Here is a 57,671-nt window from a genome sequence, read left to right as displayed (position 1 = left end):
AATTGAACTCAAATTTTTGATCCAAATTAAAGTTTTGTACGTGATGAGCCATGATTATTGCTTCTGGATTTCTTGTTTAACATAATGAACGATCTTCCATCGATTCTCAGGAGTGATTTGAGAACCATGTGCACCCATTCTTCCTTTACCTTTGGTAATGACATGGAAAATATGTCCTTCAGGTAGATTAATATAGGCTCCACCTTTAAGGTTGGCTACTCCTCCGATAATCAAACCTGCTTTCCCGTCACCTTCGCCACCAGCACCATGGCAGGAAGAGCAATATTGAAGATAAAGCGTCTCTCCCTCATCCAACACCTGATCAGATAATTCGATGGGGTTTTCAATCAAAGCAGCCTCCTCCAATTCGAATGCTTTTAATCGATAGGGCAAATAGCCATTTTTGTTTCTCGGAACAGTATTTTCCACCGGCTCCCGCATGTTCATATTATGGGGATTGTAGATATTGCTGTTGTAGAATTCACCTTTCTCATCTTCCCGATTGGAAAGCCAGTCTCCCTGACTTTCATCTGTAATCTGAGTCAAAGGCTCATAGGCAACAGAATGGTACATTTGCGGAGCATATTCCAAGCCTTGATTGTCTCCCCCGGCTCTACACGCACCCAATACTATTCCAGCGGTAACTATACCCAGAATATTAAGTGTTTTTACAAGCTTCATATCGCTGATATTACTATTCAAAACTTTTATTATTTACCTCTGTTGCACCAGAAGACTTCAATATCTCTTTGATCTTTTCCACGTCCAAAGCATTGTTGTTTGCAATGTCAATCGCCATTACATGCTTATCGTCCGTGATTCTTACATCGAAGATTCTTGGCTGTGCCCATGGCTTGAGATTAGAACTGATCATAAAAACACCGACCATCCCAAAAGCAGCCAATAAAACGGTCATTTCAAATGTTACTGGAATAAAATCAGGAACAGCCGCGAAATCTTTACCCCCGATAATCATCGGCCAGTCAAACTTCATCATGTAAAACTGCATGGTCAAGGCCAAAGACGTTCCCAACAGGCCAAACAAAAAGGCTGCAATCGGAAGTCGGCTTCTTTTGTATCCCAACACATGCTCAAGACCGTGTACCGGATAGGGAGAAAAAACTTCGTGAATTTTCACCCCTGAGGAACGAACCTGCTCCACTGCATGAAGCAATACATCCTCGTCCTCATATACACCTAATATAAAATGCGTATCTCTTTCCATGATTATTTAGCCACTTTTTCAGATGAAGACTTCAATACAGATTTCACCTCAGCCATGTTGATCACAGGGAAAAACTTCGCAAACAAGAAGAATAAGGTGAAGAACAAACCGAACGTAAAGAGGTAAACTCCTACATCAGCCCAAGTTGGATAAAACATCGCCCAAGAAGATGGAAGATAATCTCGATGAAGCGAAGTAACAATAATTACAAATCGCTCAAACCACATCCCAATATTCACCACTAAGGACAACAGGAAAGTAGCAACTATGGAAGTTCGAATTTTCTTAAACCAGAACAACTGGGGAGAAATCACATTACAGGTCATCATGGACCAATAAGCCCACCAATAAGGACCCGTTGCTCGGTTGATAAAGGCATATTGTTCTGCCTCCACTCCTGAATACCAAGCGATAAAGAACTCGGTAATGTAGGCAATACCCACAATTGAACCCGTAATGATGATCACAATATTCATCAACTCAATGTGTCCGATCGTGATGTAATCCTCCAGTTTAAATACCTTTCGCGTAATGATCATGAGAGTCAATACCATCGCGAAACCTGAGAAAATTGCACCTGCAACGAAATAAGGAGGGAAAATGGTTGTATGCCATCCCGGAATCACCGATGTGGCAAAGTCAAAGGATACAATCGTATGAACTGATAGTACCAAAGGCGTTGCAAGACCCGCTAAAATTAAAGAAACCGATTCATAACGCATCCATGTTTTGGCAGCCCCATCCCAACCAAAGGAAAGTGCACCATAGATTACTTTTCTTAAGCCAGTCGCTCTGTCCCGAATCGTGGCAAAATCTGGAATTAATCCGATGTACCAGAATACCAAAGAAACTGAGAAGTAAGTCGAGATCGCGAAAACGTCCCAAAGCAAGGGAGAGTTGAAATTAACCCAAAGCGAGCCAAAGGTATTGGGTAGTGGAAGAGCCCAATAAGCTCCCAACCAAGGTCTTCCCATGTGAATCACCGGAAACATCGCCGCACAAATAACAGCGAAAATGGTCATTGCTTCTGCAGCTCGGTTGATGGATGTTCTCCACTTTTGTCTGAAAAGCAATAAAACTGCTGAGATTAGAGTACCGGCGTGACCGATACCAACCCACCAAACAAAGTTGGTGATATCCCAAGCCCAACCGATTGTTTTATTTAACCCCCACATACCAATGCCTTCCCATAGTGTCGCGATAAGTGCAATGGAGCCTAACGCTAAGACGCCTGCTGCTGTCAGAAAGGCCAAAAGCCAACCCACTGAGGGCTTACCTTCTACCTGTCGGGCCACGTCATGGGTCACATCATGGTAAGTTTTACCACCGGTGACTAAAGGTTGACGTACGGATGAAGTAACCTGCATAGTTTATAAAATTATGATTACGCTTCGTTTTTATCTTTATTTCTGATTTTGGTAAAGTACCAAACGTTTGGACTCACGTTGATCTCCTCCAATACATGGTACGCTCGTTCCTCATTCACTTCCTTTTGTGCAGAAGTAGAATTTTCCTCAATTTTCAAGAGTTGAGAAACTTTGCTGCTTGGATCATTCATATCCCCAAAAACCAAAGCATCAGTAGGACAAGCCACCGCACAAGCCACGTTGATTTCTCCATCTTGTACTTTACGCTTTTCACGCTTGGCAGCCAATTTTCCTGCCTGGATTCGTTGCACACACATTGAGCATTTTTCCATTACACCACGTACACGGACCGTTACGTCAGGATTCAAAACCATTTTACCCAAGTCGTCGTTTTGAGCAACATTGACTCCAGCAAAATCCTTGTTATCATGGTATTTAAACCAGTTGAATCGACGCACCTTATACGGACAGTTATTTGCACAATAGCGAGTACCGATACATCTGTTATAGGTCATTTGATTCAACCCCTCTGAAGAGTGCGTGGTCGCTGCCACCGGACATACCGTCTCGCATGGCGCATTATTACACTGCTGACACATCATCGGCTGGAATGTCACTTCCGGATTCTGGGAAGCTACCTCCATTCCATCCAAATCATCTGCAGGAGCATCAGAAGAATAGTACCGGTCAATTCTGATCCATGCCATTTCTCTTCGGTTCAGAACTTCCTGCTTTCCGACCACAGCGACGTTGTTTTCCACTTGACAAGCAACTGAACAAGCCGAACATCCAATACAGGAGTTCATGTCTATGGCCAAACCCCAGTGATGCTGAGAATATTGATGCCCTTTCCAAAGCGAGATTTTGGAAGGCTTTACAAATTCACCGTCTTTGTAGATTTCTGGCTTATATCTTCCGGCAGAAGCATCTTGCTTGTATTCAGCTAAGGTAGCTTCTTGAATCACGTTCTCCCGACCCATAAAAGTCTGGTGAGTCTGAGTTCGTGCGATTTTGTAAGAATCACCAGATACCTGAACATCCACCCCTGAAATCACCTCAAAATTCACAAAACCTTTGCTGCTATCCAGCAAATCATAAGCATTGACTCCTACTCCATTAGCCACTCGACCGCCTTTGGTACGACCATAACCCAAAGCCAGACCAAAGGTACCTTCTGCTTGACCAGGTTGGATCAAAACTGGAAGGGTAAGAGATTTACCATTGACAGAAATGGTTGCTTTCTGTGTATTTTCTTCGACCATGGAAATTCCATTATCCGAAGCCCATTTCTGAGATACGGTCAAATAGTTGTCCCAGGTAGCCTTGGTGATCGGATCAGGCATTTCCTGAAGCCATGGATTGTTGGCAAACGTACCGTTACCTATCCCTACTTTGGAATAGATTACCAACTCAGCACCTGAATTATCAGCAGAATAAGCAGCTGCTACAGCAGAGGCCGCTGGAGAAACATCCCCTATAGCTACAATCGGAGTAGCTTCGGTTTCTGCTTGTGCCGCATGGACTACACCATTATATAAAGAGCGATCCCAAAATTCTTGGAAAGGAGTTTCTCCTCCCAATTGCGCATAAAGCGTTTCTCTCCAGGTCTGCTGCAAAAAGTCATAGTAATTACTTGTACTACCAGCCCATGTCAAGAAGGAATCTTGCGCTTGACGTGTATCAAATAATGGGGAAATAGTTGGCTGCGCTAGGGAGAAATGTCCGGCTTTTGGCTGGAAATCATTCCAAGACTCCAAGAAATGATGATCTGGCGCTTGAATTTGAACCAAGGAAGCAGTTTCATCAGGAGTTCCATTGGTAGAAATACTTACCCGAGCTTTAGCAATACCTTCGGCGATTTCAGCTCCACGAGCATGATCGTACACAGGATTACAGTTATGGAAAATTACAGCACCGATTTGACCACCTGTTAACTGATCCACAAATTGGTTCATTCGCGCATCATCACCTCTTCTGAAGAACACCGGTGTAGAAAAATCCACGGTGGTTCCGTTATTCCCTAGAAGCTCGTTAATCGCATGGATCACAACCTGAACATTCGGATCATTGGATCCGGAAACCACCAAAGAAGCTCCTCTGGAGGCCCAAAGATCATTGGCTGCTTTTTCGAGATTTGCAACTTCGACTGCTGGGGCAGAAACACGAGATGCTCCTGCTTTTGCTGCAATCAAATTATACAATCCCAAAACTGCCAATCCACTTTGAGAAGCTTTGATTGGCGTGCGGTAATCAGCATTTGCACCAGTCAAAGAAAGATTGGACTCAAACTGGTAATGTCTGGACATCTCCGGATTCTCTTTGCTGATTTTACGGGTTTTTCCGTACTGACCTGCAAATTCAATTGGAGAAATCCAAGTTCCTAAGAAATCAGCTCCAAAGGAAACGATGGTTTTGGCCTGATCAAAATTATAAGAAGGAACTACACTTTGACCATAATAGGTTTCGGAAGCTTTCTTTATGCCGTAATTGGAAAGGGGATCGTACATGATTACTTCCACATCTCCGAAAGTAGCGGTAAACTGTTCGATTACTTTTTCAGTGGAAGGGGACAAAATCGTGTTGGACACAATTTTAATTGATCCAGCTCCAGCAAGACTTGATTTCACCTGTGCGTCTACTGTAGCCCAATCGGATTTTTCACCGTTTAGTGTAGGACCGGTCAGACGATGCTTGTCGTAAAGTGATAGCACAGAGGCTTCCACAATGGCATTTACTTTTCCTTTATTTACAGGAGAAAGCTCATTACCATCTATTTTGATCGGTCGCCCTTCACGTGTTTTTACCACTACAGCAGCATAATCACCGCCAGAAGCAAACGTAGAAGCGTAATAATTAGGAATAGAAGGGTTGATATCTACCGGCTTATTCACGTATGGAATAGCCTTTCTAACCGGAGCTTCACAAGCAGCCAAAGAAGCTGCTGCTAAGCTGAATCCCATCAGTTTCAGAAAATCTCTTCTGGAAGCACTACCATCCTCGCCCAATGCGGAAGGAAGCTCAGGAAATTCCCGGTCGGCATGCTTTACAAACTCTGGATCATTGTTGAGCTGCTCTAGCCCTTTCCAGTATGTTTTTTTAGTTTCCTTCATTTTATGATCTAGGAATGAATTTTCGAATTGATAAATTAATAGTGGCACTTAGCACATTCGAGACCGCCGATGTCCTTAACTTTTAAGGCATCCTTGGAGTCGGAGTGTAACTGGACCAACTTATCGTAATATTCATTGCCATCTGCGGCAATTTCAGTCTGTCTGTGACAATCGATACACCAACCCATTGTCAAGGAAGAGTGCTGATAAACCACTTCCATCTCTTCGATGGGACCATGACAGGTCTGACATTCAATCTCACCTACTTTTACGTGTTGAGAGTGGTTGAAATAAGCCAAATCTGGGAGGTTGTGAACCCGTACCCATTCAATCGGCTTATTATTATCTACGGCATCGTAGATTTTTTGAATTTCTGGAGAAATTCCTTCTTTCCCTTGCACGTTCTGCACATGCGTATGGCAATTCATACAAATGTTGGCAGAAGGTATGTTTGCCGATTTTCCAATTTCCACACCGGTATGGCAATATTGACACTCGATTTCTAGAGTACCGGCATGGAGTGCGTGAGAATAGGCAATCGGTTGAGTAGGTGCATATCCTTGCTGAATCCCTACTCCATATAATCCGTCAATTGCCGTTTTAGCTACCAAGGCCACCACGATCGCAGTCACAATAATGATGAATCCATCACTTTTGAGGATTTTCCCAACATCAAATTTCTGAGAAACAAATTCTTTGTCATCCTCTGGCAAATCCTGCTTGTTGATGTATTTGGTTAGGACAGAAATGATTAAGCCCAATACGATCAAAATCAGCAACAAGACAATCACCAAAACCACTACGATAATGGTTAGGTATTCGGTAGGAATTCCTCCTCCACCGCCGGATACTTCGCCACCCTGGCCTGCAGCAGAGGCAGCTTCAGCAGCAGGATCCACTTTGTCTCCATATTCGATGTAAGAGAGCAAATTGTCTAAATCAGCATCAGTCAAGAAAAGATGATTGGGCATTTGCAGGTTCCCATATTCCTCATACAACTTATTGGCGTAATCGTCCCCTGAGGCAATTACTTCCTGCGAATTGACAATAAATCGCTTGGCCCATTCAATGGACTGCCGATCAGTGATACCTCTCAGGGCTGGACCAACTACCTTCTGATCCAATTTGTGACAAGTTTTACAGTTTGCATTGAAAACTGTCTTTCCTGCTGAAATGGCCTCTTCACTTTCTGACACCGCCGGATCTGCAGCAAAAACCTGCGTCCCGACCAGAAAGAAAAACAGCACTGCCAGTGTGTGGAAATTCCATCGAACCCCTACTAACGAGCGTTTGGATAACATATTATAGCTAATTAAATAGTTTAATCGGTTTTAAATAACCCTTGCAAAGGTAGTACCCGGGCTTTATTTTTCAAACATGAATTGAAAGCTCAGTGTAGCCTTTAATCTGTAACATTTGAGTGATTAATCTATTGATCTTCAATTTATTAACCTCCTTTTAGAAAAGTATTTATAATTTAGAATCTTTATAAATAATAAGCAAAAAAGCCTATTTTCAAAGAGTCCAAAAAAACAACAAATACTGTGTTTTTTTTTCAAGTAAAACCTTCCTCTCATTTCTCTAATCCTTGACTTTTCAAAATTTTTCCTCTACACTCTTTTGTACCGATAAGTTTAATGTCTACATTTGCATTCCGAATTAAAAAGGTCGCGTGGCCGAGTGGCTAGGCAGAGGTCTGCAAAACCTTGTACAGCGGTTCGAATCCGCTCGCGACCTCCACCCAAAAGCATCCTGAAAGGGATGCTTTTTTTTATTGGAAATTGGGTAAAAACCCAAACCTACTATTTTTTCTTTGGCAAATATCCCCATAAACTATTCAGCCTTCCCTCTTCCCCTGGATAGCACAGTTTTAGTATTTGGATTAAAGTTTTTTTATCTTAAACACCACGCTTTCCAAAACGAAAATGAAAACTATTAACTTTCAACTCAATGGTCAATCTAAATCGGTAACGGTCGATCCTGAGGAGCCACTTTTGTATGTTCTTAGAGAGGAATTTGAATTGAATGGTGTCAAATTCGGATGTGGCCTTCATCAGTGTGGAGCTTGTATGGTTCTGGTCGATGGACAAGCACGCTATACTTGCCGGACCGGAAGTGGGGAATTTGAAGGCAAGAAACTTGAAACTCTAGAGGGACTTGAACGCCAGGACAAACTCCACCCGGTTCAAGAAGCCTTTATAGAAGTACAAGCTGCTCAATGCGGCTATTGCCTCAATGGAATGCTCATCGCAGCTGTGGCACTTTTGAGAGAAAACCCAAATCCAAATGACGCTGAAATCCGAGACGCCCTTCAACCTGTCATCTGCCGATGTGGAACGCATTCTCGCTTTTTGAAAGCAGTCAAATTAGCCGCCCAAAAAACTTAATAAGCCATGTTACAGCCGCTCAAAAGAAGGGCTTTTCTCAGAACCTCCGGACAATTACTCCTAGGATTTAACCTTTTCCCTTTCCTTCAATGTACTCCCCAAGAATCCATTGAAACACAAAACCCCTACTATGGAATTCCCGAACGACCCCATGCAGGAAGAGATATCATTGACTCTTGGATTAGGCTTGATGCAGCAGGATACCTCACCGTACTAACCGGCAAACAGGAATTAGGACAGGGAATCCGCACTGCTTTGCTTCAAATTGCAGCCGAGGAATTGGAAGTTCCAGTTGAAATCTGTCATATCATTAATGGAGATACCGGACAAACCGCAAATGAAGGCTACACCGCCGGGAGCAACTCTGTGGAAGGAAGTGGTAGGGCCATTCGTCAGGCAGCTGCTGCGGCAAAACAAGTTTTGATTCGAGAAGCAGCCAAAAAGTGGAAGATATCCGCAGGTCAAATCCAGGTGAAATCAGGCGTCATTTTGGGTCCGGAAAACCAAAAAATCAGCTATTGGGAATTATTGGAAGGGAAGTTTATAGAAGAAAAGGTGAATGATCAAGCCCCCATAAAAGACCCAAAAAACCATGAAGTAGTCGGCAAATCAATTCCCAGAGCAGACATCGAATTACTGGTCCGGGGCAAATCCCATTTCGTGCACGACCACAGACTACCCGGAATGCTTCATGCTCGGGTCTTGCATCCGCCCGTTTATGGGTCTAAACTCAACAAGCTGGATAACGGTCAAATTCTCATGATCGAAGGGGTGGAACAGGTGATCGTCGATGGGAGCTTTGTGGCCTTGGTTGCCCGACGAGAATACCAAGCAGTTAAAGCCTGGCAGAAAGCCAAAGAAATTGCCGAATGGGAACAAGAGCAGATTTCGGTTGATCCAACTGGGCTCTTTGAGCACATGGAGCAGACCTCGGAAAATTCAAAAGAGGTAGAATCCAGGGGAAATAGTCCAGCCAAATTAAACAACTCTTCCAAAAAAATCTCAGCCACGTATCAAAAACCCTATCACCTGCATGGGTCCATGGGTACGGGCTGTGCAATAGCAAAGTGGGAAGGCGGGAACTTGACAGTTTGGTCACCAACTCAGGGAGTTTATCCGTTACAAAACACCCTGTCCGATTTGTTGAGCCTGGAAAAAGAATCGATTCGCTGTATCGGCATGCCAGGTTCGGGATGCTATGGACACAACAGTGCCGATGATGTTTCCGCAGAGGCTGCACTGATTGCCAGCAAGATACCTGATACGCCCATCCGGCTCCAATGGATGCGTGAAGATGAACATCAGTGGGAACCCTTTGGTACGGCCATGCAGGTAAAACTCGAGGCGGCTGTAGATGAGAATGGAAAAATCACAGCTTGGAAAAGTCACATCTGGTCGGATGCACACAGTACCCGACCCAATGGACAAGCCGGTCACTACATTTCGGCAAGACACTTGGAAAACCCATTTGAATTTCAAAAGGGTGGATTTTCGGGAGGTTCTTATCGCAATGCCCTTCCACTTTATGGCATTCCGGATGTCCAAATCTTGCTTTCCAACTATGATGGCCCCTTACGAACTTCAGCCTTGAGAAGCCTTGGAGCTTATGGGAATATCTTTGCCCTAGAATGTTTTATGGATGAACTTGCCCAATTAGCCAATCAAGATCCTTTTGATTTTCGAATCAAAAATCTGGAAGATCAACGGGGAATTGCCGTTTTGGAAAAGTTAAAATCCGAAACCAACTGGAATGGAAAATCTCCGAATGAAAAATCTACTTGTGGAATCGCCTTTGCCAAATACAAAAACTCAGCTTCCTATTTTGCAGTTTTGGCTGAAATCGAACCGGGTTCGGACGATAAAAAATACAAGCTCAAAAAACTAATCGGTGTCATCGAATCCGGCCAATGCATCAACCCCGATGGACTCAAAAACCAAACCGAAGGTGGAATGATTCAATCAGCCAGTTGGACCATTTTGGAGCAAGTGGAATTTGACTCGGAAGGGATTCAAAGCAAGGACTGGAGTTCTTATCCGATTTTGAGAGCTAAATCTATTCCCGAAATCGAGGTACACATCATCAACCGGCCGGAGGAACCTCCTCTTGGCGCCGGCGAAGCCGCACAAGGTCCAGTCGCTGCTGCAATGGTCAATGCGCTTTCCTCTGCCTTAGGAGAGCGGATCCGAAAATTGCCTTTGAGGGAATATGTTACAGCATAAAAAAAGTGGCTGCCTTTCGACAGCCACTCTTTATCTATTTAAGCGGTTTAAGCTATTACTTCTTGCCGCCTTCCATTTTCTCTTTCAACTCTGCCAACGCATCCAAATCACCTAGGGTAGATTTTTCTGCAGGAGAGTTATCAGCAGAATCTTCTTTCTTCTTCGCTGGCTTCTTAGCTGCAGGAGCCGGCTTCACATCTTCGCGGAAGGTAGCCGTATGAGAAAGTACAATTCGCTTATCGTCCTTGGAGAATTCCATCACTTTGAAGTCAAGCGATTCGCCTACTTCTACTTGTGAACCATCCGCTTTTTCCAAGTTTTTGGAAGTAGCAAATCCTTCCAATCCGTAAGGTAGCTCAAGTACAGCACCTTTATCGTTTTTGGAAACAACGGTACACTTGTGATCTGAGCCGATTGGGAATACGGTTTCAAAAGTATCCCATGGATTCTCTTCCAACTGTTTGTGACCCAAAGCCAATCTTCTGTTGTCTACGTCAAGCTCAAGAACAGCTACTTCTAGCTCATCTCCTACCTTGACAAACTCAGATGGATGTTTGATCTTTTTAGTCCAAGACAGATCAGATACGTGAACCAATCCGTCGATTCCTTCTTCCAATTCCAAGAATAGACCAAAGTTGGTCAAGTTTCTTACCACACCTTTGTGCTTAGTACCCACGGAATACTTAGTAGACATATCGCCTTTTGTCCATGGATCTTCGGTCAATTGCTTGATGCCTAATGACATTTTGCGATCGTCTTTGTCCAATGTCAATACTACAGCTTCAATTTCGTCACCTACTTTAACAAAGTCGGCTGGATTTCTCAAGTGCTGAGACCAGCTCATCTCGGAAACGTGAATCAAACCTTCTACGCCGGGAGCCAATTCCAAGAATGCTCCGTAGTCAGCTACGTTTACAATCTTACCTTGTACTTTGGATCCAACTTCAAGGTTAGAAGCCAAAGAATCCCAAGGATGAGAAGTCAACTGCTTCATACCCAACGAAATTCGCTTCTTGTCTTCGTCGAAGTCCAATACCACGATCTGAACCTTCTGATCCAGTTCCAATACTTCTTCCGGATGATTGATTCGTCCCCAAGAAATATCGGTGATGTGAAGCAATCCATCTACACCACCCAAATCGATGAATACACCGAAGTTGGTCATGTTCTTGATTACCCCTTCCAAAACTTGACCTTTTTCGAGGTTGTTGAGGATTTCTGCTTTTTGCTTTTCAAGATCCTTCTCGATCAAGACTTTGTGAGAAACGACTACGTTATCGTTAGCGTGGTTGATTTTCACCACTTTCACTTCCATTTTCTTACCTACATAGATGTCAAAATCTCTGATAGGCTTTACGTCAATCTGAGAACCTGGCAAGAAGGCTTCTACCCCGTAGATATCCACGATCAAACCACCTTTAGTTCTTCGCTTCACCAAACCTTCGATTACGCTATCATTTTCGAATGCGCTCTCGATATCCTGCCAAGCTTTAACGATTTTTGCTTTTTTACGGGAAAGGATTAATTGACCGAGTGCATTTTCCTGCTCCTCGATAAATACCTCCACTTCGTCCCCAGGCTTAATGGATTCCAAATCACGGAATTCACTGATAGGCACCAAACCATCGGATTTGAATCCGATATTGATGATCACGTCCTTGTCGTTCACACCAACCACAGTTCCTTTGATCACCTCTTTCTCGGTGATCTCATTCAACGTACCTTCGTACATTGCGGCCATCTGCTCACGCTGGTCTTTAGAATAGCCTTCTCCGAATCCTTTGGTTTCGAAGTCTTCCCAGTTAAAATCTTCTTTGTTAGACATAATAAATAATGACCCTGAAAATTCCGTCTGTCCACGGGTCAGAAAACAGCGGTTTTTGAGTTGTAAATCAATGCTTTAGCCGAAGCTAAAACACTCCGCTCACTCGAACGGACTGCAAAGGTACTGATTTTCTGTAATTTCAAGAAAAGAGGACTAAAAAAATCAAGGTTTGGGATCAGTCGCAACTCACTATTGAAGTCTGAATTTATAATTTTACCAGCCCAAAGAAAAAGCCCTCTCCGATTTTGAATCAAAAAGGGCCTTGCAAGCAAAGAGTGAAAGGATTATTACGAGCTCAAAATTAAGTAATTTTCGGAATGATTAAACTATTTCAATGGATTTATACCATTTATTCTGGACTTCTATTCATTACTTTAATGTTGATTTTCGGGATCTTCATTGTGTTACCCATTTTGATTTCCGATCGAGGAGACCGGATATCTTTTGTCTTTATTCGAGCTTGGGCAGGAGTTTGGTCATTTCTATCCGGAATCCGATATCAAATAGAAGGTCGGGAATTGATAGATCAGCAGAAGACCTATATCTATATTTTTAATCACCGCTCCTTGATCGATGCACCCGTAATTCCCATGGCCATTCCACAAGCACTTCGAGCCTTGGGAAAAAAAGAATTGTCCAAGATCCCGATTTTTGGTTGGGTGGTTGGAAGGCTTGCCATCTGGGTAGATCGCACTTCTACTGAATCCCGAAAAGAGAGTATTCAAAAACTAATTCAAATTCTATCCCAAGGAAAATCCGTGGTTGTCGCACCCGAAGGCACCCGAAATGACAGCGACGAAACGCTTCTCCCTTTCCATAAGGGGGCATTTCGCTTGTCGATTGAAACCCAAATTCCAGTGCTTCCCATGGCCGTCATCGGCGCGGATCGAATTATGAAGCGGGGATCGATCTTACTTCGGCCGGGCAAAGTTCGGATCTATTTTTCAGAACCAATCAATCCTCCTGCTCCTTCGGAAAATGCCGTAAATTTATTTGCTGATAAATGCCGAAATCGATTGGAAGCTATGATTCTGACTCATGAATAAAGTCAGGTAAATTATCTTCCTCTTCCAGTAATTCCCCACTCAACTCCTCAAACGCAGCATAAATAATCATATAACTCGTTGGAATCGTCACCAACAAACCCACTAGTAAAAACAAGGCTCCCACCAGGTTGATCAATAGGATCAACAAAAGAAAGAGGAAAAAACGCCACCAAATTTTGGTGATCAATTTCCTGCTCAGCTCCATAGCTGTCCAAAACTCATACCCTCCAAAAATCACCATAGGCAAGGCAAACGTGTAGGCTACCCCTAAATAAATCCCGGGAAGAATCAATAATATCGCCCCAAGAATCGTAAGCATACCGGTAACCAAACTTACCACTACTACCGGGAACCAAAATCTGAATCCTTCGAAGGAATCCATAAACTCAACCGAATCGTTTCTCGAAATCCGGTTTCCCAACAAATAGAAACCAGCGGTCAATGCCGGCCCGACAAACAAGCTGAAAATGGATGAAAAATCCCCCATAAATAAGGTAGCAGCTACAGAAAAGCCGATGACCAAGACCGTATAACCAATTAAAATACCAGGCTGAGCTTTGAAGAGTTCCCAGCCTCCCTTTAATGCCTTATCTATGTCAAAATGAATCGGTTTACTGAGGACTTCCTCAATCTTTCGGGGATCTTTCAAAATTCGATTAATTGGTAAAGGCTTCTAAAATATCGTGTTTGGTAATGATATGAATTTTACCAATATTATCTCGTACCAATACCGCTTTTTCTTTTTCAATCATTGACGATAACACGTCCAAAGTACTATTTCCAGCTACGAATGTCATGGATGACTCCATGACATCGGCAACCGATGCGTCCTTTAAACTGGGGTTTTCGATGATTTTGCTGAGCAACTTGGTATCGGTCACTGAACCTACCACTTCTTCGCCATCCATGACCGGGATTTGAGATACGCTGGTTTTATTCATCAACCCAATCGCATCTTTGATGGAATCTGATTTTTTCACCGAAACCAAAGCATAGGAAGCTGGTCTTTTAGCGATAATATCACGGGCGGTAGCATAGGTTTTATCCTCCAAAAACCCGTGGTTTCGCATCCAGTCATCGTTATAGACCTTCCCTAAATAACGGGTACCGTGATCAGGTAAAATAATGACGAGTTGATCCCCTTCTTTCAGGTTATCCTTTGCCCATTCAAGTGCTCCGTGCACCGCAGATCCACATGACCAGCCGACAAACAATCCCTCTTCCCGTGCCAATCTACGGGTCATTACAGCGGCATCCTTGTCGGTGACCTTGATGAAGTGATCGATTACCTCAAAGTTTACATTCTTAGGCAAAATATCTTCTCCAATCCCTTCAGTCAAATAAGGATAGACCTCCTTTTCGTCAAAAACTCCCGTTTCTTTGTATTTTTTGAACACAGATCCATAGGTATCTATTCCTACAGTGACAATATCCGGATTTTTTTCTTTCAAATAAGTCGCCGTCCCACACATTGATCCACCCGTACCCACTCCTGCTGCATAATGAGTGATCTTTCCTTCGGTATCCTTCCAAATCTCCGGCCCAGTGGTTTCGTAATGCGCTGCGGTATTGGAAAGGTTGTCGTATTGATTGGGATAAAAGGAATTGGGAATATCAGCATTGAGTTTTCGGGCGACCGAATAATAAGACCGTGGATCATCAGGAGAAACATTCGTGGGGCAAACGATCACTTCGGCACCCACTGCCTTGAGAATGTCAATTTTCTCTTTAGACTGCTTGTCTGCCATCGTAAAAATACACTTGTACCCCTTTGCCACAGCTGCTAGAGCAAGACCCATCCCCGTATTTCCGGAAGTGCCTTCGATGATGGTTCCACCCGGCTTAAGAATACCGGCTTTCTCAGCATCCTCCACCATTTTGATCGCCATCCGATCTTTCATAGAATTGCCGGGGTTAAAGTATTCCACTTTGACCAGCACTTCACCTTTGATGTGCTTGGCTATTTTATTCAATCGGATCATCGGGGTATTGCCGATGGTATCAATAATGGAATTATAAATCATAGTCTGTTCTATTTGGTCTGTCAAAATTACAGGAATTTTCTTGCCTACTCGAATGAACCCGTAGAAAACAGAAGAAAATTTGGTGTACTTAATCCATTTTACGACTTAGGTCAAACCTCCTTAAATTCCAGCTTTTTCAGCACATCAAGTACCACATGAACCAAAATTGCGGAAAGGATTCCCATCCCAAGTACCATGACCAGGAGCATCCAAACAAATTGCTTCAAAAACACAAAGATAATCACGGCAAAAATCAAGGTCGGAATAATCCCAAAAAGGAATATCCCTCCAATCATCAGTGGCTTGATCAATTTTTTGTCCCAGCTTTCTTCCAATGCTATCTGAGGAATCAAATTAATGGACAATCCGACAAGGTAGAAAATCAAAATCCCTAGAATAAATAATGGGATGACCAGCAAATGCAGTCCAGCTATAACAACAGCAGGAATAATCAGCACGATTGCAAACAGTAAAATCTGAATCAAATCCAACTTGATCATATTCCAAAATTTAGCCGTCCAGGTTGCTGGAATTAGGAAGAAATATGGTTTTTTCAGATCTCCCACAGAAGCTCTACCGATTCCGGCCAGAAAATAAAACCCCATTAAAATCAACAAATACACATTGAGTACTTTGTGCGAAAACCAATCAAAATGGGAAAGTCCCGCAAAAACAATTCCCAAGCCAGCCATGACCAAACTATAGATCCCAAATAAGGGATGAAAATCCTGCCGGCTGGAGTGGACATAATTTCGCCAATAAAAGGCCTTTGCCCCTGCCCCAAAATCAGGCAACGCCAATTGCTTTTTGGCATTGAGACTGAATGCGCCTTCGGAGGTTTCACTTTTCCCTTTTACTTTTTCCCGTTGCTCTTCATTGGTTTTAGTCGCTTCGAGCACATCCTCGTAATAATATCCTGAAAATTGAATCACCAATCTGACAATCGCATAATATGCCAACAGATAAAGCGCAAAAAAGGTGAATGCTAAAATAAAATTCTGATGAACAAGGTAACCCACCATCCCTCTACTCCAGCCGACAAATGGGAAGAGGTCAAACCAAGGGGAAGCGATCCATGAAAACATCCCCTGCCAAAATTTTTCGGCAAGTAATCCCGGAATCAAAATCATCAATCCCAAAATAACTGAAAGCAAAACGACCCCAGTTTTGATCGTTTCCATCAAATTATACTTTGTATGAAGGGTGTAAATCAAAAAACGGATAGGCGAAAGCAGAAAGAAAAAAAGCGCAAAACCCATCAAAAGAAAGAAAAGATTGTCAGGGCTAAAATCAAACCTGTCGGCCATCTGACTTGCTCCGTATACCAAAAATAAAATACTCCCTCCTAGGGAAGGCAAAATCGACCGGCCCATGTAGTAAATCAAAATATTTTGAGGTTTTGCAGGACTGGTGAACAAATAATTAACATCGGCCATGGAAAAGAAACTCACATTTCGTTTGGTAGCCCGAAATAATTGGTAAACCAAAAACACCAAAACCAAGATAGTCAGTCCTCCACTCAGATTTTGAGCCGCAAAATCCACTTCAGGCAATCCATCTGTTCCCAACTCGGGAATAGACTCATCTTCGGAGCGATTCCGGAGTCGCATGGTGTAGATAAAGAAAAAATACGCCAACATCCCTCCATACGGAAGCAATCGAAGCGGATTTCTAAGAATCAGTAAAAGATTGTTTTTCAGAATAAATAAATCCTTCCTGAAAAGGAGCTTAATCTCTTGCATCTTTGGTCAATTCTAGAAATATGTCCTCCAAACTTTCATTTTCAGAAGTCACAAACTGTTCTTTCAGATTGGCGATGGTGTCATTTCCCAGGATTTTCCCATCTTTCATGATCATAATCCGGTCTGCAATGGACTCCACCGAGTCGATCAAGTGAGTACTAACTAAAATGGTCTTTCCCGCATTTTTGAGATTGGCAAAAATCCGCTTGGTGTTTTTGATCGCTTTTGGGTCCAGTCCAATCATGGGTTCGTCAAAAAACAATACTTGGGGATCAGGCAACAAGGCGCAACAAATCGAAACTTTTTGACGCATGCCCTTGGATAAATCCCGACCCAGTTTAGTTGCCTTATCCGTTAAATCATAGGTTTCCATCAGCTCTTCGGCCTTCTCTTTCCAATTGGAAACGTGGTAAGCTTGAGCAATAAACTGCATATGCTCCCTGACTGTGAGTAGATCATAGACATAGGGGGTTTCAGGAATATAACTAAAAAATCGCTTGGCCTGAACCGAGAGATGATCATGCCCTCCAATGTAAATCTCACCGGAGGTTTTTCGCAGTAATCCCACGATACATTTCATCGTCGTACTTTTCCCGGCACCATTTGGTCCCAAAAGACCTACTACCTCTCCTCCTTCTAACTGAAAAGTAATATTATCTACCGCAAGGTGCTTTCCGTATTTTTTGATCAAATTTTTTACTTGAAGCATGAAAAGTGTATTTTTTGCTAAAACTAAAAGACTTATGAGTAAGTTTATACGAAATGGAATCTTTTTTGAGCAAAGAATTTCAAAAAATAACCAAACATACCCCATGAAAAAATTCGCATTTATCTTCGCGTTCCTATTTACCAGCATGCTATCCTATGGTCAGCAGGCTGGCAAGTTCCGGTTTGGGATGGATCTGGGTCCAGCTATTCCTCAAGGAGGAGGAATCGGCGTTCTTTTTAATCTTGAACCAAAAGTCAATCTGGCGAATAATCTAAATCTTGGCCTGAGGATGGGAATCGCAGGAATCGCTAAAGATGTGACTTACTATGATATCTCCGAGGACTACCAAGGTGAAGTTTCCGCGAATGCCTCTGTCGGAGGAACCTTAGATTATTATTTTAATAATGGGGGAAGTAATTTTGCCCCGTTTATTGGGGCAGGGTTTGGGTATTATGCCTTAAGTGCAGTAGAGATCGATGCCTCCACAATAGACAATAGCGATGTAGGGGATTTGGAAGCGACTTTTGAGTGGGCCCCGATGGTCCGGGCTGGCGTGGAACTTGGCAAATTCAGAATGGGAGCCGAATACAATTTTGTACCGACTAGTAACCTTCAGGACACCTCTGGGCAAGTCATTGGGGAAGCCATCAACCAATATTTTGGATTTACACTGGGGTTCTATGTAGGAGGAGGTAGATGGAGAGGAATTTAAACTCATGCCTAACCAAGCTAACTTCGTAAGAAGCGAAAGCGGCTGTCTCTAAAATTTAAGGCAGCCGCTTTTTTCTTGCTCGTGATTTTAATTTCTGACTCCTGCCAACAGGTAGAGTACAGCCATTCGCACAGCGACCCCATTCTGCACTTGCTCTAAAATGATGGAGTGCTCTGAATCTGCCACATCTGAAGATAGCTCTACCCCTCGATTAATTGGACCGGGGTGCATGATGACGATTTCTTTATTGAGTTGATCCAGCAGCTTTTTATTAATGCCGTAATAGAGGGAATATTCACGAAGACTCGGGAAGTATTTAATTTGTTGACGCTCAAGCTGAATCCGCAGTACATTTGCCACATCACACCATTCCAAAGCTTTTTTGACGTCAAGCTCTACCTTGACTCCAAGACTTTCAATATGCTTTGGCAATAAGGTAATCGGGCCACAGACCATCACTTCAGCTCCCATTTTTTGAAGACAGAAAATATTGGAGAGTGCCACTCGGGAGTGAAGGATATCCCCTATGATCGCTACTTTTTTGCCTTCCAAGGTACCCAGTTTTTCCCGTATAGAATAGGCATCCAAGAGCGCTTGAGTGGGATGCTCGTGCGTGCCATCCCCGGCATTGACGATATTGGCTTTCACATTTCTTGCCAGAAAATGTGGCGCTCCAGGGCTGCTGTGCCGCATGACCACCATATCCACTTTCATAGAAAGGATATTATTAACGGTATCGACGAGCGTTTCTCCTTTTTTGACAGAACTGTTGCTTGAGGAGAAATTGATCACATCTGCAGAAAGCCGCTTTTCTGCCAGCTCGAATGAAAGTCGGGTTCGGGTGGAATTTTCAAAAAAAACGTTGGCAATGGTAATATCCCGAAGTGAAGGTACTTTTTTGATCGGTCGGTTAATCACCTCTTTGAAGTTTTCAGCCGTATCCAAAATTAGTTGGATATCAGTTGGGGAGAGGTCTTTAATTCCTAGGAGGTGTCGGCTGCTGAGTTGAGACATGGTTAATTTTTGACTTTCTCGGTAATCCAAACTGCATCTTTTTCTTGACCCTGAGACTCCCATTCGACCACTACGTATTGGGACTCGAGGGTATTGACCCGGATTCCAAAGTAATCCGGCATGATTGGGTAATCTCGTGTAAGCTTCCGGTCCACAAGGACCATCAATTCTACTTTTTGAGGTCTTCCGAAGGCAATCATTGCATCCATGGCTGCCCGTACGCTTCTGCCTTTGTAAAGTACATCATCTACCAAAATCACGCTTTTCCCTTCTACCAAAAAATCAATTTTAGTCTCATTGGCCTTCAACGGAAAATCTCTCCTTCGAAAATCGTCTCGATGAAAAGTAGCATCCAAGTAGCCAAAAGGCACTTTTTTGCCAGAAATCCGCTCCAGTACAGGAGCCAAATGATCCAATAGAATTACTCCTCTAGGCTGAAGCCCTAGAAGAACTGTGTTTTCAAAATTGTGATGGTTTTCGATCAATTGATGGCAAAACCGTTGAATGATTATCCCGATTTGCTCCTGATCTAAGACTAGCCTTTTTTGCATGGGTTGGATTTGCCGGTAAATATATAAAGAATTTCTACTCGAGTTTCTCTTCCGGCTCGTACAAATCCCCCGCGAATAAAACTTTGCTCACAAAATACACATCCCGAGTTGCCGAACCACCCTCCTCTTTTTGGTATCTGATCTTCTGGGTCCCCGCCAGTAAAAAATATCGATCATACCAATGGATTAGCCTCAGCGTATGGTAATCAGTTTGCGAGATTCGCTCATTTTCCTCAATCAATTCTATCTCAAAATCCAAATCTTCAAACACTTTTTCGCCTGATTTAAGATAAGAAAGAACGATTTTATCATCTCTCACATAGGCGTGATAAAACTCATCCTCCACTAACGCTATTTGCCCGAAACTTTCCGGATAATTTGTTCTAAGGTTATTGTAGGTGGTAGCATTATCCCATACTACCTGACCTTCATTCCCCAGCCGAACAAAATGAGCAGAGACATAGGTAAATTCAGTTTCTACTTGAAAATTGAGGTTATTTGGAGAAACAGGGGTCGTTGGAAATGGATCATAAACCCCACCTCCCCCTAGTCCTTGATTGGGAAAGGGGCGGTATATGGTACGGGAGCTGTAAGAAGTATTTCGGGAATTCCCTCTCATATTGACCACATCAAAGTGATCAAAATAAAGTAACATCCCGTCATCCAACGGGAGAACCTGTCTGATTGAATAGTTGTCTTGAATACTTGGGATTTTTTCCTTCTTCATCGCTTTTTCTACTTCCTTAGCTTTACGTAACTTTCCCCTTTCATCCAAATAATTGTAGAATTCCGGAAAGTCAGACAAGGTGTACAATCGCTCTTCATATTCCCCAAATTCATTGATATCTAAGGCATACATTCCTTGATAGGAATTCCTACGCTCGAGACCAAAAGCTCCGACCATCATCTGACTATAATTAGATCCTGAAACCAAAATGGCATCCATAATCTCTTGATCTTCATCACCAAACTGGTCAATATCAATCTCTCTGAGCAAATTACCCTCAAGGTCGTAACTATTGATACTGATTTCCCGCTCTCGGTATTTACCTTTCCGGCTCAGTACAACCTCAAAAGACGCAATGTCCTGCCGCTTCCGAATCTGAAGAATCTGGGTATCATTCCCATAAATCCCCTGAACCGTGTGAACAGATTTATTATCCAGGTTGAATACTTGAATCACAGGCCGGGTATCGGGTATTCCCAACACAATTACGCTTCGCTGCTGAACCAAAAACTCACTCAAGGACATCTCTAAAATATTGTTGAGCAGGTATTCCTTTCCTTTTCTGGTCTTTAAATCGATCTCAAGGACATATTTCTCTGAAGAAAGTGAACTTCCCTTTTGAAAAATAATAAATAAATTATTTCCTTCCAGGTCGTAGCCGATCATGTCAAACCCATTTTTGACAGGCAATTCCACGATATTCTCCGAATTGAGATTTTCGTCAGAAATAAAATATTGAAACACCCGATCTACATTGAATGCCCCCTTGGAGATGGTCCGAAATGAAACCAAGCCCTGAGGAATAGGCGCCATTTCAAACGTAGGGTCAAAATCACCAGATTCCACCTCAAATCTAGCCAGGAACTTTACTTGGGCCAGAGTGGAAAAACAGGGTAAAATAAAAAATAATAGGATTAGCGTGTATCTCATTTAGTCATTTTTAGTATCAAATCAAATTCCTCCTTACTTAACGGGAAAACCGACAATCTGGATTGTTTAAACATGGGCAATTGTGTAAGTCTTTCCTCTGCTTTGATTGCCTGAAGGCCAATCGGTGATTCCAACTTTTTGATTGCCCTTAATTCTACGGCGACCCAATCTTCTGCCTTGGGTTCAGGGTAGGCCTCTGCAGCAACCTCTGCGAGTCCTACTACCGCTTTTTCTTTTCCACTATGGTAAAAAAGCACCTGATCCTTGATTTTCATTTCCTTCAGGTAATTTCGCGCTTGATAATTCCGTACTCCGTCCCAGACATCCACTTTCTTGGCTTCAAAATCCTCCCAAGAATAGGAAGTAGGTTCACTCTTTACCATCCAATACTTAAGTTCCATACCCTATTCTGTTTTATGAGCGTGTTCACTCGTTTTCTCAAAACCCTGAATTACATTCAATAGAAATAGGTTTTAAGATAGACTTTTAAACTTTAAATTGAAACAATATTTCTGCACATTTGTCACCAATAAAAGCTAACTAATTAAAAGTTTTGGACCACAAGACCATTTTAAGGAAAATCAAGCTCTGTATCCAACTTATGGAGCTACACGATGAAAACTCTTTTAAAATCCGGAGTTATCAATCTGCCCTGAACGCTCTAGAGCGGGGAGATGCAGATATCATGAACCTAAGCGAATCCGACCTGAGCAAGATTCCAGGAGTGGGTAAGCGTATTTTGGAAGCGATACGTTCTTTGAAAGAAACTGAATCATTTGCCCAACTCGACCAATTGATTGAAAAGACTCCGCAGGGAATTTTGGAAGTGCTTCAGATCAAAGGCTTGGGACCTAAGAAAGTAAAAACCCTTTGGGAGGAACTCGGCATCACCTCCACTCATGAACTGATGGAAGCCTGCCAAAGTGGGAAAGTCGCCAAAATCAAAGGATTCGGAGAAAAAACGCAAGAAACCATCATCCAAAATCTGGAATTCAAAGCCTCCAATGCCGGAAAATGGCTCTATGCAGATATTGAAGAAGTCATCGACTCACTAACCCATAAGCTGAGTGAACAGCTTGCAGAAACCGAATTGGATGCCGTTGGGGAGTTTGCCCGAAAAATGGAAATTATCTCCAAGGCAGAATGGTTGATCAGCTCGGAAAATCTGGCATCAGTTAAAAAATCACTTAAAACCCTTCCCGAATTTGCGATCGATCTAAGTCAGTCCAGCCCATTTTGTTTTCGTGGAAAGATGAAGGAGCTGGATTTAAACTTTGCCATTCATTTTTGTTCCAAGCAGGATTTTCCCAGGAAAAAATATGCTTTAAGTGCCTCTCCATTACATTTGCAATCTTTTTTGACTGAAAAAGAAACCATCGCCGACCAACTGTTGAAGAATGGGTTTAAGGACGATGGCGAATTTTTCAACCAAAACAACCTTCAATTTATTCCGATTGAAATGCGGGAGGGCTTAGATGAGATCCTGCTGGCCAAGGAAAGTAAAATCCCAGACCTTTTGGAGGAGCAAGACCTTAAGGGGATTTTACACAACCACTCTACCTACAGCGATGGAAAACATAGCCTCCGACAAATGGCCGAATACTGTAAGGAATTGGGTTATGAATACTTGGGTATTTCCGATCATTCCCGGACAGCAAGCTATGCCGGAGGCCTAGAAATTGAGAAGGTCCTCAAACAGCACGAGGAAATCAATGCATTGAACCAAGAATTGGCGCCGTTTAAGATATTCAAAGGAATTGAAAGCGACATCCTCGGTGATGGGAGTTTGGATTATCCTGATGAGATTTTGGCCAAGTTCGACTTCATCGTTTCGTCTGTTCATTCCATTTTGAACATGGACGTCACCCGGGCAACCAATCGACTCCTCACTGCAATTCAAAATCCTTACACCACCATTTTGGGCCATCCTACAGGAAGACTTTTGCTCCGAAGAGAAGGTTATCCCATTGACCACAAAGCAATTATCGATGCCTGTGCAGACCATGAGGTAGTGATCGAGATCAATGCCAATCCATGGCGACTGGATTTGGATTGGCGTTGGGTTCGCTATGCAATGGAAAAAGGTGTAAAACTAGCTATCAACCCTGATGCACACGAAATGGAGGGCTACAGGGACATGAAATATGGAGTGCTGGTAGGTAGAAAAGGCGGTTTGACCAAAGAAATGACCCTAAACGCCTTAAACCGAGAAGAAATTTCAACCTACTTCGAAAACCGGAAAAATAAGATCAAAATAAATTCCTAAAACATCTTCTTCAAGAATCAGTTAGCAATCCAAACTAAAAATCCCAAATCCAAAAATCCATGAAAAAAATTACCCAATTATTCCTGGCTATTGCCATGATTGTAGCAACAAGCCTAACTGCCCAAGCACAACTTCAAAGTCCAGCCCTCAGTCCTGCCGCATCGGTATCTCAGGTGGTGGGATTTACTAAAATTAGCATCGATTATTCTTCACCTGCGGTGAAGGGACGTAAAATTTTTGGCGAAATTGAAAAATACGGCGTAACCTGGAGAGCTGGCGCCAATGCTCAAACGATTATTGAATTTAGCACACCGGTAAGCCTGGGCGGTAAAACCCTTCGTGCCGGAAAATATTCTATTTTCATGACCCCTTCCGAATCTGGCGACTGGACCGTTCATTTGAATAGCAAAGCAGCTTCTGTTTTCGCCTACATGAAAGATGGAAAAATTGATGAAAGTGCGGTAGCCAAAGACGATGCAGTTTCATTTTCTGCAACAACTGAACGAGGTGGAAATACCGAACGGCTTCAGTACCATATCTCTGCCGAAGACAACAAAACCGCAAAAGTGACCATGGCTTGGGAAGGGGTAAAAGTTTCATTCTTAGTGGATACGATGGTGGACCAAAAAATAGAGCAGTTTAAAAGCCAATTCTAAACTAACTATTCTTTCAATACCCAAATCCCGTCTACTTCAGGCGGGATTTTTCTTTTCCCCTCCTCATTTAATAGATTTACTAAACCGAATAACCCAGCAAATCATGACTCCTATTCTTCCTGCAGATCAATTAGTCAACTTATCTCAAACCCACGATTTTGTACTTGTAGATGCTCGAAACAACCCAAACCCAAAAAACAGTTTTGAACGGGGACATTTGAAAGGGGCGGTTTTTGTCGATCCTAATTTGGAATTAGCAGATATCAAAATAAACCTGGCAGATGGAGGTCGCCACCCCTTGCCTAAAGCTTCTGACTTTTGTGCTGTTTTGGGTAATTTGGGCATAGACCCAACTTCCCATGTGGTGGTTTACGATGATCAAAACGGTGCAAATCCTGCTGCTCGTTTTTGGTGGATGCTTCGGGCCTTAGGCCATAAAAAAGTGCAGGTACTCGAAGGAGGAATGCAAGCAGCAATTCAGGCTGGCTTTCTTACAGAAATGGGTGAATCTAACCCAACTCCAAAATCCGTTTATCCAGGACAAAACTGGGGTCTTCCGATAGCTACCATGCGCGAGGTTGAGAGAAAAGCAGGAAAAGATGAGACCCTAGTCATCGATGTCCGATCACCTGAGCGATATCGAGGCGAGCAAGAGCCCATTGATTTGATCGCAGGACACATTCCGGGAGCGATCAATATTCCGCTTACAGAAAATATGGATGTGAATGGCCGATTTTTGAGCCCAGAGAAATTGAAATCGAAATATGAATCCGTTTTAAAAGATACTGGTGAGGTGATTGTGCATTGCGGCTCCGGGGTTTCGGCTTGTCATACGCTTTTGGCAATGGATTACGCCGGATTGGAGATCCCAAAACTCTACGTGGGCTCTTGGAGTGAATGGAGTAGAAACGACAAACCGATTGGCAAAACAGAAAACCCGTGATTTTTAAAAATACCTCGACCAAACTAAAGCGTCCACAGACCGCTTCAGAGGAAAAAGCAAATGCATTTTCCCATGGATTCGGTTTAGTTTTAGCCTGGATTGGAATTCCGTTTTTACTCTTTGAAACCTTACAAAACAGCTCATTTTTGATGCTGATCGCTGTGCTATTATTTTGCCTTGGAATCCTAATGGTGTATAGCTTTTCGACGGCTTACCATGCGGCCATCAAGCCCAAAATAAAAGCCCAACTGCAAGTTTGGGATCATATCTCCATTTATTTTTTGATTGCAGGCTCCTATAGTCCCATGCTACTTGCCATCCTAAATCAAAAAACAGCTATTATTTTCCTTTCAATCATCTGGAGTTCGGTCATTATTGGCACTTTTTTCAAAATTTTCTTCACCGGAAGGTTCAAAATTTTATCGGTGGTCATTTATCTAACTATGGGCTGGTTGGCTGTTTTTTTTCTAAATGATCTGATCGAAAACTTGAGTTTGGATATCTTATTCTGGATCGGGGTGGGAGGACTTTCCTATACGGTCGGGGTATATTTTTATATCAAAAGCGAAAAACCTTATTACCATTCGATTTGGCATATCTTCGTACTGCTAGGTACTTTTTCTCATTTCGTTGCTGTGTTTAAGATTAGCTGAGAATCCCGATAAATTCTCAGCAATCGCCTAATCAAAAAAGAAATTATCCATTGATCAATTTTTTGTAAACTATTATATCGTATTCGGTATCTTAAACTTACCCAAATAACCTGACTATGAACTCCAATTCCGCCAATCCCACCCAGCGTTTGGTTTCACTGGACGTGTACCGAGGACTTACCATGTTTTTATTGATCGCCGAAGCTGCTTGGGTGTACCATGCTTTTTTAGCACTTTTCCCGGAAGGCCATTCCCTTCATCCATTATTTCTCCAATTCACCCATCATGAGTGGAATGGGCTGCGTTTCTGGGATTTGATCCAGCCTTTTTTCATGTTTATCGTCGGTGTGGCGATGCCTTTTTCATTGAATAAAAGATTGGCCCTATCCGAGGACCGGAGCAAAGTGACCCTGCATATTCTCAAGCGCTGCTTTATCCTATTTCTGTTCGGTACAGGCCTTCATTGTGTGTACGCTGGGAAAATGGTATTTGAACTTTGGAATGTACTGACTCAACTTTCCTTTACGATATTGATCACTTATTTCTTATTGACAAAAGGCTGGAAAGTCCAGCTGGGAGTGTCTTTGGGTCTGCTAGCTTTAACCGAAATTCTCTATAGAGTATATAATCCCGAGGTTCCATTTGAACATGGAACCAACTTGGGAAACTACACCGATCAACTACTCATGGGCAAAATCAACTCCGGGGGCTGGGTAGCGATCAATGCGATTCCGACTGCTGCTCATACAATTTGGGGAGCGATCTGTGGTAATCTTTTACTTTCAGCAAAAAATCACTCTGAAAAGATCAAAACTATTGCCTTGGCCGGATTGGTAGGGTTGATCATTGGCTATGGGTTGGACTTTGTGGGCATCACTCCCATAATAAAGCGAATCAGCACTATTTCTTTTGTATTTGCTTCCGGGGGTTGGGCATTGGGGGCTTTGGCCTTTTTTTACTGGTGGATCGATGTTAAAAATCAAAGAAAAGGCATATCCCCTTTTTTAATCGTGGGAATGAATTCGATTTTTATCTACCTCTTCGCTGAAATGCTGGGACGATGGATGAATAATACCGTGGGTATTTTCACTGGAGGAATGTTCGGCTGGATGGGATTTGGGGAGCATGGACTATTCCTGATTGCTTCTTTTGGTGCGCTGGCAGCGATGTGGGGATTATGCTATTTCTTGTACCGAAAGGGGATTTTCTTTAGGATTTAACGGGTAACGATTTCCTGATTCGTTTGAAAAAATGTAAAATCAAACCCTCCAAAGGATTGAAACCCTTGGAGGGTCGAAGACTTACTTCCCAAAATTTCCCGAGTCCACGTCTTTGATAAATTGAATGACCCCTGGAAAAAAGTGCTCCGGATCATCGTATTGGCTCAAATGGCTGCCATTTGGACAAAGCAAAAACCGCCCGTTGGCTACTTCAGTTGACATCCATTCCATATGTTTGGGATCCATCGTGTCATGTATTGCTCCTACGACAAGGGTCGGCACGGTGATATTTTTTAGCTGATCTTTGACATCCCAACCTTTCAAGCTAGCACCTGGAGTAATCCCAAATTCGGAATATCCCTGCATATAAACATATACATTGGGATTGACCTGAGACATCATGCGGTTGATTTCTTCGGGCCATTCATCAGGCGGCATCCGAAGCACATGCTGGGGATAATGATGCTCTCCGAGTAGTTCCATGTAGCGGGGGTTCTCGAAATCCATATTTTTCTCGATTCCCATTAATTCGGCAAATACTTCTGGAGGCATTTGTGGACCGAGTACTTCTTTGGCGTATTTTTCATACTCATCCAAACTAGACATCATATTACAGATAATCAACCCTTTAAGTTTATCTTGATGCTTAAAAGCATATTCCATTCCGAGCATTCCTCCCCATGACTGGCCCAGTAGATAGAAATTATCCTTATTCAATCCCAAGGCCGTACGAACTTGCTCTACTTCATCGACAAATCGATCTATTGTCCAAAGTGTGGAATCCTCAGGTTGATCCGAATGAGCAGATCCCAACTGATCATACCAAATAAATTCAATATCCTCCTGTGGGAAATATTGGTCGAAATTCCCGTATTGCTCATGTGTCATCCCGGGCCCACCATGCAGCAACAAAACTTTTTTAGTCGGGCTATCCCCTACTCGCTTGGTAAAAACCTCAAAATCTCCACTCGGTGTAGAAATTGGAATCATACGAATACCATCATTTTGGATTTCGATGGTTTCTTCAACTTGGCCTTCTTCACCTTGATCTTTGGGTTGACAGGAAAGCAGCAATCCCACTACTCCAAAAAACAAGAAATACAGTTTTTTCATAATCTATGATTGGTTGACTTAGGTGAATTTGGAAAAAGAAAGTGGGAATTCAATGTATTATTTTTACTGATTCTTCTTTACAAAGGATGTCCTATCGCTCAGCGGTAGCTTTACTTTGAAAGACTTCATGGTCCTTATTTCCTCCCGAAATCAAATACGCCATCAAATCTTTCAATTCTTCCTCGTTCAAGCGATTAATCAAGCCTGGAAGCATGATCGAAATATCTGAGTTTTTAGTAAAATCCACAGAGTTTTTGGGAACGGTACGCAAGTCATTCGGAGTAAATGGATTTTGGGACACATAGTAATTTTCCGCATCTTGATCGGTTAATTTTCCGACAATGGAGCCTCCTTCTTTCAGCTCAAAAACCGTCGCATGATATTGATCCGAAATCACCTCACTTGGATTAATGGTCGCTTCCAGAATATCCTTTTTGGTAAATCTTGTTCCCAACTGGGTCAAATCCGGACCGACGATTCCGCCTTCTCCCTGCATGGTGTGGCAAGACTGACATAGCGTGGCCTGATACATGGCTTTCCCGCGAACATAATCTTGATTTTCGAGTGTATCTACCGCAAGCAAGGCTTCATCCACGGTCCAGGTTCTACCAGGCCCCTCGGGCTGGATGCCTACCTGAGCAATATCATTTCCACTGGAAGTCAATAATTTTCCCCCGGAAAGTTCATCGTACTTATCTACTTCAGTCGGATCAACTGAAACCAAAGCCATTTTTCGGGCTCGATCCAAAAACCCAACATAACTCCGGCCTCCTTTGTATTGGGTCAATGCATTTTTGATCCAAGTAAAATATTCTTCCCGCATTTCAGGATTCCATCCTTTATCCGCACCGCCAAGCACCGTGGCGTAGAAGGTCGCCTGAGCCGGAGGGACATTTGCCAGCATATTTGCAATATCCAATCCATATTGGGGATTTCGGAAAACCAGCTCAGAGGAAGAAGTAAAGGTTTTCTGATAATCCTGGTCATCTTTGGCAGTTTTCAACAGCGCCAGTGTTTTTTCTACGGCATCGGGCGCATCCAAATGCGTCAACAGGATTGATAACGAGCGATTGAGCAAATTACCTTCCGCAGGAAAATTCGGAGATAAATAACCAATTAATTCGGATTTTACAGGCTCTGCCGCTTGATCATAGCGATATAAAATCACTTCCATCGTTCGAAGCAAATCCTGCTTTTCTTTTTCTGAAAGTGAGGCATAATCAATTTCCATCAAACTCTGAATCATTGGGATTGCATCTGCCTCTGCTCCATGTCTGGCTAGAGCTAAAATAGCTTGAGTTTTCTTGACCGCACTGGGTTCAGAAAGTGCTTTTTGTTTCCAGGATTCCAAAGGTTGATGTTCGACTGCAATCCGTGCGGCATATTGAACAAATCGGTCCGGATGATCCAGGTTTTCCCAAGCTAGCTGCAGCCCTTCAGCAGCCGGATTTTTACCGTGGTATTCTTCTAATTCTCTCCTCAGGTTTGCTTCTTCAGGAAGTTCTTCCCTCTCTGTAGGCTGATAGCTATCCATCTCCCCTTGATAATACACCCGGTAGAGATCGGATTCCAATCTTCTACCTCCCGTGGCAAAATACATCGCCCCATCTGGACCTATCGTCCCATCAGTCAAGGGAAGCGGTGAACCCGAAATAAATTCTTCTGCAGTCGCCTCATAGCTGGCCCCGTTTGGAGTCAAATGCACTGCATAAATTATCCCAAAACTCCAATCAAACGCAAAGAGCGCTTTTCGATATCGAGACGGGAAATTTGCTTCGGTTCCAAACATGACATTGGTCGGGGAACCTTGGCCGATATTCAAGATTGCAGGTAAATTGTCCGGATAATGGGGTGACCATTTGGCATTTCCGGTGCGCCAGCCAAATTCTGCTCCGCTGGTCACATGATTGATACGGGTAGGCCTGTACCAGGGCATTCCAAAATCCCACTCCATATCCGAATCGTAGGTAAATAAATCTCCTACCTCATTGTAAGCAATATCAAATTCATTACGAAAGCCGGCTGCAATCATTTCCCAATTTGCTCCATCCGGTTCAATTGTTGCGATCCATCCACCCGGAGCCGTTCGATTATTGGCATGACCGCGGGGATCTTTAATTAATGGAAACAAATTATCCTCATCCCAAACCCTTGGAATACGATAGTGATCCATCTCTGGCACATCCACATGATTTCCCGCCGAGAGTACTATTCGCTTTCCGTCGGGAGTTAGTTTCATCGAATGAGGCCCATGCTCTCCCGGTTCCCCGTCAAAAGTTCGAATTTCCTCAACCGTCTCATACTGATCGTCTCCATCTAAATCTTTAATCCGATAAAGCCCTGTACTTTTTTCAAAAGTCTCATTGGAATGGTGATTTACCATGACATAAATGGAATTAAAGGCATAAAGCAAGCCTTGTGCATAGCCCATTCCTACCTGGGGCTCGGCTACATTTCCCACAATCATTTTTTCCACTTGCACACTGTCTCCAGAACCTACCTCCGGAATAGTCAGGCGATATAAAAACCCGTACTGATCAGCAGTAATCATCCGTCCCTTGTCATCAAAAGTCATGGCAACCCACGATCCCTGATCATGTGCCCCAGGACTGTAGATCAGCTCGGCCACAAAACCTGTGGGTAGTTTCAACTTATCTATTTTGGGGTTCCCGGTAAGCTCCCTTCCTCGATTTTGCTCTTGGCAGGAGAAAGTCAAAATCAAAACAGCAGCAAAAAAAGACCCTTTCAGGTATTGAGATAAATTTTCCATAGGTTAGATTAGTCCAATAATTCAATCTGAAATTTAGAAAAACAAAAACAGATAAGTAACCAAATAATCTACCGTTTAAATAAAAAAAGGAAATATATTTCCTTTTTAGAAATGCTTTAGCCCTCAATTTGATCTATTTTCAATTTAAACCGATATTCAACCCACTGCAATCCCGCAACGCTAAACCAGTGCTAGTAGAAAACTTGAAAGAAATTAATTCTCTGCCTATTGCCAGTCAACCCCCCAATAACCCATGAAGACCATATTCCGCTTTCCCCTGATCTTTATACTTATTTTTTCTTGCTATTCCTGCCAAACAGAGGACCGTCCTGTTGTCCAAAACCATGATCGAATTATGCTTATCGGAGGAAATTTAGCTTCCCGAATGATGGAATTTGGTTGGTTTGAAACCGAGATGCACCTCCGCTATCCAGAGCACAATTTATTGATCCGAAATATGGCTGACCCCGGAGATACCCCCGGATTCAGACCTCGATCGGCAACTAATGACCCATGGGCTTTCCCCGGTGCAGAGCAATTTCAGGATGAATTTGCCACTTTTTCTGATTCCCAAGGCTTTTTCGAAAAACCCGATGAGTGGTTAACACGAATGGAAGCGGATTGGGTGATTGGTTTTTTTGGATTTAGTGAATCTTTTCAGGGAATTGAAAAATTACAAACCTTCAAAGAGGAACTCGACGCATGGGTCATTCATTCTAAAGCTCAAAGCTATAATGGCGAATCCCCACCAAAACTAGTGCTCGTATCGCCCATTGCGTTTGAAGATCTCTCTGGCACCAAGGATGTACCCGACGGAAAATCTGAAAATGAAAATTTAAGGCAATATTCTGAAGTTATGCGAGAGGTTGCCCAGAAGCACCAAATTCCCTTTGTGGATGCCTATACTGCCAGCCAAAACTGGTATCGGTTTTCAGAAGAACCCCTGACCATTGATGGGTCTCAACTTACCGAAGAAGGGTATAAATTTTTTGCCGAAACCCTAGCCAATGGGATTTTTGGGAGAACCGGAAGAAAAGCTGAATCACAGATCGATGCTGTTCATCAAGCGGTGATGGAAAAAAACTGGATGTGGCACAATGATTACAAAATTCCAAATGGTGTTCATGTTTTTGGGCGTAGATATGATCCTTTTGGGCCAGACAATTATCCCTTTGAACTCGAAAAAATCCGTCAACTCACCGCAAATCGGGATACGGCGATTTGGAATGCCGCACAGGGAAAAGAATATGATTTGGCCGCAGCGGATTCTAAAACACGATCCTTGCCCGAAGTGGAAACCAATTACAATCCACAGGCAAATGGAAGTTTGGAATACAACTACGGGGAAGAAGCTTTGGAGACGATTCAGGTTCCCGAAGGCTACCAAATTGAGCTTTTTGCCTCAGAGGAAGAGTTTCCAGATTTAGCCAATCCGGTCCAACTTTCCTTTGACAATCGAGGGAGACTTTGGGTGGCTACCATGCCCAGTTACCCGCATTACAAGCCTGGAGACCCCAAACCACAGGACAAACTGATTATTCTCGAGGATACTGATGGAGATGGAAAAGCCGACAAACAAACAGTTTTTGCTGATAATCTGCATCTCCCAGTGGGCTTTGAACTTGCCGCTGAGGGAGTATACGTTTCTCAGCTTCCGAATCTGGTTTTGCTTGAAGATACTGATGGAGATGATCGCGCAGACCAAAAAACAATTTTGTTGTCAGGCTTTGATGATCACGACACCCATCATGCGATATCGGCTTATTCCACAGATGAATCGGGCGCGATCTACATGGCCGAAGGAGTCTTTTTGCATACCAATGTGGAAACGTCCTATGGACCAGTTCGGGCAACAAATGGGGGATTTTATCGCTACGAACCCAAGCGCCATAAACTCGAGCGCGTCAATCAGGTCGCCATTCCAAATCCCTGGGGAATTGCTTTTGATGATTGGGGCCAAAATTTCTACCTCGAAACTTCCGGTCCAAATCTCAATTGGATGCTACCCGGTTCTGTTTTGCCTCGTTACGGTAATTTCAATTTCAAGGGTCCCAATTTGGTAGAGCAAGATCACATGGTTCGTCCCACTTCAGGACTGGAGTTTGTATCCAGCCGACATTTCCCGGATGAAGTTCAGGGCGATGTTCTATTGAATAATACCATTGGCTTTTTGGGGACCAAGCAACACCGAATGATTGAGGATTCAGTAGGATTTAAAACCGAGTGGAGACAGGACTTAATCACCTCATCAGACCGGAATTTCAGGCCAGTGGATCTGGAATTTGCCCCGGACGGTTCGCTTTATATAGTGGACTGGCATAATATCCTGATAGGACACATGCAGCACAATGCCCGAGATCCACTTCGGGACCATGTTCATGGACGCATTTACCGGATAACCTACCCCTCACGACCTTTGGTAGAACCTGCCAAAATCCACGGGGCAAGTATTCCTGAACTATTGGAAAATCTAAAACTTCCTGAATACCGAACTCGCTATCGAACTCGACGGGAACTGCGAGGAAAGGATAGTAAAAAGGTTTATGAAGCCGTCAAAAACTGGCTTACCACTTTGGATCAAAATGACCCTAACTATGATCATCACCGGCTGGAAGCACTTTGGGTGACCTGGGGAATCAATCGAGTCAATCAAGATTTACTTCGAGACCTGCTTCACAGTGGGGATCATCGTGTTCGAGCTGCTGCAGTTCGCGTGCTGCGCTACACCGGTCATCAGGTCGAGGATCAAGCTGATTTGTTGTTGTCTTCCGCTTCGGATCCTCATGGACGTGTGCGTATGGAAGTCATCGCAGCCGCCTCATGGCTACCTCAAGAGGAAGGCGTAAAAATACTCGCAGAGGTAGAAAAACAAGAAAAAGATGCCGTTTGGATTCCTCGTACCTTGGAAACGGCAATCGCACATATCAACGGACTTTCGGTTACAGAGAAAAAAGAAGAAGACATCAAATCAAACTTGACTGGATCGGACCGGGAGCTATTTGTCTTGGGCAAAGAAATTTACGCGCGTGAAGGCTATTGTGCCACTTGTCATCAATTGGACGGGGGAGGATTGACTGCTTCGCAATTTCCTCCCCTTCGAAACACCGAATGGGTAACCGGAAATGAGGAACGATTGATCAAAATCGTCCTCAAAGGTATCATGGGCGAAATGGAAGTGAATGAACGTGTCTATCCCGGACAAGTTCCTATGACCCCTTATGAAGGAATGCTGGACGATACCGAAGTAGCGGCAGTTTTGACTTATGTCCGAAATTCATTTGGAAATCAAGCTTCTCCGATTTCTCCAGATTTGGTAAAAAAAGTCCGAGAAGAGGTCAAAGACAAGGAAGGATTTTGGAATGCAGAGGAATTACTAAAAATACATCCGATGGAGGATTAAGGTAGTGAGTTTTATCCCTTTTCAACGAAAGTTGCTTGGAACAGAGACAAAAACCGAGGGTCCCACAGGTTGAAAAATCGTTGTTTTCCTTAAAGTTTCAGGTGAGAAGAAATTTAGATAGGTAGAATTTATTGTTTATCAATAGTTTTCAATTGTTTTTTGCTGAATATTGAAAAATAAATTTTATACATCTAGGAGTACGCTCAAAGCTCAAGGAAAAGAAAAGTGGGGCAGTCAGCCTTCGCTGATGCTAATCACCGTGGATATCTGGTCCATTTTTATTGGGCTTTGCATTAATGCCGATGTCATGTAGTTTTCCTTTGTTTACAGCCTGTTTAGTCCGGTGGTATCCCAAAATCTTTTTGATGACCTCAACCTTTTAACCTTGCGTGAGCAAAACACCTGGTATTACAGCGGAGTACTTTCCATTGTTCTGTTCATTGCGTACCACAAGGCCTACCTCTTTTACTTGATGATCGGGGTTTTTCTCAAAATCAATCTTGTGCATCTTTGCAGCAGGGAGATGCCCAAACTCCTCTCATAAATAAGCTTTGTTGCCTTTCGAACCGAAGTGACGATTCTTCTTGCCTCGGGTGTATTCAAATGGATGCTGACAAGAGGCTGTGACTTGGATCGAGTACCGCAGAGCGGGGCTTGGTGTTCTTGATAATTTCACAAAAACTGGCTCCATAAGGTCTAAAAAAAAAATCAGAGTACATTTCTCCATATTGTTCAAAGCATTACCTAAAGTGCCATCTCATTTTCGTTTGCAAGTACCGTAAAAAGTGACTTGTCGGTCAGGTAATAGACGATATGCGTTCTATTCTCTTAAACCTTACTTCTCATTCAAATTTTGAACTAGAGGTATTTGAATCAGATTTAGACCCTATTCACTTCCTTATTTATTCTATTCCACATAGTTCAATTACTTCTAGTGTCGGCAAGTTTAAACAAGAATCTACCGATCACATTTGGCGTTCATCTTACAAGACATTCTTAGTTAAACATTTTTGGAAAGAACGTATTTTTTGGTCAGATAGGTATTTCGTTTGCTCTATTGGCGAGGCTTCACCAGAAACTATTGGCCAGTATATCCTCACTCAAGGTTAGTCGCTTACATCCCACAGCCTAAAGATTTGTAGGCTTTACGCGCTATGATATAAAAACTTAAAAAACCAGACGTTAATTGATCACTGGTTAGTAGAAGAATATCCAGCAGACATCTACCTGATTTTTCTTGTGACCGTTGATCCTCTTTATCCTAGCATACTCTCCAATCATTTGGTCAAAATTGGGATTACTTTGGAGGTATTTATTTTTGATCGCCAATTCCAATGCTTCCAACAATTAACATCAAAGAAAAAAATATCGCAAGTAGGCTATGTACTAAAATCGATGAATATGAATTATCAGATTACAGCTTTTTTGAAATGAACAGGTAAAATTTCCTTGATTTAGTTGACATGGCATTGAAAAGGTTAAGACCACATTCCTCCCCATGAAATGGGATACCTTTTCATACTAGGATCCAATCTCCACCACAAATCTCACATACCTTGTCATCGGATGTTCTGCCTGATCCCGTACTTGGGCAATGACATGAAGCTCTCCGGTTCCACTTTCGGGCAATTGAACCATCGCTGAGTTTTGATTGACAGTAATTTTTACATCTTCGGTATAGGTTCCTACTTCCTGATAAACCCAAAATTTAATTTCCAATTCATCTTTATCCGGGTCACTTGCTTCCACTTTGAGGTTGATGCTTTCCCCAGCTTTGACCGTTAACCGCTGAGGACCTATCGCTTTCACTACCGGAGGGTGATTCGCTTCCTCAAGTTCCATCACACACCAATCCGCACGAGCTGCAAAGTCCTGCTGAATCGCCTCCACCCAGCGAATTTGAGGATAGGTAGGATCCAATTCTTGGGTGAATGGATTAAAATCCCGGACATTTTCACCATCTTCCCAGCGATTGGGTCGCTCCTCAGACTGTACCAATCTACCTCCCCAGCCTCCCCATTGAGGATTTTCCAAATTATTCAAACCCACATCTATCAGATGGAAAAAAGCCGGGGAATCACCCTCGGAGATAAAATCATAAATCTCAAAAGTTCCCCATTGAGCATCCGCTAATTGGGTAGGGTCTCCGTGAATATGCTCATCATCCCCTTCCTGCTTTTGCCCATCCCCATAGCTGTAATATTGCTTCAAAAGCGGTCCGTGATTATTGATGATTTCATTTCCCATAAAATCCCCTTCAAAGAGGTATTGCTGAGGCTGAGGAACTGCCTGTTTCCAAGGATAGGCAAAGCACCAAAACTGATTGCTATTGTAATAGATTTTGACATCCGGCCAGTTGGGCTCGATGTAATTCCGATAAGTGGCATCTTGGTCGAGAATGGCGTAAATAATTGCTTTATCAATGACCTTTTGATAAACCTGTTCCCATTGATCTGTGGCTTTATATTCATCCTCGATGGACTTTAAAGCGCGGGCGATCGTGTTGGTGCCTCCCCAAACCTGAAGATAAATCGGCTCCATTTCATCATCCAACAGTTTGGCTTTGATAAAGTCGGATCCCTCGGTATCTTTTTCCATTTCTCCCTCGAAATCAATATTCCCCACTTTGACTACGGATCGAAGTTCGTCCGCGGTGGGAAAACCTTCGGCATGCTGACTTAATTTTGGAAAAACTTCTTCATATGCATCCAAAAGGGGGGACATCCAACCTGTCCCTGGCCATCTGAGTTCAGTTTGCTCACCATACATATTTTTGGTCATGTCCATTTCCGAAGTAAATGGAGTTCCTTTCCCATCTCCTTTGTAGTGCCACATACTACTAGAATAAATCAATCCTTCAATTCTGAACTCATTGGCATAGAGCAACATCCGGATAAATGAATCCACATCATCGATCTCCCCATCGGTAGTGACTATGGTCCGAATTCTTTTGGAGGAGCCAATTTCGTCTGATCGGATTTCTTCCACGGAGGGATGGCAAGAAAAGAAAATAAAAATCAGAATCCAGCCAAAAGCTGGGGATTGGGTGAATACGTTCATGGGGTTTTTTGGACTAGTCTTAAAAATACGGAGAAAAAATGCGAAAAACTTACTTTTTGGCCAAATTGGATCGCCCTGATGAGATCCATTTCTGACCAAAAAAATACGGCTACTCCTTTATAGAAATAGCCGAATTTTCAAACTAACCTATTAACAATTTAGTCGGCAAGCGTAATCGCCCCCTCCATAGCCGAGTGTACGGTACAGTTGTAAGTTGCAATAACCGCAGCAAGTTCGGCAGTTAAGGTAAAACTAATCGAGGAACCATCCACAACAAAGTTCACATTCTCATCCTCTTCAAACGTACCTTCAGTACCATCCTCTGCTAACAAAATATCTCCGTCAGCATTTCTGAAATCAAGCGGATGATTTGCCCCTCCGTTATTCACGAAAGTGTATCGCAAGCCCTCAGTCAATTCGATGCCGGTATTTTCAGCATCAAGCTCCCCTGTAGCTCCATCTCCATCGATTGATTCGATCACATAGGCTGAGGCGCCCACATTTGCCAAAGTAATTCGGGCTGAGGAATCATCATTTGGTGGCAAAAGCACTTGATCGATCGCGTGAATTACCCCATTAGTGGCGTGAATATTCAAAGCTTCCGCAATCAGTCCACTTTCATTAATTTCCAAATCGGCTAGGTTTACGGTCAACTCCTGCCCTTCAAGCAAAGTAGGCAGGCTTGCGCCATCTCTTAAATCTTGAGAAAACGCCCTTGCAGGCACTACATGGTAAAGTAAAACATCCGTTAACGTTTCTATTGGAATTTCCTCGACTCCATTCACTCCCAATGCAGCATACAAGTCCTCAAATGCGGCATCAGTTGGAGCAAATACAGTCAAATCATCCATCATATCTCCACTGACACTGCCCGCTAAATCCGCTCGAAGCAAAGCAGCTACAAGCTGGGTAAATTCAGGCTCGGTAGCTTCCGTAGATTCGATTGCTATCTCAGCAATATTTTGAGTTGGAGGCGTAATCACATAATCCAAAACGTGGATGATGCCATTGTCTGCCATGATATCAGTCTCAATGATCTGGGCATTTCCATTGATCCAAAGATTCCCGTCCGGATCTTCACTTACATAAAAGGGGATATCATTTAGAGGACTTACAGCTCCCGGACTGACTTGATCTGCAGTTACCGAACCGCCAATTACATGGTAAGTCAAAATACTGGCAAGATCAGGATTGGCCAAAAGCTCTTCTGCTGACAAATTATTGGCAGCAAGAAAATCCGTAAACGCTCCATCTGTGGGAGCAAACACAGTAAAGGGTCCAGATTGAGAAAGTGTTTCGGTCAACCCGGCTTCATTTACTGCTGCAGTCAATGTCGTAAAGTCTGGACTATTTGCTGCGATATCCACCACAGTTTCCTGTTCAGGAACCATCGGAGGATCGGTATCGTCTTGGCAAGATGAAAATACCAGTCCCATACCTAATGTGGCAAGCAAAGCTGGTGTTTTCCAAAAAAGAAATGTTGATTTTTTCATGGCTTTGATGTTTAGTAAATAATAGTTTGGATAAAAAGTAAACCACCAGAAAGCACTTTAGTTAAGCGACAACGAAAGATTCTTTAAATTGTACAATGAATTATTAGAAAATTAAGTAATTAAAAATGAATTGATTACCACTCAAAAAGTAAATAAAAAACATAAAATCGAGGTTAAAATTCGACATTTTAGGTAACAACAACTTTCTTGGAGATTTGGGATAAACTTGAAAAAAAATTGCCATTTATTTTCGCTTTTCGGCTTTAATCATATTCTCAATTCCTTTGATTAAGGCATCCGGATTGAATGAAATACTGTCAATTCTTTGTGCAATCAAGAATTCTGCAAAATCAGGGGTATCACTTGGTGCTTGACCGCAAAGCCCAATTTTTTTTCCCTTGGATTTGACTTTTCGAATTACCTCAGCAATCATCCATTTTACAGCAGGATTATTTTCGTCAAAAAGATCACTTAATACTTCTGAATCTCTATCTACACCAAGAGTCAACTGCGTCAAATCATTAGAACCAATCGAAAATCCATCAAAAATATCTGCAAACTCTTCGGCTAAAACCACATTTGAAGGAATCTCAGCCATGACATAAATTTCTAAGCCTTTTTCTCCTTGCTTTAGGCCAAATTCTTTCATCAACTTGATCACACCCCGCCCTTCTTCAGGCGTCCGGCAAAAAGGAATCATGACTTTTAAATTATCCAACCCCATATCTTCCCTTACTCGCTTTACGGCCGTACATTCTAGCCTGAAGCCTTCCCGATATCGCTCGTGTCCATAGCGAGAAGCTCCTCTAAATCCCAGCATGGGATTTTCTTCTGCCAGCTCAAATTGTTTCCCCCCCAATAGATTGGAATATTCATTGGTTTTGAAATCACTCATTCTCAAAATCACATCTTTGGGATAAAATGCGGCAGCTATAGTCGCCACAGCATGAGTCAGCTTCTCAATGAAATATTCCCTTTTATCCCGATAAGCTAAACAAAGTGCATCGATTTGTTTTTTTTCCTCTTCATTTTCCAATTGATCATAATGAACCAAGGCCATGGGATGAATCCCAATATTCTTGGTAATCACAAACTCCATTCGAAGGAGTCCTACCCCTTGATTGGGAAAAAAAGAAAGATTAAAAGCTTTATCTGGGTCAGCTACTATGAACATGGGCTTTGTTTTAGGTAGAGTAATTCCTTTGAAATTATGCTCGGTAACTTTCCATTTCAATTCCCCCTGATAAACCCTCCCCGTATTCCCAACCGATGTATCAATGGTGACATAATCTCCATCCTTCAGTATTTGCAATGCATCCTCTGCGCCGACTATTGCCAAGGCGCCCATCTCCCGGGCTACAATAGCCGCATGACTGGTACGGCCTCCTTTGGATGTAATGATGGCTGCCGCCTTTTTCATAATGGGATCCCAATCGGGATTGGTGATTTCTGTTAAAAGAATTTCACCTTCCTTCAATTGATCGGCTTCTGTTGGGGAATTCAGGATTTTAATTTTTCCGGAGCTAATCCCATTTCCGATCGCAAACCCAGTAGTCAAGAGCTCTCCTTTCTCCAAAAGCTTAAACTCCTTCAAAGAGAATCGATCCTTGTCGGCATGAACCGTCTCAGGTCTTGCCTGCACAATAAATAATTGACCAGAAACCCCATCCTTGGCCCATTCAATATCCATAGGCACCCCATAGTGCTCTTCAATCTGCACAGCCCATTTAGCCAAAAGCTCGACTTCCTCATCAGGTAGTACCCAAGCTCTTTGCTTTTCGATACTCGTATCCAAATTGACTACGCCACCTTTTTTGGAATAAACCATCGTTTTAGCCTTTGAACCTAATTTTTTGGAAAGGATCGCTCTTTTCCCTTTTCCTAAACTTCGCTTAAATACTAAAAACTCATCCGGAATCACCGCACCTTGAACGATATTTTCTCCCAATCCCCAACAGCCAGTTGTCAATACCACATTTTCAAAACCCGATGCAGGGTCAATGGAAAAAGTTACCCCACTGCATGCCAAGTCAGCTCTTACCATCAACTGAATCCCGACAGAAAGTGCAATATCATGCTTATCAAAACCTTTGTCATGCCTATACTTTATTGCCCGAGCATTATACAGGGATGCAAAACAGAATCTGACTTTTTCGATCAACGCATCCTCGCCCTTGATATTGAGAAAAGAATCATGTAACCCCGCAAAACTCGCTCCTGGGAGGTCCTCTGCAGTAGCGCTACTTCTGACGGCTACCTCAATTTCTCTCCCCTCCTGAGTCGATAGATCATGATAATATTCCACAATTTGATTTGCCAACCGTTCGGGCATATTCCCTTGCAAAATCATTTTTTTGATGATCGTGGAAACTTGCTTTAGGTTTGAGAACTCTTCCAAATCTAGCTGTGCTAATTCCTCCTGAATTCCTACCCCAAGGTCATTTTCAATAATAAAAAAACGATAGGCATCTGCGCTCACTGCAAAACCATTGGGAATTGCAATTCCAAGTGGGGTTAATTTCTGATACATTTCACCCAGAGAGGCGTTTTTCCCTCCTACTTGAGAAACATCTCCAATTCCTATGGATTGAAAAGGAAGAATAAAATTTTCCATGATTGTGATCTTATAACCCAATCAATTTACGCCTTAAGTCCTAGATTAAGCTGTTCAAATTCTTGCTATAGGATTGATTTTTATCAGCTTTTTAAACTGCACCACTTATCCAAAACCAGATGGATAAAGATTTAAAAGCCCACATATTTCTTTACCTTAATTGTCTCTAAATCCAGTTCTATGAAAAATCTTGTCCAAATTTCCATCCTTCTTATATTCAGTTTCCCCGCCCTATCCCAAACCGATGCTCAAAAATTGCTTGAATTGGATTTAGCTTGGGAAAAGGCTCTCTTGACCTCAGATGTTTCATTTTTAGAGAATGTTTTGGCCGACGATTTCATTTGGGTACATGACCATGCAAGCCTGATCGACGGGAAAAAGGAAGTAGTCAATCAGGCCAAAAGAATTCAAAATGGACAAAAGCAAACTACACGGAATCGACTATCAAGCGATCAAAAAGTGATCATGCTGGGACAAACCGCCATTGTCACAGGCTTCACCCTCGTGGATCGTGGACCTAGTCCAACCACTTACAACTTTATGAGAACCTATGCCAAAATCGACGGAAAATTTAAACTTCTGGCAAACCATACCATGGCGATACCCAAGGAGTAAATTTTCTTACTACTTAACTGTTCCCAGAAAAATCAACAACTCACAGGTAAGCTTTAGTTGAAATCCTCCACTCTCATTCCTTTTCTAAAACTATCAAAGCCAAACATGGTTGGCTGATAATCGCCCACATAATCTACATTCATCTCTTCGGTTATCGATTCGGAAAGATTCAAAAGCCAGAATGAAGCATTAATGATCAAACGACGCAGGTCTTCACTTTCAAAATCCAATGAGGCGCCCATCGTAGAAGCAAAGGCCATCCCCTGCTTTCCTCCCTCGAGCTGATAGGGTTTAGTCCAGGCAATCGGCATCACGGCTTTTTCCCACATCAAAGGTGCACCTGAAGTCATTCCATCCGTGCTTTGACCATAGATCAAAATTTGAGCATCTGAGGGCAAATTCTTAATCCCATACACATCCGAAGGCCCCCAAATATCCTTCACTCCGCGAAGCACCGGATGATCATTCATTTGCTGAACACCATCCAACAAGGCCCGTGTTCCTTCTTTACCGTGGACGCCATGATGATTCACCCAAGTTTCTCCAAAAATCCGCTGTCCAAAACCCCGTTCCCATCCTTCAGTTTTACTCATCCAGTCCCATTTGGCAAAGGGAGAATTCTTATTTTTTTGATAGGCAAAAGCATGCGTGGAAGTTCGCAGGCCAATGATTGGTTTTCCGGACTTCAGAAAATTGTCAATATACTGAGCCTGCTCATCGGGTAATTCCCGAAAACGGATCAGCATAATCATCAAATCAGCTGTTTCCAGGTTTTCTAATCCCGGAATATTAGTTTGGTAATTGGGAACCACATCTCCTGTCTCCGGGTCAATTGGAAAAAGTACGGTGGTTTTAAACCCAAATCGATGGGCCAGAATTTTTCCCAGCATAGGCATGGATTCCTCTGAGCGATATTCATCATCTCCTGCGACGAGGACAATGTGTTTCCCCAAACCCGGTCCCTTATCTCCCTCAAATTGTAAATATTGTTGCCCGGAGACTAAAGAAGTCACCGAAACACAAAGGAATACGAGTAAAAACCTGATTGAAGAATCCATAGCTTATTTATTTTTTCTTAAACGCCTTTTTAATAAAATGAATAGGAATCCAGATGATCACCCCAACAGCGACCCCAATTACAAAATCCCTTACTATCCCAGGCCAAGTAGGGAAAAGATGATGGAAGAACTCAATTTTATGAACGAAAATCCCGCCAGAAACCAAAAACAGCGCAATCGTTCCGATAAATCCAATTACTCTTACCACATACGGAAGCCCTTTGACCATGGCCACACCAGCTTTGTTGGTAAAGCTGCTTTTATCCTCATTGAATGAAATCAACTTAAAGCCCATTTCATCCATCCGGACGATCAACGCCACCAAACCATACACACCCACAGTAGCTACTAAAGCGATCATGGTCACCACAAGTATCTGAGTCAAAATCGGCTCCTCCACGACTGTACCCAGCGTAATGATGATGATCTCGACCGAGAGAATAAAATCCGTGGTAATCGCCGATTTGATCTTCTTTTTTTCCAGCGCTAAAATCTCTTCTTTGCTCAACTCCGGATGTAATTGTGCTCGCTCTTTTTTCTCATGAGGGAGGATCAATTCCATGATTTTCTCGGCCCCCTCATAAGCCAGATACAATCCTCCAATTACCAAAATAATATCAACAGAAACAGGCAAAAATGCGCTCAGCAAAAAGGCCATGGGCAAAATGATCACCTTATTGATCAGCGATCCTTTGGTGATCGCCCAAAGTACGGGAAGTTCTCGATCTGGTAAAAAACCTGAGGCTTTTTCCGCATTCACGGCCAAATCATCTCCTAAAATCCCAGCCGTTTTCTTTGCTGCCACTTTGGTCATGGTAGCCACATCATCCATCAACGTGGCGACATCATCCAACAGTGCAAATAATCCTGAAGCCATAGTATAAATTTGAAAGATTTAATCTAAAATCTGAAAGTTTAATTGACGTGAACTTGGACTTTTCACAAAACGATTTACAAAATTAATAGCGAAAGATAAACCCTCCTTATTTAAGAGGCTTTCCCCACACCGAAAATCTGAATAAAATCTTCATCCTCAATTCCAGGCCACACCAATCGAACCGTCCAAGTTGCCTTTACCTATTTTTCGGCTCAAAAATCAATGGAAAAAATTTTCCTTGCATTCTCTCTCCTTTGGGAATCACAGGTACTCCCTCTAAAAGCGGCTCTTCAGTATTGGAAATGGTCCCATCCGCAAAGACATTCAACACAAAAGCTTTTCGTGATCTGTCGGAATAATTTGCAAAACTACCATGAACCAACAAAGGATGATGAAAAGCTGCATAACCCGCTTTTAGGGGAATCGCTACGGGTTTAAAATTAGCCTTTTGCTCTTCAGTCATCATCTCCATTAGACCATCCATCTCTCCTGCCAATGCCGGCTTTTCCAACAATCCCCAACGATGTGAACCCGGGACATACTGTAGACAACCATTTTCTTTGGTAGCATCGTCCAAACCACACCAGCAAGTTAAATGCTGCATCTCGATCGTCCGAGTCCAGTAGCTGTAATCCTGATGCCAGGCGACATTTCCCCCATGATGGGCCGGTTTGCAAAAAAGCTGATCATGCCAAAAACGAACCGCCCGGTCTCCCAACAGCTGGGATGCGACTATCCGAAAAGCCGGATTCCAAATTACATCGTGAAAAGCTTCCGCAATTCGCCAATGCCCCAAGGAATGAAAGAGCACCTTATTCGGATCACCGGATTCATTGCTGTGGAATTCATGAAACAAGTGATGGAGTGGATGCAGCGGGTCGATCACTTCATCAAGCGCTTTTTTCAGCGCATCGATTTGGACGTCGTCCAGGAGCTGAATTCCCGCCAAATACCCGTTCTCCTGAAAAAATTCGATTTGCTCTTTATTGAGTCGGTATTGATCCCAGTCTGAGTCGGATTTGGGTTGGGGAAATAAATCTGAAATCGGATAATGGAAATCAGCAAGGTCTTTCATGGGTTTAGTGCTAGTTGAGAGACAAAAAGATAGGAAAAATTGAAGGGAAATGGCAAGCTTATTTGATGGAGAGCCTGGTTTAAAATTTGAATTGTGATTTGGAATTAAACCTTAGTCGATTTTTAGCCTTAGTAATAATGTTTGTTCGTTTTCTTTTGCTTCCTCCAAAAGATTTCGTTGACCTGAATCCCATTCCGGCCAAAAATCATAGTTAGGAATAGCTTCTGGGGAAATTACAGCATATATATCTTCTGTATCGCTTTTGAACTCATCAAAGGCGAAATACCGATCTAAAATCTGATACTTTCCAGATACTTTTTCTTGGACAAAAAACCTTGTTTTTCCTTCCAGTGAAAATTGAAAAACCACAGATCGATCAGACTCATTGTATTTTTTGATTGATCCAAAAGCGGATTGGATTTGCTCGCTAAAAAAATCATGATAATACTTCTTTGCTTGATCAGCTTTAATTTGATCAGTGGGAAAATTGTATTTGCCAAAATCAAACTGTTTTTTCAATAGCAAAGAATCCTCGGTGATTTGATAGACTTCATTGGCAAATCGGGTACAGATAAACAGTGAATTAGCGCTGCGAAAAAAGATATCTTCCATAAAAACAAGTTGATGTTTTTCCAGCTCATGGAGCGGAAAATAAACTTCCTTAAACAGTTTACGCTGAATACGAGACCATAAGATCACTGGAGCAGGATTCCGATGATCTAGGGTATTCAAAGCAATCAGGTCTTCATTTAGATAATTGAAATATTGAAAACTTGATAGACCTTCGAGGGAAAACTCATCCAATAACGTAAAATCTGAATCATAAACAATCAATACGCCATCAGGAGATAGAACCTCCAAATTGCCATTAAATGGATTGATATTAAAATCTGAAATGGCCAAATATTCTCCAGGCCCTTCTCCAAAAGCATCCAGTTTGTTGCAAAATTTACCTTTTTTATCAAAAACAAAAATCACAGCAGATGACCGGTCTAATACAAAATAATGAGAATCAGTGACGAGTAATTTATCCATTTCTACTAATTGTGCCTCTGGATGAAGTTCTAATGGAATTATTTCAAATTCTCTAAAAACGTCATTCAGGTTTTCGGTATGCGGGGATTCGAGATTGACTTTCTCTATAAAAATATTTTCTCCATCACGACAGGAAGAAAGAAAAAACAACACAATAAAAAAACTGTAAAAGGGACTCTTCATATTGTTAAAAAACTATTCGAAAGTAACATACAAAATTCTCAAACATAATAAATTAGATTTTGAATTCTTCTAACCTCTTTTAAATTGAGGGAGTAGTTGAAAATTAACTTTAAACTACATTTTAATTGGAGCATTTTTACTGCCTGTGATATATAGAAAAGAATAAAAGTCGAGAAGATAGCTAGGTAAAATTCATCATTCTACCTAGCCAATACCTAGCCTAGAGAAGGAGAAGCTTCACAAGTTCCATGGAGATATGGGTCGCAGTAATCTTCCATATACCCAGTAAATTCACATCTTTGACATGTAGCTGGTCCGTAGGGACCCGGTACATTATAAAATGTCTTTAAAACATGACAACTCCCACCAACTTTATCTGGTCCAGGACAAACTATTTGTGCATTAGCCTCACTTACCAATTGAACGGAATAAAAATCTCCATTCCCACTTCCTAGGTCTACTCCTAGCATAGCCACAAAACAGAGGGATAGGCCACCCACTAGTTGAATCAATCGTTTTTTCATCTTGTTTTTGGTTTTTGGTTAAAATTGTATCAATAGTAGATCTTCCAATATTAAAAACCAAATTTTACATCCTGTTGAATATCGCTGAATATCAGTCAATTGTATTATTTCAAAATTAAGAAAAAAAAATAATATTTCGCCCCCCCTAATAAATTCTTTAATTCTCCAAAGATTCGTAGTACTGAAAACTAAATCACCAACTAATCGATCGAATATCAATTTTTTAGCTTTTTTTCAAAAATCTACGCTTCTAAGATTCCAACCGGGCCAGTCTTTCCAGTAAAGGGGGATGGGAATAATTGACAAAAACATACCATGGATGAGGATTGATCGTACTCAGCGTTTTAACAGATAGGGTTTTAAGCGCCTCTGCAAGTGGCTTACCCGCAAACGTTTCTTTGGCAAATTCATCCGCCTCAAATTCATGCTTTCGGCTTAGCCAATTCATCCCAATTCCAATCACCATCGAAATCGGCGTGAACAGCATCGTAAATCCAATAATATTCAACTGCGCAGACCATTCTTCCCCACCCAAAGCCAGGCTCATCGTCTCGCTGAAAATAAATTGCGACAGCAAAAAAAGTAATAATCCCACTTGAAGTACGGAGGTAATCATTCCCAGCACAATATGTTTTTTCTTGTAATGTCCCACTTCATGTGCCAAGACAGCAACCAACTCCTCGGGAGGATGCTGATCCAAGAGCGTGTCATAAAGCACCACTTTTTTTCGCTTTCCAAAGCCAGAAAAGAAAGCATTTGCCTTAGCCGAACGCTTGCTTCCATCCATCACCAAAATATTATCGAGTGGAAAATTTACCGATCGGGCATAGTGAATAATCCGATGCTTGAGTTCCCCCTCCTCCAAAGGAGTGAGTTTATTGAAAAGCGGCAAAATCCATGCGGTGTAAAATAAATTGACCACCACCATAAATACCGAGGCAATGATCCAAAATATCCACCAAAAATGGGCTCCCATCTGATGAATCAGCCAGAGAAATAGAACCAGCAAGCCACCACCTACCAGAATACTCAATACATAGCCTTTTATTTTATCGCCAAAAAAAGTTCGAACCGTGGTTTTATTGAACCCGTATTTTTCCTCTATCACAAAGGTCCCATAATAATCAAAAGGCAGACTCAATAGGTCCGAACCGATAAATATGACGGCGAAAAACACCACTGATTGAAAAAGCGGGCTGGGGACGAATGTTCCAATCCAGCTATCGATCATTCCAAACCAACCGTTCCAAATAAACAAGATGGTCAAAACGAAAGAAAAAATACCCGAATACAATCCAAAGCGATAATTTTCAAGTTGATAGGCTTTCGATTCGTTTAATTTTTGGAAAGTGAGGTATTCTATGAGCGTATCAGGCACCTGAGGTACAGGGCGTTTGACATTGAGATAGCTGAGAATTTTCTCTACCAAAAAGCCAAAAACTACCACTCCTATTACTAGGTGCTTTAAACTTTCTGCGGACATGTAAGTAGATTAAAATTTTGGACAAGGTAGGATGGTGTCTCTTCGGAGTGGCTTACCTTGATAGCTATTGGGAAGTGTCCAGGAGAGGCTTAATTCATGGGCGCCTCCGGACTGAATCCCCAATTGAGAGACCGTATAGTCAAAACTGTACCCCACATTCAAGCCACTTATCAGATTTACACCTACCATCATTACAACAGCATCCCGGTTGCTTTGGTTATTCACCGGCTTGTAAGGAAGTCCTCGATACCACAATCCCAATACCAAAGGTTCCACATAAAAGTATCCTCCTACATCCAATTGTTCAAAAGGCCCCTGTCGCTTGTAATTGATGGTAGGCGTGAAATAACGCTGCTTACGGATGTGGGTAAAATCTCCTCTCAAAGCCCCTTCCCCGAGTGGAATCCGATAACCTGCATGTACAGAATATTTGGCGGGAAGTGGACTTATTCCATCAATAAATGATTGATTGGGTTCATTGACATGATGGGCTGAAAGACCGATCCAAAGATTCTCTGTAAAAAAGAGGCCTCCAAAAGAAAGCGATAGCATCCCTATCGGATCACCAAGTCCAGGAATATCGGTTCCGGGAAGGGTTGGACCAAATGGATCTGATTCATTAATCTGATTGGCAAAAATCAGATTTTCGTAAAAACCAATTTCTCTTCGAATGTAACTCGCTTGGAAACCCGGTCGGAAATAGGAGTTATCCCCAAGTTTCAATTCATAAGAGAACATTCCCGAAATCGTGGTAGATCGTAATTTGGCAGCTCCTTCGGTATCCTGCATCACATGAAATCCTACTCCAGCATTGTATTCCGGAAGGTAAGTGTCGTAAAACGCCGAGAATGTCGTAAACTGGGCATCGATACTCGGCCATTGATTTCGGTAATTAAATCCCACTCGCCCAGTCAACTCTCCTCCAGCCATTGCGGGATTGAGGTACAAAGGGGCGGCATAATATTGGCTATATTGCGGGTCCTGCGCCTGCAGACTTGAGAAAGGCAAAAAGCCCAAAATCAGAAAAAAAACAATTAATAGCGAAGACCGTAACAAGGATTTGTTCGTTTATTTGAATAATCAATCAGCATCTAAAACGTTTTTGCCTCCAGCATGTTTTAGATAGCAGTTGGAAAAATATGAAAAGCAAATTGCATTCCATACTTATACGCCTTTTTTTCACAGTTTTAAGCTCATTTTTATGGGTTGGAACTGCAATTTCTGTATACCCCCAAGGCTTCAATGACAACGAGTGGATTTTTGGATACTGCGAATCTGGGGGCGATAACAATTATCTTTCTTTTGGAAAAGGAACTACTGCTACGGTTCAAACTCTACCCGATGGAATTATTTTGGACGCTCAAAGTAACACTGTTGCCATTGATCCCATCTCCGGACAGCCCCTATTCTATTCCAACGGTTCCTTAGTTTACGACTACAATGGAAACGTCATCCAAGGGCAAGTAGGAAACCTCAATGGCCCGATGGACAGCCGGCAGCAAGTTGCCACCGGGTTTTTAGAATATGAACCGGAAGGTGAAAAGCTGTTTTATTTGTTCTATGTCTCTCCTGGAGGACAGCTGCTTTACACCCAAATTGATATGAATGCACCCGGTCAGGCTACTGGCAACGAGCCTCCGCTAGGTGAAATCACCGAACAAGATCAAACCATAGGAAATGCACAGGGAGCTATTTTGGTCGTCAAAACTCCATCTTCTCCATCCTACTTAATCAACTTTGACGGGGGCCAATTAATTTCCAGAAGACTGGAAACCACAGCGGGCGATTTTACACAGACCGACACAGAAACGATCACATTCACCCCAAAAGCAATTCTTTTTGATCCTGACTTAGAGAAATTGATCCTTATTCCAGAAAATCCAAATGAGGATATTTTGGTATTGGACTTTGATGCGGCATCTGGGAACTTTGGCTCAGCCGAGGCAATCAGTCAATCCGGTGGATCGGAGCCTATCCAAGGGGCGAGTTTTTCTCCTGATGGCAATTTCATTTATTTTTCAAAAGGAAATCAGCTCTTTCGGGTTCCAAGTAATGATTTGGGGTCCACACCAGAGGAAATCTCCTTGGATCCACAACCGTCCTCTATTTATGACTTGAAATTTGGTCCGGATGGACAGCTCTATTATATCTACGAGGAAACGAACGGAGGACCGCAACTTATCGGTCGGGTAACTAATCCTGAAGAGGAGGATTTGACTTTGATTAATGTGGACGAAGATCCCTTTATGGGAACTGACTTTTGCGGTACGGTATTTCCGACTTTTGGGCCTAATGCGGATATTTCGGCCAGCGTGGAGTTCACTTGGCAACCTGAAGAACCTTGCGCCAACAATCCCATTCAGCTCACTAGCGAAATTACCCCAGAAAATTACCGTCCGGTTTCATTTAATTGGGAATTCAGCCCACCGCTGACCGATTCAGATGGAAATCCTGTTCCAGCCGATTACACACAAGAGCATTTTTTGGTTCCCGCTGATGCGGCTACCGGCCAAAACATCACTGTGACTCTCACCGTGGAATTTGCCGATGGAAGCACCCGTACGGCTACTAATTCGATTACGCTGACAGAGAATAATTTGGAGGCCAATTTTACACCGCAAGACACGACCATCTGTGAAGGTCAATGTGTGGATATCGGAGCCTTACTTGAAGCACAAAACACTGCTGGTCAACAAGACGGAGAAGCTCCTCCAACTGGGGGCGGAGATAATTACGAATATTTTTGGTCTAATTATAAAGAAGAGGGTTGGACCAGTCGCCAAGAAAATGAAGTTTGCCTACCGGGCACCTATTGGGCACTGGTCAGAGAGCCGGGGTCCAGCTGTTATGCCTATGCCGAAATCAACGTCAAAGTATGGGACCTTCAGGACCAAAGTAATGGGATCTGGTATTTTGGAGATGGAGCGGGGCTAAACTTCAATCCAGACCCTGATGACCCCAATGCCCCCACCCCCAGGCCTATTGAAAATCCGCATCCTCAAAATATTCCGGCTGGAACGACAACCATAACGGATGCCGGAGGTGAAGTTTTGTTTTTTACCGACGGGGAATCAGTTTGGGACCTGAATGGTCAACTCATGGCAAATGGGGAGGATATAGGAGGAAGCAATGAGGCGAGTCAATCAGTCATTGCGATTGGAGTACCCAATGAGCAAACCTTATTTTATTTGTTTACCACGCAGACCTCCGCTGATGGAAATAACGAGGTCAAGTACTCGTTAGTAGATATTAAATCTGAAAACCCTACAGGTGTTGGCAATGTAGTTTCAAAGGACAATTTCCTCTTTAGCCCTTCGACAGAGCAATCTGCTGCCTTTGCAAATGGTGATACCACGTGGGTTGTTTTTCATGAATTGGGAAACAATACCTTTCGGGCCTACCCCGTTTCTCAGGAAGGCATTGGCCAGCCCGTATTAAGCTCTGTAGGAAGCAATCACGGATTTAACTCCGGGGTTGGATCTATGAAATTTAGCCCAGAAGGAGATCAATTGGCCGTAACCATTTCCGAAGGAGGGTGCAATCGTCTCGAAATTTTTGATTTTGACGCAGATACCGGAGAATTCACTGAGTATGCTTTATTGGATTTGGGGTGTGATGGGGATGTGTATGGTTTAGAATTTTCCGATAGTGGAGAAAAGATTTTTGTCTCCTATCGAAATGGAGGCCCTGGAATAGAAGAATTTACGATCAAACCGGTAGAGAACGACGATCCGGATGCGACAAGTTGTCCAGCCTGTTTTGACAATGCGGATACTGCTGATCAACGAGAAAGCTGTATTCTCTCGACCCGAAACGCAATCAGCGGGACCGGTTCGTTGGATTTGGGGGCCTTGCAAATTGGGCCCGACGGAAATGTCTATGCCGCAGTAGTCGGTTCCAATCAAATCGGTCAAATTGCTGTCGGATCGGGCTGTAATTCCTCGAGCACATTTAATCAGGATTCGGTAGAACCTATGCCGGGCACAACTAATTTGGGTTTACCTTCTTTCGCACAAAATAGTGGATCCTCGATTCCAGAACCCTCTTTAGTTGCTCCAGAACGACTATGTTTAGATCCAGAGGATGGGGCTACAGCCACCATTGAAGGAGGAGGCGAACCAGATATTGACAGTTATTTTTGGACCATTACACGCGATGATGGGACCCTAATCCTAGATAATTTCGGAGGACCCGGAGATCAATTCCAAAATCTGGACCAAATCTTTGATGAGCCGGGAATTTACACCGTCAATCTCAATGTGACCCGATGTGCCACAGCGGATTATTTTGATGAAGACATCCAAATCGAAGTGGTCGCTCCTCCGACTTTAACCTTGGAATCGGATGTAACCTTATGCGCAGAGGAGCCGGTTACTTTGACGGCCATCGAAGGATATGATCCAGCCGAAGGACTGTATGATTTTCAGTGGACCAATGCCGCGGGACAGGTTTTGGGAGATGAAAATTCAAATTCCATTACCGTAGATGAAGAAAGCATCTACCGTGTTTCAGTTTCTTACCGCTTGCCTGAAGGGTTAACAGCGGAAGAAGCGTTACTTTTTGAAATTTGCCCCGCTGAAGCGGAAGTTTTTGTTGGTCCGGCATTCGAATTTGACATCAATCAAGATGCACAGGAAGTTTGTTTTGAAGAAACTTTGGTCACTTTCGCACCCGACACTCCCTTGAGTGGACAGTGGGAATATGAGCGAAACCAAGATGGAAACCGAGTAAGTTTGGGTGAGTTTTTCGAATTGGAACTTTGGGTGAATAACCTTCCCGGCCCTGGAGATTATGACATCTATTTCTTGGCTGAAGATCCCATTTTAGCAGGTTGTACGATTGAAAAAAGAATGGAATTGCGGGTAAATGAACTGCCTTCGCTGAGCACTAGTTCTACCAGCCCAGCTACGGATTGTGCCACAGCTGATGGAAGTTTTGAAATAGAAATGCAGGCCGATGCCGATGAGGTATTAATTGTGGAAACAGGAGTCACCTTCACCAATGTGACCGCAGGCCAATTAATCCCAGTTACGGGCTTGCTACCGGGAAATTACACGATCCAAGCCAGTAATTCGGCTGGATGTACCTTTACCTCGACTGGATCAGTAGAAAACCTCAATCCTCCCTCCGACTTTGAGTTTACCGTCACCGCAATCGACGAAACTTGCGATGCGAATGGAGTTGCCTCAGGTGCTCTTCAGCTTGATTTTACAGCTGGGATTCCGGTTTCAGGTACGGTAGAAATTCTAAGTCAAGGGGACGGACAGGGATACACTGTGGGCTTCAGTGGTCAAACGACCCTTCAAGTTCCAGTTCCCGATGGAAGCTACACAGTGGAAGTAATTGCTTCAGGATGTCCAATTCCTGATCCCGACACCTATGCAGTGGGAGATATTCAGCCTGTTCAGTTTTCTGTGCCCCTTCAACTTGAAGCATGCGAAAGTTTTACCTTTTCACCGACATTTGAAGACGGTGATTTGATTTTCGAATTGACTTTCGAAAACGGCAGTATCATCAATCCTGTAGATGCTTCGAGATGGGAATATACCTTGACCCAAAGCGGAGAATATTCGATGATGGCAATTGATCCTGACGGGTTGGATTGTCCTAGGGAGCGAACCTTCACCTTGACTATTACGGGTCCGTTGGACTACCAGGTCTCCAATCCAATTGTAGATTGCCAAGAAGGCATTCGCTATGAAGCCATTCTTACCAATGCGACCCCAGATGAAGTCACCTTCCTTTGGAGAGACAATTTGGGTGTAATAGTTGGCAGGAGACAATCCTTTACTCCACCTACCGAAGGGGATTATACCCTAGAAGTTCAGCGAAATACGGGAGGGTTATGTACGAGTCCTGAGATTCCATTTTCTGCAATTACCTTGACCGAGGAGGTTGAAGTGAGTTTGGATTTAGTGCCCTTCTGCGGAGATTTAGAGTCCACTACACTAACGGTGGACGCGGAGTTGAATACCGTTGTTGGAATCGAGTGGTACCGGGTCCAAGCTGGCACGAGAACACGGATTTTTGAATGGGATGGTTTACCCATTGTTCAAGTGGAAGATGAGGGCACCTATGAAGTGGTTTTGCGAAGCCAAGCGGGATGTGATATCGGAAGAGCAAATACCACCGTAATCCAATCGACCATCATTCCTCCAATTGTGCCCGATGATTTTACGATTTGTGCCATTGAAGGGGTAACCCAAAGTATTGATCCGGGAGAATATGACAATTATTCTTGGCTACTCAATGGCCAAGAAGTATCACAAGATGCCATTTTCACTCCTACAGAGCCGGGTCTTTACCAACTTCGGGTATCGGATAATATTGGCTGTGAATACGTAGAGACTTTTGAAGTGTTTGAAGATTGTAACTTAAAGGTAAGCTTCCCAACCGGAGTAGTTTTAAATGACCCCAATCGAAATTTTATTCTCTACGCCAATGAATACATCGATGAAGCGGAAGTGTTTATTTTCAATCGATGGGGTGAGTTAATCTTTCATTGCGATCATGAAAACCTGGAACCTGCTCAGCCATTTTGCCCCTGGGATGGACAGTATAATGGAAATTTTGTCCCCAACGGAACATATGCCGTCGTGGTGAAGTTTACCAGTAGAGATCAAAACAAAACCGAACAAATCACCTCTGCAATAACTATTATTCAGTAATGCTTATTTTATTATCACCAGCTAAAACTTTAGATTACAGTACACCTGATTTTCAAGAACATAGCCAACCCGAATTTACCTCTGATATCAAGTCATTGATCTCGGTAATGAAGAAAAAATCTGCCCAAGAGATCGCCGATTTAATGCATGTAAGCGAAAATCTAGCTCAACTCAATGAAGAGCGGTACAAGACTTTCCAAAAAGATTTTACTCCTGAAAATTCAAAACAAGCCTTATTAGCTTTTAAAGGGGATGTCTATACCAAAATTGATGTGGACACCTTTACGGAGGAAGATTTTGAGTTTGCTCAAAAGCATCTACGAATACTCTCTGGTTTGTATGGATTATTAAAACCTCTGGATTTAATCCAACCTTATCGACTTGAAATGGGCACCCGATTGGAGACCAAAAAAGGAAAGAATCTTTACGAGTATTGGGGACAAAAAATTGCAAAAGCCATAGATAAAGTTGCCCAAAACCAAACGGTTGTGAATCTTGCTTCTCAAGAATATTTTAAAGCCGTAGATCAAAAAGCTCTTAAAGCGCCGATACTAACGATTCAATTCAAAGAATATAAAAGCGGAAAGTATCAAATTGTAGGATTCTTTGCCAAGCAGGCTCGAGGAATGATGGCTAACTACGCCATTAAAAACAAAATCACGAGTCCAGAAAAACTAAAATTATTTAATGAAACTGGCTATGAATTTGCGGAACAACTCAGTTCCGAATCAGAATGGGTGTTTGTACGGTAAAAAACCACTTTGCTAAGCCTAAAAATGCATTAAAATAGTACTCAATCCTATTCATGCTTTTTAGGGAGCGCTTTTTATCGTAGCTTAGAGGCCTGATTTTCAAGTTTTTTTCAGGTGGAGAAACGAGTAAGTTGTAAGAAAAATACAATCCTTTTGCGAGGAGGTTTAGGAGTACTAATTTTACTCTGTACCTCCTTGCTATTTTTTGGAATTTCAGCCAAAACATCATTCATTTTTTCATCCAATCAACCTTTTAATAATTCAATTATTGATGGCCCGGAGCGATTATGCGCCGTATTTGGGAGTGTGATCGGAACCTATACTGGTTTGGGAGAGGAAGGAGACGTCTTCCAATGGGAAATTACCGAACCAGATGGGAATATCTTATTTTCCCGAACGGGAGGATTTGAAACTATTTCGGAAACTTTTTCCAAGATAGGAACGCATCAAATCAGTTTAAGAATTCTTCGGGGAAATGTAGAAATCGCAAATGAGACCAAATCGATTGAAGTCTTGCCCGGGCCTACATTGGCACTTGAAGAATCCTACCTAGTCTGTAATGGTGCGGATTTAACGATTTCTGCTTTGGATCCAGGGACTTTAAATTTTGGGGATTATGTGTTTGAGTGGAAAAATGAATCCGGGGATGTCCTAGGAACAGGTAATGAAATCAACGTAAATCAACCTGGAAGGTATCGTGTCGAATTTTATTTTGTGAATTCACAAGGAGAAAATGAATGTGTTACAGAGCTCTCGACCTCTGTCTTAGATCTTAATTCATTCAGTATAAGCCCAGCTCAATCCGAGGTTTGCACCACCCAATTTATTGAATTTGAATCTAATCCCAATCTTGTGGGGAATTGGTATGTACAAAAGGTAGGAGAAACTACTCGTGACTTTTTGGGAACAGGTTCAAATTTTTCGCTTTTCCCCAGCAGGGATCTTTCCGAAACTGGTGATTATACCATGATCTTTCAGATCCCCAATGCCAACAACCCGAGTTGTATCCCAGAGGTCACTGCAGAATTCACTTATAACCCAGAACCGAGAATTGAATTTTTCGAAGCATTTGGAGCCAGTGATTGCGCTGTGGAGGATGGAACTTTACGGATCAGAGCCTTAACTGATGTAGATCGGATTTCTATAGATTCGTTAGGAATTAGTTTAGGCCCGTTCAATGCCGGACAAATCGTAGATTTTCCCGGATTAAAATCCGGAGCTTATTCGCTTAGCACAGCACTTGGATCCTGCACTTTTTCGATTGGTTCGGTCGTTCCTTTGGATAACCCAATCCCGGAATTAGAATTTGAACTATCAGAAATTTTACCTGAAACTTGTACTGAAACTGGCAAATTACCGGGTAGTTTCACCATAGTTCTTCCCAATGGACCAACTACAGCAGGTTTTCAAGTTTTAAATGAACGTGGAGTTCCTGTTATTTCCAGAGACACCACAGCGTTGAATGATACCATTTTCATAGAATTACCCGGGGGCGTGTATTTCTTCGAAATTTTTGATGATAACGACTGTTCGCTTCCAAAAAGTGAAGAAATCGAAATCCCAGGTCTCAACCAAGTGAGTTTCTCGGTCCCAGCTACTATTAATGTTTGTCAAAGCTTTGAAT

The 57,671-nt window shown here is 42.7% G+C and carries 41 protein-coding genes, 1 tRNA gene and 1 pseudogene (2 of these 43 cut by a window edge); 17 read left to right on the top strand and 26 right to left on the bottom strand.

Features of this window, described 5'->3' with window-relative positions:
* The 6 genes in view from Q0L00_RS03275 to Q0L00_RS03250 are tightly spaced (at most 35 nt apart) and all read right to left on the bottom strand, a layout consistent with a single transcriptional unit that may run on beyond the window.
* Positions 1–52: the 5' end (the start) of a quinol:cytochrome C oxidoreductase gene (locus tag Q0L00_RS03275; RefSeq protein WP_297335432.1), read on the bottom strand. Its footprint begins 1,244 nt before the window's first position; the window shows 52 of its 1,296 coding nt (coding positions 1–52); it begins with the start codon at positions 50–52; the stop codon falls past the left edge of the window.
* 2 nt (positions 53–54) lie between these two features.
* Positions 55–681 carry a cytochrome c gene (locus Q0L00_RS03270; protein WP_297335431.1) on the bottom strand — a complete coding sequence of 209 codons (627 nt, stop codon included), beginning with the start codon at positions 679–681 and terminating at the stop codon, positions 55–57.
* Between the two features lie 13 nt (positions 682–694).
* On the bottom strand, positions 695–1,225 hold the full coding sequence (locus Q0L00_RS03265) for a DUF3341 domain-containing protein (protein ID WP_297335430.1): 531 nt from the start codon (positions 1,223–1,225) through the stop codon (positions 695–697).
* Positions 1,226–1,227: 2 nt separating this feature from the next.
* The gene (nrfD, locus tag Q0L00_RS03260) at positions 1,228–2,592 is read right to left on the bottom strand and encodes an NrfD/PsrC family molybdoenzyme membrane anchor subunit (protein WP_092793917.1); all 1,365 of its coding nucleotides are present in this window, start codon (positions 2,590–2,592) and stop codon (positions 1,228–1,230) included.
* Positions 2,593–2,609: 17 nt separating this feature from the next.
* A complete protein-coding gene (locus Q0L00_RS03255; protein WP_297335429.1) occupies positions 2,610–5,702 on the bottom strand; it encodes a TAT-variant-translocated molybdopterin oxidoreductase in 3,093 nt (1,030 codons plus the stop codon).
* Between the two features lie 35 nt (positions 5,703–5,737).
* Positions 5,738–7,003 (bottom strand): c-type cytochrome, encoded by a 1,266-nt coding sequence (locus tag Q0L00_RS03250; RefSeq protein WP_297335428.1) that lies wholly within the window; start codon positions 7,001–7,003, stop codon positions 5,738–5,740.
* Positions 7,004–7,368: 365 nt separating this feature from the next.
* On the opposite strand from Q0L00_RS03250, the gene Q0L00_RS03245 reads away from it, so the two are divergent.
* The 3 genes from Q0L00_RS03245 to Q0L00_RS03235 all read left to right on the top strand — a co-directional run bounded on the left by Q0L00_RS03245 (position 7,369) and on the right by Q0L00_RS03235 (position 10,309).
* A tRNA-Cys gene (locus tag Q0L00_RS03245) sits at positions 7,369–7,442 on the top strand.
* 185 nt (positions 7,443–7,627) lie between these two features.
* Complete coding sequence (locus Q0L00_RS03240) at positions 7,628–8,089, top strand: (2Fe-2S)-binding protein (RefSeq protein ID WP_297335427.1); 462 nt, start codon at positions 7,628–7,630, stop codon at positions 8,087–8,089.
* 6 nt (positions 8,090–8,095) lie between these two features.
* The gene (locus tag Q0L00_RS03235; protein WP_297335426.1) at positions 8,096–10,309 is read left to right on the top strand and encodes a molybdopterin cofactor-binding domain-containing protein; all 2,214 of its coding nucleotides are present in this window, start codon (positions 8,096–8,098) and stop codon (positions 10,307–10,309) included.
* Positions 10,310–10,364: 55 nt separating this feature from the next.
* Here Q0L00_RS03235 and rpsA read toward each other — a convergent pair whose 3' ends face one another.
* Positions 10,365–12,134 carry a 30S ribosomal protein S1 gene (gene rpsA, locus Q0L00_RS03230; protein ID WP_297335425.1) on the bottom strand — a complete coding sequence of 590 codons (1,770 nt, stop codon included), beginning with the start codon at positions 12,132–12,134 and terminating at the stop codon, positions 10,365–10,367.
* Between the two features lie 317 nt (positions 12,135–12,451).
* Here rpsA and Q0L00_RS03225 point away from each other — a divergent pair, with 317 nt between their 5' ends.
* Positions 12,452–13,180, top strand: a complete 729-nt coding sequence (locus tag Q0L00_RS03225) for a lysophospholipid acyltransferase family protein (RefSeq protein WP_363318499.1) — start codon at positions 12,452–12,454, stop codon at positions 13,178–13,180.
* Here the strand turns inward: Q0L00_RS03225 and Q0L00_RS03220 are convergent.
* The 4 genes from Q0L00_RS03220 to Q0L00_RS03205 form a co-directional block, all read right to left on the bottom strand.
* A complete protein-coding gene (locus Q0L00_RS03220; protein WP_297335424.1) occupies positions 13,158–13,829 on the bottom strand; it encodes a hypothetical protein in 672 nt (223 codons plus the stop codon). The genes Q0L00_RS03225 and Q0L00_RS03220 overlap by 23 nt on opposite strands.
* A 7-nt stretch (positions 13,830–13,836) precedes the next feature.
* Positions 13,837–15,204 carry a pyridoxal-phosphate dependent enzyme gene (locus Q0L00_RS03215; protein ID WP_297335423.1) on the bottom strand — a complete coding sequence of 456 codons (1,368 nt, stop codon included), beginning with the start codon at positions 15,202–15,204 and terminating at the stop codon, positions 13,837–13,839.
* A gap of 110 nt (positions 15,205–15,314) precedes the next feature.
* Complete coding sequence (locus tag Q0L00_RS03210) at positions 15,315–16,946, bottom strand: putative ABC exporter domain-containing protein (protein WP_297335422.1); 1,632 nt, start codon at positions 16,944–16,946, stop codon at positions 15,315–15,317.
* Positions 16,933–17,655: an ABC transporter ATP-binding protein gene (locus tag Q0L00_RS03205; protein ID WP_297335421.1), complete on the bottom strand. Its 723-nt coding sequence runs from the start codon at positions 17,653–17,655 to the stop codon at positions 16,933–16,935. Before Q0L00_RS03205 ends, Q0L00_RS03210 begins: the two co-directional genes overlap by 14 nt.
* Positions 17,656–17,758: 103 nt before the next feature.
* Between Q0L00_RS03205 and Q0L00_RS03200 the strand changes: the two genes are divergently transcribed.
* Positions 17,759–18,367, top strand: coding sequence for a hypothetical protein (locus tag Q0L00_RS03200; protein WP_297335420.1), 609 nt, complete (start codon positions 17,759–17,761; stop codon positions 18,365–18,367).
* Positions 18,368–18,454: 87 nt separating this feature from the next.
* Here Q0L00_RS03200 and Q0L00_RS03195 read toward each other — a convergent pair whose 3' ends face one another.
* Genes Q0L00_RS03195 through Q0L00_RS03180 form a run of 4 tightly spaced genes read right to left on the bottom strand, consistent with a single transcriptional unit; the run spans position 18,455 to position 21,990 of the window.
* Entirely contained in the window at positions 18,455–19,381 is a 927-nt protein-coding gene (locus Q0L00_RS03195; RefSeq protein ID WP_297335419.1) for an aspartate carbamoyltransferase catalytic subunit, read from the bottom strand.
* Positions 19,382–19,383: 2 nt separating this feature from the next.
* The gene (gene pyrR, locus Q0L00_RS03190) at positions 19,384–19,932 is read right to left on the bottom strand and encodes a bifunctional pyr operon transcriptional regulator/uracil phosphoribosyltransferase PyrR (RefSeq protein WP_297335418.1); all 549 of its coding nucleotides are present in this window, start codon (positions 19,930–19,932) and stop codon (positions 19,384–19,386) included.
* A gap of 34 nt (positions 19,933–19,966) precedes the next feature.
* On the bottom strand, positions 19,967–21,589 hold the full coding sequence (locus Q0L00_RS03185; protein ID WP_297335417.1) for a hypothetical protein: 1,623 nt from the start codon (positions 21,587–21,589) through the stop codon (positions 19,967–19,969).
* Positions 21,586–21,990: an EVE domain-containing protein gene (locus Q0L00_RS03180; RefSeq protein ID WP_297335416.1), complete on the bottom strand. Its 405-nt coding sequence runs from the start codon at positions 21,988–21,990 to the stop codon at positions 21,586–21,588. The genes Q0L00_RS03185 and Q0L00_RS03180 overlap by 4 nt, the downstream gene beginning before the upstream one ends.
* Before the next feature lie 200 nt (positions 21,991–22,190).
* Here Q0L00_RS03180 and Q0L00_RS03175 point away from each other — a divergent pair, with 200 nt between their 5' ends.
* The 5 genes from Q0L00_RS03175 (at position 22,191) to Q0L00_RS03155 (ending at position 27,327) form a co-directional block, all read left to right on the top strand.
* Positions 22,191–23,855: a DNA polymerase/3'-5' exonuclease PolX gene (locus tag Q0L00_RS03175; RefSeq protein ID WP_297335415.1), complete on the top strand. Its 1,665-nt coding sequence runs from the start codon at positions 22,191–22,193 to the stop codon at positions 23,853–23,855.
* A gap of 59 nt (positions 23,856–23,914) precedes the next feature.
* On the top strand, positions 23,915–24,511 hold the full coding sequence (locus tag Q0L00_RS03170; RefSeq protein WP_297335414.1) for a DUF2911 domain-containing protein: 597 nt from the start codon (positions 23,915–23,917) through the stop codon (positions 24,509–24,511).
* Between the two features lie 103 nt (positions 24,512–24,614).
* The gene (locus Q0L00_RS03165) at positions 24,615–25,454 is read left to right on the top strand and encodes a sulfurtransferase (RefSeq protein ID WP_297335413.1); all 840 of its coding nucleotides are present in this window, start codon (positions 24,615–24,617) and stop codon (positions 25,452–25,454) included.
* Entirely contained in the window at positions 25,451–26,107 is a 657-nt protein-coding gene (locus Q0L00_RS03160; RefSeq protein ID WP_297335412.1) for a hemolysin III family protein, read from the top strand. Before Q0L00_RS03165 ends, Q0L00_RS03160 begins: the two co-directional genes overlap by 4 nt.
* A 116-nt stretch (positions 26,108–26,223) precedes the next feature.
* Entirely contained in the window at positions 26,224–27,327 is a 1,104-nt protein-coding gene (locus tag Q0L00_RS03155) for a DUF5009 domain-containing protein (protein ID WP_297335411.1), read from the top strand.
* 81 nt (positions 27,328–27,408) lie between these two features.
* Here the strand turns inward: Q0L00_RS03155 and Q0L00_RS03150 are convergent, their stop codons facing one another.
* Both Q0L00_RS03150 and Q0L00_RS03145 read right to left on the bottom strand, forming a co-directional pair.
* On the bottom strand, positions 27,409–28,440 hold the full coding sequence (locus Q0L00_RS03150; RefSeq protein WP_297335410.1) for a proline iminopeptidase-family hydrolase: 1,032 nt from the start codon (positions 28,438–28,440) through the stop codon (positions 27,409–27,411).
* 91 nt (positions 28,441–28,531) lie between these two features.
* Complete coding sequence (locus Q0L00_RS03145) at positions 28,532–31,210, bottom strand: c-type cytochrome (protein ID WP_297335409.1); 2,679 nt, start codon at positions 31,208–31,210, stop codon at positions 28,532–28,534.
* A gap of 253 nt (positions 31,211–31,463) precedes the next feature.
* Between Q0L00_RS03145 and Q0L00_RS03140 the strand changes: the two genes are divergently transcribed.
* The 3 genes and pseudogenes from Q0L00_RS03140 to tnpA form a co-directional block, all read left to right on the top strand.
* A complete protein-coding gene (locus tag Q0L00_RS03140; RefSeq protein WP_297335408.1) occupies positions 31,464–34,610 on the top strand; it encodes a PVC-type heme-binding CxxCH protein in 3,147 nt (1,048 codons plus the stop codon).
* 169 nt (positions 34,611–34,779) lie between these two features.
* Complete coding sequence (locus Q0L00_RS03135; protein ID WP_297335407.1) at positions 34,780–34,923, top strand: hypothetical protein; 144 nt, start codon at positions 34,780–34,782, stop codon at positions 34,921–34,923.
* Positions 34,924–35,411: 488 nt separating this feature from the next.
* A pseudogene (tnpA, locus tag Q0L00_RS19660) lies at positions 35,412–35,720 on the top strand (IS200/IS605 family transposase); the annotation flags it as partial.
* A 411-nt stretch (positions 35,721–36,131) separates the two neighbouring features.
* On the opposite strand, the gene Q0L00_RS03130 reads toward tnpA, so the two are convergent.
* The 3 genes from Q0L00_RS03130 to ppsA form a co-directional block, all read right to left on the bottom strand.
* Positions 36,132–37,670 (bottom strand): DUF1593 domain-containing protein, encoded by a 1,539-nt coding sequence (locus tag Q0L00_RS03130; RefSeq protein WP_297335406.1) that lies wholly within the window; start codon positions 37,668–37,670, stop codon positions 36,132–36,134.
* A gap of 158 nt (positions 37,671–37,828) precedes the next feature.
* Positions 37,829–39,163: a fasciclin domain-containing protein gene (locus Q0L00_RS03125; protein WP_363318498.1), complete on the bottom strand. Its 1,335-nt coding sequence runs from the start codon at positions 39,161–39,163 to the stop codon at positions 37,829–37,831.
* Positions 39,164–39,407: 244 nt separating this feature from the next.
* Positions 39,408–41,777, bottom strand: a complete 2,370-nt coding sequence (gene ppsA, locus Q0L00_RS03120; RefSeq protein ID WP_297335405.1) for a phosphoenolpyruvate synthase — start codon at positions 41,775–41,777, stop codon at positions 39,408–39,410.
* 180 nt (positions 41,778–41,957) lie between these two features.
* On the opposite strand from ppsA, the gene Q0L00_RS03115 reads away from it, so the two are divergent.
* Positions 41,958–42,392 (top strand): nuclear transport factor 2 family protein, encoded by a 435-nt coding sequence (locus Q0L00_RS03115; RefSeq protein ID WP_297335404.1) that lies wholly within the window; start codon positions 41,958–41,960, stop codon positions 42,390–42,392.
* 53 nt (positions 42,393–42,445) lie between these two features.
* On the opposite strand, the gene Q0L00_RS03110 is transcribed toward Q0L00_RS03115, so the two are convergent.
* The 6 genes from Q0L00_RS03110 to Q0L00_RS03085 form a co-directional block, all read right to left on the bottom strand.
* Positions 42,446–43,450: a ThuA domain-containing protein gene (locus tag Q0L00_RS03110; protein ID WP_297335403.1), complete on the bottom strand. Its 1,005-nt coding sequence runs from the start codon at positions 43,448–43,450 to the stop codon at positions 42,446–42,448.
* Positions 43,451–43,457: 7 nt separating this feature from the next.
* A complete protein-coding gene (locus Q0L00_RS03105; protein ID WP_297335402.1) occupies positions 43,458–44,327 on the bottom strand; it encodes a DUF808 domain-containing protein in 870 nt (289 codons plus the stop codon).
* A gap of 196 nt (positions 44,328–44,523) precedes the next feature.
* Complete coding sequence (locus Q0L00_RS03100) at positions 44,524–45,402, bottom strand: phytanoyl-CoA dioxygenase family protein (protein ID WP_297335401.1); 879 nt, start codon at positions 45,400–45,402, stop codon at positions 44,524–44,526.
* Positions 45,403–45,513: 111 nt separating this feature from the next.
* Positions 45,514–46,620, bottom strand: coding sequence for a 6-bladed beta-propeller (locus Q0L00_RS03095; protein WP_297335400.1), 1,107 nt, complete (start codon positions 46,618–46,620; stop codon positions 45,514–45,516).
* A gap of 774 nt (positions 46,621–47,394) precedes the next feature.
* Positions 47,395–48,627: a M48 family metallopeptidase gene (locus tag Q0L00_RS03090; protein WP_297335399.1), complete on the bottom strand. Its 1,233-nt coding sequence runs from the start codon at positions 48,625–48,627 to the stop codon at positions 47,395–47,397.
* A 9-nt stretch (positions 48,628–48,636) separates the two neighbouring features.
* The gene (locus Q0L00_RS03085) at positions 48,637–49,662 is read right to left on the bottom strand and encodes a type IX secretion system membrane protein PorP/SprF (protein ID WP_297335496.1); all 1,026 of its coding nucleotides are present in this window, start codon (positions 49,660–49,662) and stop codon (positions 48,637–48,639) included.
* Between the two features lie 104 nt (positions 49,663–49,766).
* Between Q0L00_RS03085 and Q0L00_RS03080 the strand changes: the two genes are divergently transcribed.
* The 3 genes from Q0L00_RS03080 to Q0L00_RS03070 all read left to right on the top strand — a co-directional run.
* Positions 49,767–55,295 (top strand): gliding motility-associated C-terminal domain-containing protein, encoded by a 5,529-nt coding sequence (locus Q0L00_RS03080; RefSeq protein WP_297335398.1) that lies wholly within the window; start codon positions 49,767–49,769, stop codon positions 55,293–55,295.
* Positions 55,295–56,047 carry a peroxide stress protein YaaA gene (gene yaaA, locus Q0L00_RS03075; protein WP_297335397.1) on the top strand — a complete coding sequence of 251 codons (753 nt, stop codon included), beginning with the start codon at positions 55,295–55,297 and terminating at the stop codon, positions 56,045–56,047. Before Q0L00_RS03080 ends, yaaA begins: the two co-directional genes overlap by 1 nt.
* A gap of 114 nt (positions 56,048–56,161) precedes the next feature.
* On the top strand, positions 56,162–57,671 hold the 5' portion of the coding sequence (locus Q0L00_RS03070) for a hypothetical protein (protein WP_297335396.1). The gene runs 1,991 nt beyond the window's last position; the window shows 1,510 of its 3,501 coding nt (coding positions 1–1,510); the start codon lies at positions 56,162–56,164; its stop codon lies beyond the right edge, outside the window.

It is taken from the genome of Algoriphagus sp., from assembly GCF_024305035.1.
Classification (GTDB): Bacteria; Bacteroidota; Bacteroidia; order Cytophagales; family Cyclobacteriaceae; genus Algoriphagus.
This window is presented reverse-complemented; position numbering and strand designations above follow the sequence as displayed.

Excerpts from the sequence above, each read along its gene's own strand:
- Q0L00_RS03270 (WP_297335431.1), bottom strand. The coding sequence starts at position 681 with ATGAAGCTTGTAAAAACACTTAATATTCTGGGTATAGTTACCGCTGGA.
- Q0L00_RS03265 (WP_297335430.1), bottom strand. The coding sequence starts at position 1,225 with ATGGAAAGAGATACGCATTTTATATTAGGTGTATATGAGGACGAGGAT.
- nrfD (WP_092793917.1), bottom strand. The coding sequence starts at position 2,592 with ATGCAGGTTACTTCATCCGTACGTCAACCTTTAGTCACCGGTGGTAAA.
- Q0L00_RS03255 (WP_297335429.1), bottom strand. The coding sequence starts at position 5,702 with ATGAAGGAAACTAAAAAAACATACTGGAAAGGGCTAGAGCAGCTCAAC.
- Q0L00_RS03250 (WP_297335428.1), bottom strand. The coding sequence starts at position 7,003 with ATGTTATCCAAACGCTCGTTAGTAGGGGTTCGATGGAATTTCCACACA.
- Q0L00_RS03240 (WP_297335427.1), top strand. The coding sequence starts at position 7,628 with ATGAAAACTATTAACTTTCAACTCAATGGTCAATCTAAATCGGTAACG.
- Q0L00_RS03235 (WP_297335426.1), top strand. The coding sequence starts at position 8,096 with ATGTTACAGCCGCTCAAAAGAAGGGCTTTTCTCAGAACCTCCGGACAA.
- rpsA (WP_297335425.1), bottom strand. The coding sequence starts at position 12,134 with ATGTCTAACAAAGAAGATTTTAACTGGGAAGACTTCGAAACCAAAGGA.
- Q0L00_RS03225 (WP_363318499.1), top strand. The coding sequence starts at position 12,452 with ATGATTAAACTATTTCAATGGATTTATACCATTTATTCTGGACTTCTA.
- Q0L00_RS03215 (WP_297335423.1), bottom strand. The coding sequence starts at position 15,204 with ATGATTTATAATTCCATTATTGATACCATCGGCAATACCCCGATGATC.
- Q0L00_RS03210 (WP_297335422.1), bottom strand. The coding sequence starts at position 16,946 with ATGCAAGAGATTAAGCTCCTTTTCAGGAAGGATTTATTTATTCTGAAA.
- Q0L00_RS03205 (WP_297335421.1), bottom strand. The coding sequence starts at position 17,655 with ATGCTTCAAGTAAAAAATTTGATCAAAAAATACGGAAAGCACCTTGCG.
- Q0L00_RS03200 (WP_297335420.1), top strand. The coding sequence starts at position 17,759 with ATGAAAAAATTCGCATTTATCTTCGCGTTCCTATTTACCAGCATGCTA.
- Q0L00_RS03195 (WP_297335419.1), bottom strand. The coding sequence starts at position 19,381 with ATGTCTCAACTCAGCAGCCGACACCTCCTAGGAATTAAAGACCTCTCC.
- pyrR (WP_297335418.1), bottom strand. The coding sequence starts at position 19,932 with ATGCAAAAAAGGCTAGTCTTAGATCAGGAGCAAATCGGGATAATCATT.
- Q0L00_RS03185 (WP_297335417.1), bottom strand. The coding sequence starts at position 21,589 with ATGAGATACACGCTAATCCTATTATTTTTTATTTTACCCTGTTTTTCC.
- Q0L00_RS03180 (WP_297335416.1), bottom strand. The coding sequence starts at position 21,990 with ATGGAACTTAAGTATTGGATGGTAAAGAGTGAACCTACTTCCTATTCT.
- Q0L00_RS03175 (WP_297335415.1), top strand. The coding sequence starts at position 22,191 with ATGGAGCTACACGATGAAAACTCTTTTAAAATCCGGAGTTATCAATCT.
- Q0L00_RS03170 (WP_297335414.1), top strand. The coding sequence starts at position 23,915 with ATGAAAAAAATTACCCAATTATTCCTGGCTATTGCCATGATTGTAGCA.
- Q0L00_RS03165 (WP_297335413.1), top strand. The coding sequence starts at position 24,615 with ATGACTCCTATTCTTCCTGCAGATCAATTAGTCAACTTATCTCAAACC.
- Q0L00_RS03155 (WP_297335411.1), top strand. The coding sequence starts at position 26,224 with ATGAACTCCAATTCCGCCAATCCCACCCAGCGTTTGGTTTCACTGGAC.
- Q0L00_RS03150 (WP_297335410.1), bottom strand. The coding sequence starts at position 28,440 with ATGAAAAAACTGTATTTCTTGTTTTTTGGAGTAGTGGGATTGCTGCTT.
- Q0L00_RS03145 (WP_297335409.1), bottom strand. The coding sequence starts at position 31,210 with ATGGAAAATTTATCTCAATACCTGAAAGGGTCTTTTTTTGCTGCTGTT.
- Q0L00_RS03140 (WP_297335408.1), top strand. The coding sequence starts at position 31,464 with ATGAAGACCATATTCCGCTTTCCCCTGATCTTTATACTTATTTTTTCT.
- Q0L00_RS03130 (WP_297335406.1), bottom strand. The coding sequence starts at position 37,670 with ATGAACGTATTCACCCAATCCCCAGCTTTTGGCTGGATTCTGATTTTT.
- Q0L00_RS03125 (WP_363318498.1), bottom strand. The coding sequence starts at position 39,163 with ATGAAAAAATCAACATTTCTTTTTTGGAAAACACCAGCTTTGCTTGCC.
- ppsA (WP_297335405.1), bottom strand. The coding sequence starts at position 41,777 with ATGGAAAATTTTATTCTTCCTTTTCAATCCATAGGAATTGGAGATGTT.
- Q0L00_RS03115 (WP_297335404.1), top strand. The coding sequence starts at position 41,958 with ATGAAAAATCTTGTCCAAATTTCCATCCTTCTTATATTCAGTTTCCCC.
- Q0L00_RS03110 (WP_297335403.1), bottom strand. The coding sequence starts at position 43,450 with ATGGATTCTTCAATCAGGTTTTTACTCGTATTCCTTTGTGTTTCGGTG.
- Q0L00_RS03105 (WP_297335402.1), bottom strand. The coding sequence starts at position 44,327 with ATGGCTTCAGGATTATTTGCACTGTTGGATGATGTCGCCACGTTGATG.
- Q0L00_RS03100 (WP_297335401.1), bottom strand. The coding sequence starts at position 45,402 with ATGAAAGACCTTGCTGATTTCCATTATCCGATTTCAGATTTATTTCCC.
- Q0L00_RS03095 (WP_297335400.1), bottom strand. The coding sequence starts at position 46,620 with ATGAAGAGTCCCTTTTACAGTTTTTTTATTGTGTTGTTTTTTCTTTCT.
- Q0L00_RS03090 (WP_297335399.1), bottom strand. The coding sequence starts at position 48,627 with ATGTCCGCAGAAAGTTTAAAGCACCTAGTAATAGGAGTGGTAGTTTTT.
- Q0L00_RS03080 (WP_297335398.1), top strand. The coding sequence starts at position 49,767 with ATGAAAAGCAAATTGCATTCCATACTTATACGCCTTTTTTTCACAGTT.
- yaaA (WP_297335397.1), top strand. The coding sequence starts at position 55,295 with ATGCTTATTTTATTATCACCAGCTAAAACTTTAGATTACAGTACACCT.